This window comes from Corynebacterium xerosis NBRC 16721 = ATCC 373, from assembly GCF_001552415.1.
Taxonomy (GTDB): domain Bacteria; phylum Actinomycetota; class Actinomycetes; order Mycobacteriales; family Mycobacteriaceae; genus Corynebacterium; species Corynebacterium xerosis.
Window position 1 is genome coordinate 1 of record NZ_BCRD01000008.1, and the last position, 55,770, is coordinate 55,770.

52 protein-coding genes, 1 tRNA gene and 1 riboswitch (1 of these 54 only partly in view) are annotated in these 55,770 nt (G+C 71.3%); of the genes, 27 read left to right on the plus strand and 26 right to left on the minus strand.

Annotated features, from left to right (window positions below; genetic code table 11):
• The 6 genes from CX1_RS11030 to CX1_RS11055 form a co-directional block, all read right to left on the minus strand.
• A partial coding sequence (locus CX1_RS11030; RefSeq protein ID WP_060925680.1) for a serine/threonine-protein kinase occupies window positions 1-1,265 on the minus strand: 1,265 nt, incomplete at its 3' end.
• A 2-nt stretch (window positions 1,266-1,267) separates the two neighbouring features.
• Window positions 1,268-2,701 carry a penicillin-binding transpeptidase domain-containing protein gene (locus CX1_RS11035; protein ID WP_046651340.1) on the minus strand — a complete coding sequence of 478 codons (1,434 nt, stop codon included), beginning with the start codon at window positions 2,699-2,701 and terminating at the stop codon, window positions 1,268-1,270.
• A complete protein-coding gene (locus CX1_RS11040; RefSeq protein ID WP_174520170.1) occupies window positions 2,698-4,053 on the minus strand; it encodes an FtsW/RodA/SpoVE family cell cycle protein in 1,356 nt (451 codons plus the stop codon). The genes CX1_RS11035 and CX1_RS11040 overlap by 4 nt, the downstream gene beginning before the upstream one ends.
• A complete protein-coding gene (locus CX1_RS11045) occupies window positions 4,050-5,462 on the minus strand; it encodes a PP2C family protein-serine/threonine phosphatase (protein WP_060925681.1) in 1,413 nt (470 codons plus the stop codon). The genes CX1_RS11040 and CX1_RS11045 overlap by 4 nt, the downstream gene beginning before the upstream one ends.
• A complete protein-coding gene (locus CX1_RS11050) occupies window positions 5,459-5,926 on the minus strand; it encodes an FHA domain-containing protein FhaB/FipA (RefSeq protein ID WP_046651341.1) in 468 nt (155 codons plus the stop codon). The genes CX1_RS11045 and CX1_RS11050 overlap by 4 nt, the downstream gene beginning before the upstream one ends.
• Window positions 5,927-6,010: 84 nt before the next feature.
• Entirely contained in the window at window positions 6,011-7,153 is a 1,143-nt protein-coding gene (locus CX1_RS11055; RefSeq protein WP_046651342.1) for an FHA domain-containing protein, read from the minus strand.
• A 321-nt stretch (window positions 7,154-7,474) separates the two neighbouring features.
• Between CX1_RS11055 and CX1_RS11060 the strand changes: the two genes are divergently transcribed.
• A tRNA-Leu gene (locus CX1_RS11060) sits at window positions 7,475-7,560 on the plus strand.
• 98 nt (window positions 7,561-7,658) lie between these two features.
• On the opposite strand, the gene CX1_RS12890 is transcribed toward CX1_RS11060, so the two are convergent.
• On the minus strand, window positions 7,659-8,039 hold the full coding sequence (locus CX1_RS12890; protein ID WP_082719336.1) for a CDGSH iron-sulfur domain-containing protein: 381 nt from the start codon (window positions 8,037-8,039) through the stop codon (window positions 7,659-7,661).
• Between the two features lie 7 nt (window positions 8,040-8,046).
• Window positions 8,047-9,315 carry an iron-containing redox enzyme family protein gene (locus tag CX1_RS11070; protein ID WP_046651344.1) on the minus strand — a complete coding sequence of 423 codons (1,269 nt, stop codon included), beginning with the start codon at window positions 9,313-9,315 and terminating at the stop codon, window positions 8,047-8,049.
• Window positions 9,316-9,505: 190 nt separating this feature from the next.
• Between CX1_RS11070 and CX1_RS11075 the strand changes: the two genes are divergently transcribed.
• Complete coding sequence (locus CX1_RS11075) at window positions 9,506-9,844, plus strand: DUF7218 family protein (RefSeq protein WP_082719337.1); 339 nt, start codon at window positions 9,506-9,508, stop codon at window positions 9,842-9,844.
• On the opposite strand, the gene CX1_RS11080 is transcribed toward CX1_RS11075, so the two are convergent.
• Together CX1_RS11080 and CX1_RS11085 are read right to left on the minus strand one after the other, a co-directional pair.
• Window positions 9,822-10,418, minus strand: a complete 597-nt coding sequence (locus tag CX1_RS11080) for a hypothetical protein (RefSeq protein WP_146780733.1) — start codon at window positions 10,416-10,418, stop codon at window positions 9,822-9,824. The two genes, CX1_RS11075 and CX1_RS11080, sit on opposite strands and share 23 nt — an antisense overlap.
• Window positions 10,419-10,476: 58 nt before the next feature.
• Window positions 10,477-12,375 carry a SulP family inorganic anion transporter gene (locus CX1_RS11085; protein ID WP_060925682.1) on the minus strand — a complete coding sequence of 633 codons (1,899 nt, stop codon included), beginning with the start codon at window positions 12,373-12,375 and terminating at the stop codon, window positions 10,477-10,479.
• Between the two features lie 177 nt (window positions 12,376-12,552).
• On the opposite strand from CX1_RS11085, the gene CX1_RS11090 reads away from it, so the two are divergent.
• The 6 genes from CX1_RS11090 to CX1_RS11115 are packed head-to-tail and all read left to right on the plus strand — an operon-like array spanning window position 12,553 to window position 16,820.
• Complete coding sequence (locus CX1_RS11090) at window positions 12,553-13,332, plus strand: glycosyltransferase family 2 protein (RefSeq protein ID WP_046651348.1); 780 nt, start codon at window positions 12,553-12,555, stop codon at window positions 13,330-13,332.
• An 11-nt stretch (window positions 13,333-13,343) separates the two neighbouring features.
• Window positions 13,344-14,336, plus strand: coding sequence for a polyprenyl synthetase family protein (locus CX1_RS11095; protein ID WP_169793219.1), 993 nt, complete (start codon window positions 13,344-13,346; stop codon window positions 14,334-14,336).
• On the plus strand, window positions 14,326-15,261 hold the full coding sequence (locus CX1_RS11100; RefSeq protein WP_046651364.1) for a phytoene/squalene synthase family protein: 936 nt from the start codon (window positions 14,326-14,328) through the stop codon (window positions 15,259-15,261). Before CX1_RS11095 ends, CX1_RS11100 begins: the two co-directional genes overlap by 11 nt.
• Window positions 15,251-15,652 (plus strand): lycopene cyclase domain-containing protein, encoded by a 402-nt coding sequence (locus CX1_RS11105; RefSeq protein ID WP_046651365.1) that lies wholly within the window; start codon window positions 15,251-15,253, stop codon window positions 15,650-15,652. Before CX1_RS11100 ends, CX1_RS11105 begins: the two co-directional genes overlap by 11 nt.
• Window positions 15,649-15,963, plus strand: a complete 315-nt coding sequence (locus CX1_RS11110) for a lycopene cyclase domain-containing protein (RefSeq protein ID WP_046651349.1) — start codon at window positions 15,649-15,651, stop codon at window positions 15,961-15,963. The genes CX1_RS11105 and CX1_RS11110 overlap by 4 nt, the downstream gene beginning before the upstream one ends.
• Window positions 15,960-16,820: a prenyltransferase gene (locus CX1_RS11115; RefSeq protein WP_046651350.1), complete on the plus strand. Its 861-nt coding sequence runs from the start codon at window positions 15,960-15,962 to the stop codon at window positions 16,818-16,820. Before CX1_RS11110 ends, CX1_RS11115 begins: the two co-directional genes overlap by 4 nt.
• Before the next feature lie 74 nt (window positions 16,821-16,894).
• Here the strand turns inward: CX1_RS11115 and CX1_RS11120 are convergent, their stop codons facing one another.
• Both CX1_RS11120 and CX1_RS11125 read right to left on the minus strand, forming a co-directional pair.
• Window positions 16,895-17,377, minus strand: a complete 483-nt coding sequence (locus CX1_RS11120; protein WP_046651351.1) for a carboxymuconolactone decarboxylase family protein — start codon at window positions 17,375-17,377, stop codon at window positions 16,895-16,897.
• 60 nt (window positions 17,378-17,437) lie between these two features.
• Window positions 17,438-17,938 carry a DUF488 domain-containing protein gene (locus CX1_RS11125; RefSeq protein WP_046651352.1) on the minus strand — a complete coding sequence of 167 codons (501 nt, stop codon included), beginning with the start codon at window positions 17,936-17,938 and terminating at the stop codon, window positions 17,438-17,440.
• A gap of 215 nt (window positions 17,939-18,153) precedes the next feature.
• Here CX1_RS11125 and CX1_RS11130 point away from each other — a divergent pair, with 215 nt between their 5' ends.
• Window positions 18,154-18,489, plus strand: a complete 336-nt coding sequence (locus CX1_RS11130; protein WP_046651353.1) for a YciI family protein — start codon at window positions 18,154-18,156, stop codon at window positions 18,487-18,489.
• 12 nt (window positions 18,490-18,501) lie between these two features.
• Here the strand turns inward: CX1_RS11130 and CX1_RS11135 are convergent, their stop codons facing one another.
• Complete coding sequence (locus tag CX1_RS11135) at window positions 18,502-20,028, minus strand: MDR family MFS transporter (protein ID WP_082719329.1); 1,527 nt, start codon at window positions 20,026-20,028, stop codon at window positions 18,502-18,504.
• A gap of 355 nt (window positions 20,029-20,383) precedes the next feature.
• On the opposite strand from CX1_RS11135, the gene CX1_RS11140 reads away from it, so the two are divergent.
• Window positions 20,384-20,968, plus strand: a complete 585-nt coding sequence (locus CX1_RS11140) for an NUDIX hydrolase (RefSeq protein ID WP_046651367.1) — start codon at window positions 20,384-20,386, stop codon at window positions 20,966-20,968.
• 59 nt (window positions 20,969-21,027) lie between these two features.
• Window positions 21,028-21,555, plus strand: a complete 528-nt coding sequence (locus tag CX1_RS11145) for a mismatch-specific DNA-glycosylase (RefSeq protein WP_046651368.1) — start codon at window positions 21,028-21,030, stop codon at window positions 21,553-21,555.
• Window positions 21,556-21,567: 12 nt separating this feature from the next.
• On the opposite strand, the gene CX1_RS11150 is transcribed toward CX1_RS11145, so the two are convergent.
• From CX1_RS11150 to CX1_RS11165, 4 genes are all read right to left on the minus strand, one after another.
• On the minus strand, window positions 21,568-22,089 hold the full coding sequence (locus CX1_RS11150; RefSeq protein WP_046651354.1) for a hypothetical protein: 522 nt from the start codon (window positions 22,087-22,089) through the stop codon (window positions 21,568-21,570).
• A gap of 5 nt (window positions 22,090-22,094) precedes the next feature.
• Complete coding sequence (locus tag CX1_RS11155; RefSeq protein ID WP_244465558.1) at window positions 22,095-23,366, minus strand: MFS transporter; 1,272 nt, start codon at window positions 23,364-23,366, stop codon at window positions 22,095-22,097.
• A 542-nt stretch (window positions 23,367-23,908) separates the two neighbouring features.
• On the minus strand, window positions 23,909-24,586 hold the full coding sequence (locus CX1_RS11160) for a response regulator transcription factor (RefSeq protein ID WP_046651355.1): 678 nt from the start codon (window positions 24,584-24,586) through the stop codon (window positions 23,909-23,911).
• The gene (locus CX1_RS11165; protein ID WP_060925684.1) at window positions 24,583-26,004 is read right to left on the minus strand and encodes a sensor histidine kinase; all 1,422 of its coding nucleotides are present in this window, start codon (window positions 26,002-26,004) and stop codon (window positions 24,583-24,585) included. The genes CX1_RS11160 and CX1_RS11165 overlap by 4 nt, the downstream gene beginning before the upstream one ends.
• Before the next feature lie 237 nt (window positions 26,005-26,241).
• Between CX1_RS11165 and CX1_RS11170 the strand changes: the two genes are divergently transcribed.
• A complete protein-coding gene (locus CX1_RS11170) occupies window positions 26,242-27,018 on the plus strand; it encodes a DedA family protein (RefSeq protein WP_244465559.1) in 777 nt (258 codons plus the stop codon).
• A gap of 178 nt (window positions 27,019-27,196) precedes the next feature.
• Here the strand turns inward: CX1_RS11170 and CX1_RS11175 are convergent, their stop codons facing one another.
• Together CX1_RS11175 and CX1_RS11180 are read right to left on the minus strand one after the other, a co-directional pair.
• Window positions 27,197-28,159 (minus strand): SDR family NAD(P)-dependent oxidoreductase, encoded by a 963-nt coding sequence (locus CX1_RS11175; RefSeq protein ID WP_082719331.1) that lies wholly within the window; start codon window positions 28,157-28,159, stop codon window positions 27,197-27,199.
• A gap of 107 nt (window positions 28,160-28,266) precedes the next feature.
• Entirely contained in the window at window positions 28,267-29,658 is a 1,392-nt protein-coding gene (locus CX1_RS11180; RefSeq protein WP_060925685.1) for a saccharopine dehydrogenase family protein, read from the minus strand.
• 196 nt (window positions 29,659-29,854) lie between these two features.
• Between CX1_RS11180 and CX1_RS11185 the strand changes: the two genes are divergently transcribed.
• Window positions 29,855-31,096: a cystathionine gamma-synthase gene (locus tag CX1_RS11185; protein ID WP_082719338.1), complete on the plus strand. Its 1,242-nt coding sequence runs from the start codon at window positions 29,855-29,857 to the stop codon at window positions 31,094-31,096.
• 140 nt (window positions 31,097-31,236) lie between these two features.
• Entirely contained in the window at window positions 31,237-32,052 is an 816-nt protein-coding gene (ygiD, locus tag CX1_RS11190) for a 4,5-DOPA-extradiol-dioxygenase (protein WP_046651357.1), read from the plus strand.
• Window positions 32,053-32,102: 50 nt separating this feature from the next.
• Here ygiD and CX1_RS11195 read toward each other — a convergent pair whose 3' ends face one another.
• Window positions 32,103-33,014: a LysR family transcriptional regulator gene (locus CX1_RS11195; RefSeq protein ID WP_060925699.1), complete on the minus strand. Its 912-nt coding sequence runs from the start codon at window positions 33,012-33,014 to the stop codon at window positions 32,103-32,105.
• Window positions 33,015-33,114: 100 nt separating this feature from the next.
• Here CX1_RS11195 and CX1_RS11200 point away from each other — a divergent pair, with 100 nt between their 5' ends.
• A complete protein-coding gene (locus CX1_RS11200; protein ID WP_113570068.1) occupies window positions 33,115-34,428 on the plus strand; it encodes an MFS transporter in 1,314 nt (437 codons plus the stop codon).
• Between the two features lie 41 nt (window positions 34,429-34,469).
• On the opposite strand, the gene CX1_RS11205 is transcribed toward CX1_RS11200, so the two are convergent.
• Entirely contained in the window at window positions 34,470-34,862 is a 393-nt protein-coding gene (locus CX1_RS11205; protein ID WP_046651358.1) for a Rieske (2Fe-2S) protein, read from the minus strand.
• A 130-nt stretch (window positions 34,863-34,992) separates the two neighbouring features.
• Window positions 34,993-35,925 (minus strand): YggS family pyridoxal phosphate enzyme, encoded by a 933-nt coding sequence (locus CX1_RS11210; RefSeq protein WP_082719332.1) that lies wholly within the window; start codon window positions 35,923-35,925, stop codon window positions 34,993-34,995.
• A gap of 59 nt (window positions 35,926-35,984) precedes the next feature.
• Here CX1_RS11210 and CX1_RS11215 point away from each other — a divergent pair, with 59 nt between their 5' ends.
• From CX1_RS11215 to gcvH, 4 genes are all read left to right on the plus strand, one after another.
• Entirely contained in the window at window positions 35,985-37,181 is a 1,197-nt protein-coding gene (locus CX1_RS11215; RefSeq protein ID WP_052753339.1) for a glycosyltransferase 87 family protein, read from the plus strand.
• Window positions 37,182-37,294: 113 nt separating this feature from the next.
• Window positions 37,295-37,389: riboswitch (glycine riboswitch) on the plus strand.
• Window positions 37,390-37,642: 253 nt separating this feature from the next.
• On the plus strand, window positions 37,643-40,771 hold the full coding sequence (gene gcvP, locus CX1_RS11220) for an aminomethyl-transferring glycine dehydrogenase (RefSeq protein ID WP_082719333.1): 3,129 nt from the start codon (window positions 37,643-37,645) through the stop codon (window positions 40,769-40,771).
• A complete protein-coding gene (locus CX1_RS11225; protein ID WP_082719334.1) occupies window positions 40,764-42,254 on the plus strand; it encodes a glycine cleavage system aminomethyltransferase GcvT in 1,491 nt (496 codons plus the stop codon). The genes gcvP and CX1_RS11225 overlap by 8 nt, the downstream gene beginning before the upstream one ends.
• A 97-nt stretch (window positions 42,255-42,351) precedes the next feature.
• A complete protein-coding gene (gene gcvH, locus CX1_RS11230; protein WP_046651360.1) occupies window positions 42,352-42,738 on the plus strand; it encodes a glycine cleavage system protein GcvH in 387 nt (128 codons plus the stop codon).
• 81 nt (window positions 42,739-42,819) lie between these two features.
• On the opposite strand, the gene hrpB is transcribed toward gcvH, so the two are convergent.
• Window positions 42,820-45,516, minus strand: a complete 2,697-nt coding sequence (gene hrpB, locus CX1_RS11235) for an ATP-dependent helicase HrpB (RefSeq protein ID WP_217994760.1) — start codon at window positions 45,514-45,516, stop codon at window positions 42,820-42,822.
• A gap of 154 nt (window positions 45,517-45,670) precedes the next feature.
• Between hrpB and CX1_RS11240 the strand changes: the two genes are divergently transcribed.
• The 3 genes from CX1_RS11240 to CX1_RS11250 all read left to right on the plus strand — a co-directional run bounded on the left by CX1_RS11240 (window position 45,671) and on the right by CX1_RS11250 (window position 48,925).
• Window positions 45,671-46,471, plus strand: a complete 801-nt coding sequence (locus CX1_RS11240) for an amidohydrolase family protein (RefSeq protein WP_046650378.1) — start codon at window positions 45,671-45,673, stop codon at window positions 46,469-46,471.
• Window positions 46,472-46,538: 67 nt separating this feature from the next.
• Window positions 46,539-47,432 carry a cation diffusion facilitator family transporter gene (locus tag CX1_RS11245; protein WP_046650392.1) on the plus strand — a complete coding sequence of 298 codons (894 nt, stop codon included), beginning with the start codon at window positions 46,539-46,541 and terminating at the stop codon, window positions 47,430-47,432.
• A gap of 590 nt (window positions 47,433-48,022) precedes the next feature.
• Window positions 48,023-48,925 carry an alpha/beta hydrolase family protein gene (locus tag CX1_RS11250; protein WP_052753180.1) on the plus strand — a complete coding sequence of 301 codons (903 nt, stop codon included), beginning with the start codon at window positions 48,023-48,025 and terminating at the stop codon, window positions 48,923-48,925.
• Between the two features lie 179 nt (window positions 48,926-49,104).
• Here the strand turns inward: CX1_RS11250 and CX1_RS11255 are convergent, their stop codons facing one another.
• Window positions 49,105-49,788, minus strand: a complete 684-nt coding sequence (locus CX1_RS11255; protein WP_046650379.1) for a DNA-3-methyladenine glycosylase I — start codon at window positions 49,786-49,788, stop codon at window positions 49,105-49,107.
• Between the two features lie 351 nt (window positions 49,789-50,139).
• On the opposite strand from CX1_RS11255, the gene trhA reads away from it, so the two are divergent.
• The 3 genes from trhA to CX1_RS11270 all read left to right on the plus strand — a co-directional run bounded on the left by trhA (window position 50,140) and on the right by CX1_RS11270 (window position 52,070).
• Window positions 50,140-50,772, plus strand: coding sequence for a PAQR family membrane homeostasis protein TrhA (gene trhA / locus CX1_RS11260; RefSeq protein ID WP_113570020.1), 633 nt, complete (start codon window positions 50,140-50,142; stop codon window positions 50,770-50,772).
• Between the two features lie 34 nt (window positions 50,773-50,806).
• A complete protein-coding gene (locus tag CX1_RS11265) occupies window positions 50,807-51,289 on the plus strand; it encodes a methylated-DNA--[protein]-cysteine S-methyltransferase (RefSeq protein WP_060925687.1) in 483 nt (160 codons plus the stop codon).
• Between the two features lie 91 nt (window positions 51,290-51,380).
• Window positions 51,381-52,070, plus strand: coding sequence for a nitroreductase family protein (locus CX1_RS11270; RefSeq protein ID WP_046650380.1), 690 nt, complete (start codon window positions 51,381-51,383; stop codon window positions 52,068-52,070).
• A 74-nt stretch (window positions 52,071-52,144) separates the two neighbouring features.
• On the opposite strand, the gene CX1_RS11275 is transcribed toward CX1_RS11270, so the two are convergent.
• Window positions 52,145-54,310, minus strand: a complete 2,166-nt coding sequence (locus CX1_RS11275; RefSeq protein ID WP_046650381.1) for an NADPH-dependent 2,4-dienoyl-CoA reductase — start codon at window positions 54,308-54,310, stop codon at window positions 52,145-52,147.
• 72 nt (window positions 54,311-54,382) lie between these two features.
• On the opposite strand from CX1_RS11275, the gene CX1_RS11280 reads away from it, so the two are divergent.
• Window positions 54,383-54,610 carry a hypothetical protein gene (locus CX1_RS11280; RefSeq protein WP_146780681.1) on the plus strand — a complete coding sequence of 76 codons (228 nt, stop codon included), beginning with the start codon at window positions 54,383-54,385 and terminating at the stop codon, window positions 54,608-54,610.
• Between the two features lie 17 nt (window positions 54,611-54,627).
• On the opposite strand, the gene CX1_RS11285 is transcribed toward CX1_RS11280, so the two are convergent.
• Window positions 54,628-54,963, minus strand: a complete 336-nt coding sequence (locus tag CX1_RS11285) for a hypothetical protein (RefSeq protein WP_113570015.1) — start codon at window positions 54,961-54,963, stop codon at window positions 54,628-54,630.
• 148 nt (window positions 54,964-55,111) lie between these two features.
• Between CX1_RS11285 and CX1_RS11290 the strand changes: the two genes are divergently transcribed.
• On the plus strand, window positions 55,112-55,770 hold the 5' portion of the coding sequence (locus tag CX1_RS11290; RefSeq protein WP_169793220.1) for an alpha/beta hydrolase family protein. Its footprint extends 172 nt past the window's final position; only the first 659 of its 831 coding nucleotides appear in the window; its start codon is at window positions 55,112-55,114; the stop codon falls past the right edge of the window.

Genomic DNA, 55,770 nt, shown 5'->3' on the forward strand with positions numbered 1-55,770 from the left:
CCGGTCGGTTCGGTCCAAGACTGCTCGGTGGTCGTCGTTTCGGAACTCGACCCCGGCGTGCCGGTGCCGCGTTCGGACATGGCCCCGAGCAGGATCCAGATCGCGCCGGCCAGGACGGCCAACAGCAGGATCAGCGTCAGCCACAGGCCGGCGTTGCTCTTCTTCCGGGCCGGTTTGCGCCGCGGCGCCGCGGCCGGGGCGGCGGCCGCCGGGCCACGTTGGGCGGGCCGGGCCGCGGTGTGCCCCGGCGCCCCGGCGAACTGCCCGGTGCGCATTTCCGTCGGCCGGCGCAGGCCCGGCTCGGTGAGCGCGCCCAGTTCGCTGGTCGCGGGATGGGCCGCATCCGACTGGCGGTGGACCTGCGGCTGCACGCCCGCCGGCTGCGGCGGCCGGTGGCCCTGGCGGACCTGCAGCACCGCCTTCGCCAGCTCGCGGCCGTCGGCGTAGCGGCGCGCGGGGTCCTTGCGCAGCATGATGCCGATGAGTTCGCGAATGTGCGGGTGCACGGTCTGCGGCAGCGCCGGGGGCGGTTCGTTGATGTGGGCGACCGCCACCGCGACGGTGGTGTCCCCGGCGAAGGGTCGGCGGCCGGCCACCATCTCGTAGGCGACGCAGCCCAGCGAATACACGTCGGTCGACGGCGTCACCTGCTTGCCCTGCGCCTGCTCCGGCGACACGTACTGGGCGGTGCCCACCACCATGCCGGTGCGGGTCAGCGGGACCGCCTCGGCGGCCTTGGCGATGCCGAAGTCGGTGATCTTCACCGTGCCTTCGGGAGTGACCAGCAGATTGCCGGGCTTGATGTCGCGGTGGATGAGATCCGCCGCGTGGATGGCCGACAGGCCGTGGGCGGTCTGCTCCACGACGTCGAGCGCGAGATGCTCGGGCAGCGTGCGGCGGCGGCGCAGGACGTCGGCAAGCGACTCGCCCCGGATGTACTCCATGACGATGTAGCACGGGCCGGCGGCGCCGGGGCCGGGCTCCTCGTGCGAATGGATGGCCACGACGTTCGGGCTGTCGACGCTGCGCGCGGCGGAGGCCTCGTTGCGGAACCGCTGGCGGAACTCGGCGTCGTCGCCGAGTTCCCGGTTGAGGATCTTCACCGCGACGGGGCGGTCGCCCGCCGCGAGGTCGTCGGCGAGCCAGACGGACGACATTCCGCCGCGGCCCAGGAGGCTGCGCACCCGGTACCGGGACGTGCCAAGGGTGGCCTGGACGTTGTCGAGCTCGACGTCGGGGGATCCGGGATCGTTGTTGGCGGCCATGATCAGCGCACCGTCCTTTCGACGGCGGCGATGACCTCGCGGCCGATGGGCGCCGCGACGGAAGCGCCGGTCGCGCCCTGGCCCTGCCCGCCGCCGGATTCGACGACCACGGCGACCGCGACGTCGGAATCCGGGGCGAACGCGATGTACCAGACGTGCGGGGCGAGCGCGCCGCGCTCGGACCCGTGCTCCGCGGTACCGGTCTTCGACGCGATCGCCGAACCGTTGCCGCCAGAGTTGTTCTCCGACCCGCGCATCAGATCGGTGAGGATCGCCGCGGTGTCGGGGTGGATGGCCTCGTTGACCTGATCGGGTTCGGTGGTCTTGAGCGTCGACAGGTCCTGCCCCTGGACGGACTTGACCAGGTGCGGTTCCATGCGGACGCCGCCGTTGGCGATCGTCGCGGCGATGATGGCGTTCTGCAGCGGAGTGAAGGACACGTCGCGCTGGCCGATTGCCGTCTGCGCCAGCGACGCATCGTCGGGGATCTCGCCGATGGTCGACTTCTCCTGGGGCACGCCCAGCTCATCGAAGTCGGAGCCGACGCCCATGCGCTCGGCGACGTCGCGCAGCGGATCCGCGCCGGTGTCGACCGCGAGCTCGGCGAAGGCCGTGTTGCACGACCGCGCGAACGCCGTCCGCAGGGTGGTCGTGCCGCCGCAGGACTGGCCGCCGTAGTTCTCCAGCGTCGTGTTGGTGCCGGGCAGCGTGATCTCGGACGCGCCGGTCACCGTCGTGTCCGGGCCCGCCCCGTTTTCGACGGCCGCGATGGTGGTGAGCACCTTGAACGTCGAGCCCGGCGGCAGCGGCCGCTGGGTCGCGTGGTTGAGCAGCGGGGCGTCCTCGTCGGCGTTGAGCCGCGCCCACTCGTCGGCGTCGTTGGCCACGATGTCGTTGGGGTCGAAGGAGGGGGTCGACGCCATGGCCAGGATCTCGCCCGTCGACGGGCGCAGGGCCACGACGGAACCGACGTAGCCGTTGTCGGCCAGCGCGCCATGGGCGGTTTCCTGGACCTCGGGCAGCAGCGTCAGCTCGACGTTGGCGCCCGAGCGCTCCTTGCCGGTGATGGTGTCGATCGCCCGCGAGGCGAACAGCGACGGGTCGGAACCGTTGAGGATGTCGTTCTGCGAACGCTCGATGCCGCTGGAACCGTAGATGTCCGACAGGTATCCCTCCACGGGGGCGTAGGCCTCCGGGTTGGCCTCGTAGACGCGGCTGTAATAGCCGTCGTCGCCGAGCTGGGAACGGGCGAGGATCTCGCCGCCGGCGCTGATCTGGCCGCGGTGGCGGGACTTTTCCTCGAGGAACTGGCGGGAGTTGAGGGGGTTCTCGGCGTACTGCTCCGTGCGGAACGCCTGCACCCACGTGAGGTTGGCCAGCAACAGCACGATGAGCACCACCGTGAAGAGCATGACCTGGCGGATGGACTTGTTCATCGTGCGGCCACCTCCTCGGCGGGTTCCTGCGCCGGGGCGGTCGTGCCCCAGGGGCGCCTGGCCGAATCGGAGATCCGCAGCAGGATGGCCAGCAGGATGTAGTTGGCCAGCAGCGACGAGCCGCCGGCGGACATGAACGGGGTGGTCAGGCCGGTCAGCGGCATCAGCTTGGAGATGCCGGCGACGACGACGAAGACCTGGATCGCGATGGTCAGGGCCAGGCCGGAGGCCAACAGCTTGCCGAAGGAATCGCGGACCTGCATCGCGGCGTTCATGCCGCGGGCGATGAGGATCGCGAACAGCAGGATGATGGCCGCCAGGCCGACGAAGCCGAGCTCCTCGCCGAAGGCGGCGAGGATGAAATCGGAGTGGGCCACCGGCACGTTCTGCGGGTAGCCGTTGCCCAAGCCGGTGCCCGTGACGCCGCCCCAGCTCATGCCGAACAGGGCCTGCGACAGCTGATAGCCGCCGGAGTCGTAGTTGGCCAGGGGGTCGACGAAGTGGCTGACGCGGTCCTGGATCTTGGCCGACACCTGGTAGACGCCGAAGCCGCCGACGGCGACCAGGATCAGGCCGATCAGCAGCCACGACCCGCGCGCCGTGGCGATGTAGAGCATGCCCAGCACGGTGCCGAAGAGAAGCAGCGCGGGGCCGAAGTCATTCTGCAGCGCCATGATGACCAGGGCGATGCCCCAGACCACCAGGATCGGGCCGAGGTCGCGCAGGCGCGGGAAATCGATGCCGAGGACGCGCTTGCCGGCGACGTTGAACAGCGAGCGCTTGTTCACCAGCAGCTGCGCGAAGAAGATCAGCAGCAGCACCTTGGCGAACTCGCCGGGCTGCACGGAAAACGGGCCGATGGAGATCCAGATGCGGGCGTCGGAGTTGATCGACGACGGCCACACCAGCGGCAGGGCCAGCAGCAGCAGGCCCACCAGCCCGAGGATGTAGGAGTACCGCGACAGGGACCTGTGGTCGCGCAGCAGCACCATCACGGCGACGAACATGGCGACGCCCAGGACGGTCCACATGACCTGGCTGCGCACCAGCGACGTGCCGTTGGCCATGTCGAGACGGTGGATCATCACCAGGCCCAGGCCGTTGAGTGCGGCGACGACGGGCAGCAGCACCTGGTCGGACCAGGGCGCCAGGAAGCGCAGGATGGCGTGGGCGACGCCGAAGACGAGGATGAAGCCGCCGAGGATCCAGAGCATCTCGATGGTCGCCGTGTTGCCCTGGCCGAGCTCGGCGGAAATCAGCGCCAGCAGCGTGACCGTGCCCGCCAACAGCAGCATCAGCAGTTCCCGGGAACGCCCGGGGCGGGCGGTGGCGTCGGTGCGGGGGGCCGTCATCGGCGGACCTCCCGGCAGTTGACGCCCGGTTCGGAACCGGTGCCGCCGTCCGCGGCTTCGGACGTTGCGGCCGTCGGGGCCTCGGACGACCCTTCGGCGGGCTCGTCTGCGGGGGCGTCGCCCTCGCCGGGCCGGGCCTCGACGGTCAGGCACACGGGCAGGGCCTGATCGGCCAACCGGCCGATCTGGCCGCGGATCTCGTCGTAGGAGTCGGCGGGCAGCCCGTCGAGCTGGGCCCTCGCCGCCGGCGCGAGATCCTCCGGCGCCAGCAGATGGCAGTCCAGGGCCTCCCGGTCCGTCGCGGGATCGGGCAGCTTGACCTCGTTGGAGTCCGACAGGCACACGTACTGGTGATGCGAATGCAGCGACATGCCCAGCAGGCTGCCGGAGACGCCGTGCATCACCTGCACGACGCCATCTTCGACGGCCAGGTGGTACATCGAGTCGTTCTTCCGCCAGCCCCACGTGGCCACGGCCGCGATGGCGACCAGCGCCAGGACGACGAACGTGGCCACCAGCCAGCGGCCGCGCTGCTTGGGGGCGTCGGCGGCCGGCTCGGTCGTCACCGCCCGCTCCTGCTCGGCCGGGGGCCGCATCGCGGCGGCGCGGCCGGCGGACGTGTTCGGGCGGGGCGCCTCCGAATCGATGGCGCCCAGGGCGCCGGCCAGCGCCGGCTGGATCGGGGTGTCGACCGAGGCGTCGACGACGTCGGCGATGATGATGGTGATGTTGTCGGGGCCGCCCGACCGCAGCGCCAGCTCCACCAGCCGATTGGCGGACTCCGCCGGAGTGCCCTCCGCCAGCGCCTCCGCGATCGTCTCGCGGGACACGGGGTCGGACAGGCCGTCGGAGCACAGCAGGTACCGGTCGCCCTTGCGGACCTCGCGGTACTTCAGCGTCGGCTCCACCGGGCGGCCGGTCAGGGCCTTGAGGATCAGCGACCGCTGCGGATGCACCGACGCCTCCTCGGCCGTCAGCGACCCCTCGTCGACCAGCGACTGCACGTACGTGTCGTCGCGGGTGATCTGCGTCAGCTCACCGTCGCGCAGCAGGTAGCCGCGCGAATCTCCCACGTGGCACAGGCCGACGCGCTCGCCGTCGAAAAGCAGGGCCGTGAGCGTGGTGCCCATGCCCTCCGTGACGGGATTGGCCTCGATCTCCTCCGCGATGGAGGAATTGCCCTCCGCGCACGCGATGGCCAGCGCATCGAGCAGATCCGCCCCCGGCTGGTCGTCGTCGAGCTTGGAGACCCTGGCGATCATCAGCTGCGAGGCGACCTCGCCGGCCGCATGGCCGCCCATGCCGTCGGCCAGGGCCAGCAGGCGGGGGCCCGCGTACGCGGAGTCCTCGTTGTTCTGCCGGACCAGGCCGCGGTCCGAAATGGCGATGTAATCGAGCGAATAATTCACGGCTGCAACCTCAAAGTCGTTCGGCCGATGCGGATCTCCATGCCGGGCTGGAGCTTTTCGGGCTGTTCCACGCGCTGGCCGTTCAAGAACGTGCCGTTGCGGGAGTCCAGATCCTCCAGGTACCAGTCACCGTCGCGGGGGATCAGGCGGGCGTGATGCGAGGAGGCGTAGTCGTCGTTGAGCACGAAGGCGGAATCATCGGCGCGGCCGATGGTGATCTCCCTCTGATTGGCCAGGTTCATGCGCGAACCGGCCAGCGGACCCGCGGTGACCAGCAGCTGCTGCGGCGTCTGCGAACGCTGGAACGGCCGGCCCCGCAACGCCGGCGCGGCCACGGCACGCACCGGGCGCAGACCCGACGCGGCATTCGCATCGGCGCGCAGCGCGCGCAGGGTCATCCAGATGAAGAACCACAGCACGACCAGAACGGCGATGCGGGACAACAGGAAGACGATCGCCTCCACGTAGATACCTCCTCTTCGCGGCGCCTGGTGGGGCGCCGGTTTCCCGGCCGGCGGGGCGGTTACCCTCCCGGTGCGTGAACTGGGCTAACGAATCCGGACCTCCATGACCGAGTGGCCCATGGAAATCACGTCGCCGTCCGCCAACAACCAATTGTCGATGGCCGAATCGTTGACCATCGTGCCATTTGTCGAGTGCAAATCCACCAGGACGGCGTCGCGGCCGTCCCAGGTGATCTCCGCGTGCTGGCGCGACACGCCCGTGTCCGGCAGGCGGAAATCCGAGATCGTGCCGCGGCCGATGATGTTCGACCCCGGCTTGACCTCGAACGTGCGGTTCGACCCGTCCTGCAGCAGCAGCGTCACGGTCAGCTCCTGCTCGCCCGGCGACGACGGGCCTGGCGGGACCTGCACCTGAGCCTGCGGCGCTTCCGCGGGCCGCGCGGCGGACGACGCCTCGGCGGGTCCCTCGGCGCGCCCCTCGGCCGGCGCATCGCCGGAACGGGGCGCGCCGAAGTCGTCGTCGCGGTAGGCCGGGGCGGCGTCGGCGCCACGGGAGTCGCTCGCCGGGGCGCGGTAGCTCGACTCCGTCTCCGGCGCCCCGCCCGGGAGACCAGTGGCCCCGGCGGCGGCACCAGCGGCGGCGCCTGCTCCAGCCCCGGCTGCCCCGGCTGCTCCCGCCCCGGCTCCTCCCGAACCCCCGGCCGCGCCCCCGCCGAACTGCGGCGACGCCGCTTCCGGCTGGGCGGGCTCGGCACCGGTCGACGGGCCGTCGTCAAGCGAAGACGGCCGCACCGCCGGCGTGATCTCCGTGCCGTCCTCGCCGAAGAACCCCGACTCGTCGCGGAAGCCCTCGGTGAACTGGCTGGCCGTCTTCAACTGGCCCGTATGCAGCGAATCGACCTGCTGGACTCGCACCGACACCGACCCCGACATTGCCCACCCGTTGTTGCGGCAGTACCGCGCCATGCGGTCCGCCAGCTCCGCCGGCAGATCCGGGCCGCCGGCCGACAGGTTCTCGAAATCCTTCCGGCTGACCCCGATGCGGAAATCATTCGGCGCGAGGTAGCGCCCCTCCGCGTCCTGCATCAGGAAATCCTCGATCTCCTGCTTCAGGCATTCTTCCAGCTCGTTGGGCACGACCTTGCCGCCGAAAACGCGCGCGAAGCTGTTGTCCAGCCCGCGCTGCAGCGAGCTGTCGAGCTTCCTGATGCGTCCCAGAAAATCCATCTGCGGGTCGTTTCGCCTTCCCCCGGCCAGCCGGGGGCGGGCGCGGGCAATCGGTTGCGGGCGGCGCGGGCCGGGACCATGGTGGCGGCGTGGGCTGCGGCGCTCGCGTGTGCGTGCGTATGTGTGTGCACCAGTATAGGGGCGCTGGTGCCCGATCGAATGGTCGTTCATCGTGGCAGGACCGGGGTCGGCGGCGTTTCCGGTGGCTTCCGGACGCTTGACGGCGGCCATCCAGCACCGCCGAGCAGCCCAATTTCGGCCTATGGCCTGGGCATTTGGTGCGTATGGGATTGGTGGTGTTATTGTATTCCTCGTTGCCACGGGCGAGTGGCGGAATGGCAGACGCGCTGGCTTCAGGTGCCAGTGTCCTTCGGGACGTGGGGGTTCAAGTCCCCCTTCGCCCACCACGGGAAAGCCCCGGATTCGAAAGAGTCCGGGGTTTTTCGCTGTCTCGGGGTTGTGCGGGTTCCAGCGGCCGGGACGGTGCGGGGCGTTGAGGCCCGGGTCATGTGCGCGGTGGTCGGCCGCCCGAGACGTCGCCTGATTTCTCGGTGGTGAAGCCGATGAGCTTGTGCGTGCCGTCGCAGAGCGGCTTGATGCTCGACGCCCCGCAGCGGCACAGCGCCACGACGGCGCGCTCGGGCCGCTCGGGGTCCGCGCCGGGCTCGGCGGCGATGGCGAAATCGCCGCGGACCAGCAGGGGGCCGTTGGGGAAGGCGGTGATCACGGCGCGCGCATCGACGGCGGAGCGGTCGGCGCCATCGGGGTGGCCTGCGGCGTCCGGGCCATTCGGGCCGCCTGCGGCGTCCGGGCCGCCCGGGGCACCGGTCCCCTTTGGGCGGCCTGCGTTGAGCTCGTCGTCGGGCGTCGTTCCTGGATCCGGCATCAGCCCATCATCGTGCATCGGGCGCCTCCGCGTCATCGGCGGCCCCGGCATCTTCGGAGTTCTGCGCCGCACTCATCGTTGCGGCCGTTCCGGGCTGCCCGGCGGCCCCGTCGTCACGCAGCGCGGAGCGTCCCGCCGACCACGCGGCGTCCATGTGCGCGCCGATGAGGTCGTCCATGTGCAGGCTCGCGGCGGCACCGAAGACGATGTCGCCGGCCAGCTCCGGCTCCTCGTCGGCCAGGCCGCCGGCGAGGTCGTGGCCCGCGATCTGCTCGTGGACGGCGTCGGCTTCCACGTGCTCGTCGAAGTACCAGGTCACGTCGGTGTCGTGACCGTGGCGTCGGAATGCGCGCGCGTAGTGCTTGTTGGGGATCGACGACGTCATCTCGAACGCCGCGAGGTGCCCCGCGATGGCGCCGCGCAGCCGGCGGTGCAGGCCGAAGAAGCTCATCATGTTCAGCGACGCCAGGGTGATGGCGGGCACGCGGTCGACGTAGGCGTCGGGGGCGTCGGACAGGCCCATGCCGCGCAGGGTGCCGGCGAAGATCTCGGCGTGCATGCGGCCCGGGCGGCCGTTGCCGTACTCGTCGGACTGGATCTCCACCAGCGCGGCCTTCGCCCGGCCGCGCAGCCGCGGGATCGCCCACGAATGCGGGTCGGCCTCGCGCAGCGTGTAGATCGAGCGCAGGACCAGCAGTTCCCGCAGCTGCTCCTCGGTGGCCTTGCGGCCGGCCCACATGGCCAGCTTCGGCTTTGCGACGGCGTCCGTCATCGCGAACAACGTCTCCGTCACGGCGCGGCCGGGGGTGCGTTCGGCGGACCCGGCGGTGGGCGGCTCCGGCACCTGCACGACGGTGCGCAGGACCCGCTCGAACGCGTCCTCGATGTGGGCGCGGATGGTCAAAAGGTCGGGGTCCCACTCGAAGTCGCCGGCCACGTACGGCGCGGGGCCGTAGTGGAGGAGATACAGCAGGAAGAGCGTCAGCTGCAGGTCATCGTGGTGGAGGAATGCACCCGGGTCCGCGGCCGGGTCCACGGCCGGACCCGTGACGGGCGCGGCGTCGTCACCTGCGCCGGTCTGGCCGGTTTCCGCGAATCCGGCGAGCGCGGCGTCGACGGCTTCGCCGATGGCGCCGAGAGATTCGGGGGAGTGGGCGGCGCGGCCGGTGAGCAGGTCGAGCAGCGCTGCACTCGCGGGTCCGCGGGGCGTCGGTGGGCCGGCGTGCGCGGCGGCGTTGGTCGATGTCGCGGCCGGGGAGTGTTCGGCGATTGTCATCGGGGCCTCGATTCTCGTCGTCGGGCGCGGGGCGCCGCAAAGGTGAACGTCATTCTATGCCTGTTCGGGAAATCGGTGGCCGATGATTTCGGTCCCGCTATCATCGCGGGCACATGATCCGGTGGGCCGCAGGGTGGCCGTTCGCCGCCCGCGTCCGGCCGGAGCCGACGACGATGTGGAGGTGGGCGGCATGGCCGAAACCAAGAAAAGCGACAAGTCGGGCAACAATTCCGGCGGTAAGTCGGGCAACGGCTCCGGCGGCGGGAAGGAAGATCCGGGCCCGTCGGTGAAGGACCCGGACGTTTACGAGGCGCTGCGCGACGACGGCGCCAGCAAGGAAAAGGCCGCGCGCATCGCCAACGCCGCCGCGAACACGTCGCGGGAGAAGGTCGGCCGCAAGGGCGGGGAGGCCGGCTCCTACGACGACTGGACGGTCGACGAACTGCGGGATCGCGCCCGCGAGCTGGACGTCGAGGGCCGTTCCACCATGAACAAGGACGAGCTGATCAAGGCTCTGCGCGAGCACTGAGCCGGTCGGCGCCTTTTCCGGTGCCATTTGCCGTGCGCATCGCCCGGGCGAACAGCACCCCGTAGGTCAGCGTGATCGCCGCCATCCCCAGCCCGACCAGCGCGTGGACGAGCTCCGGGGGCCGGTCGCCGTGGATCATCAGCAGGCCGATGGCGCCGACGGTCACGCCAAAGACGGTCGTCACCACGTGCACGCCGCCACGGGCGGCGGGATTGAACTGGAACACCAGGAAGTGCGCGCCGACGATCAGCGCGATCGCCGGCTGGATCAGATCGGGGTTCACGGTGCCCAGCCAGCGCACGACCGCGAAAATCGCGACGACCTCGACGAGGATCGCGATCAGCGTTGTCTTCCCGGCTCCCCGCCCCTGGTCGGGCCGGTGGGCGTCGTCAAGCGATGCGTTTCCCGTGCTTTGCGACGGCCCGCGCCTGGCCCGTCCACCCCGACCCCGCAACAGCCCGAGGATCGCGAGCGCGACGGCGGCGATGCCGAAGGCGATGCCCGGGACGCGCACCAGCGGATCCGGAATCGGCCAAGCCCAGGCCGACCATGCGGCGGTGAAGATGGCCATCATGAAGATCCCGATCCGAAGCATTCCCATGGGAACATTCTAGGGGAGGGCGAGGATGGAGCTAGGGAAGAATGTCGTCCTCCCGGTCGCCCCGCTCCAGCTCCCGGGCCTCCTCCTTCTTCTTTTCGGCCTCGAGCTCCTCCTCGACCTGCTCGATGACCTCGTCGGCGACCAATCCCCTCTGCCGGAGCGCGGCGATGTCCTTGCGCTTGCCGCGGACCGCGCGCAGTTCGTCGCCGAGGCCGACCAGCCGGGCGGCGTGCTTCACCGCATCGGCGACGGTCGGCTCGATGGTCACCCGGCCCGCCAACCCGGCCTTGTCGACGGCCTTCTGCACGGGACGGTTCGCGCGGGCGATGATCAACGGCAGCTGTGCGTGATCGAGCGCGTCGATGATCGACTCCAGCGCCCCCGCGCCGGTGAAATCGACGTCCGCGATGGCGGCGGCGTCGAGGACGACCGCCGCGTACGGGCCGTCGTCGCCGGTGAGTTCCTCGCCCAGCTGCTCGACGACGAAATCGGAGTCCGCGTACCACAGCGGGGCCTCCACCGACCACACCAAAACGCCCGGGACCTGCACCGTCCGCGTCCCCGCGTCGACCGGCACCCAGTGGTTCGACCGCGGGATCAGGCCCTTGCGGAACGTCGGCGGGCGGGCCTCGCGGCGGGTGCGGTCCAGAAGCGTGACCAGCGCCGCGATGATGACGCCCTGGACCACGCCGACGAAAACGACCACCACGACCGTGGCCAGGCACACCGCGAACTCGGTCCGGCTGAAGCGGGCGATGCGCGTCATCGAGCGCACCTTGATCAGGCTCGCGGCCACCGTCAGCAGCACCGCGGCCAGCGCGGCGGTGGGCAGGTACGGCAGCAGGCGGGATCCCAGGAATCCGACCATCAGCACGATGGTCCCCGCCACCAGGCCCACGACCTGCGACTTCCCCTTCGCGGTCACCGCGATCGAGGTGCGCGGCGGCGAGGCGTTGACTGCGAAGGCGCCCACGAGCCCGGCCACCGCCGATGCGACGCCGATGGCGCCGAGATCCCGGTCGAGGGTGCGGCGCTCGCCGGGGAAGGACGCTTCCGTCGCGCCGGTCTGGATGACGATGAGCACCGCGATGACCAGGGCCGTCGGCAGCACCGCGACCGCCGCCGCGGGGGTGACGGACGCGAAGTCGAGGGCGGGCGGTGCGAGGTCGGGCAAGGGAAGCGTGACGACGCCCCTGCCGTCCAAGTCAGCCGCACCGGTGAAAGCCATCGCCGCGGCCAGCCCGACGAGAGCGCCGGGCACCCGTGGCCCGATGAGCCGGGCGCCGAGGGTGAAGAACAGGACGATGCCGGCGACGGCGACGGTCCACCAGTTGATTTCGTCGAAGCTGGTGAACATGTCCACGATGCCGCCGATGACGCTGCCGCCGTGCTGGGGGATGCCCAGGGCCACCGGCAGCTGGTCGACGATGATGCCCAGGCCGATGCCCGCGAGCAGGCCGATGGTCACCGGCCGCGACAGGAACTGGGTGATCCAGCCGCCGCGCATCAATCCCACCGCCAGCAGAATCGCCCCGACCAGCACCGATGTGAGCATCAGGGTCTCGGGGTGGATGACGGGGTGGCCGGATTCGGTGAGCTGTCCGGTGGTGGCGACGCCGGTGATGGCACCTCCGGCGGCAGCGGCGGCGAGCAGCGGGGCGATGGAGGAGTCGGCGCCCACCGACAGCGTCCGGTGGCCGCCGAGCAGGGCGAAGACCACCGAACCGACGATGAAGGCGATCAGGCCCGCGATGGCCGGGGCACCGACCAACTGTGCGGTGCCCATCGAGCCGGGCAGCGCGATGGCCGCCAGCGTCAGGCCCGCCAGCGCATCACCGGGCAGCGTGCGCCGCGCTCCGGACAAGGCGGGCGGCGCGAATCGGGCGAGGCGCCGGGGCGGCCCGCCGATCCCTTCCGCGTCAATGGCCATGCCATCGATTTAACACCGTTGTCCCATGTCGGCGGCGGGAATGCGGCCGGGGGCGAAAGATCAACCGAGGCAGTGGGCAGGATCGGCCGAGACCGCCGTCGGCGTCGGATGAACGTCGGACCCCCAAGGTCCGCCGGCGGCTATTGTCGAGGGGGAAAGAACCATGAGAGGACCCCCTTGAGCCGACCGCGAACGCTGGGCGTCGTGATCCCCTGCTTGAACGACGCCGCACTCCTGCGCCGCTGCCTGGCCGCCTTCGCGGACCAGACCGTTCCCGCCGACGAGATCATCGTCGTGGACAACGGGTCGACCGACGACTCCACCGCCGTTGCCGCCGAGTTCGGGGCACGCGTCGTCGACGAACCCCGCCGCGGCATCACCTGGGCCACGCGGGCCGGTTTCGACGCCTCCACCTGCGACGTCATGCTCCGCACGGACGCCGACGTGGCTCCGGCGCCGGGATTCGTCGCAAAGCTCCATGACGCGTGGGACGCCGCCGACGCGAACTCCGGCCCGGGCCACCACCAACGCGAGGTGGTGGGAGTGACGGGATCCGGCCGCTTCGAGCTGCCCGGGGCGTGGGGGAGCGTGGCGACGGCGCTGTACCTCGGCGCGTACCGGGCCTCCGTCGGCGCGGCGCTGGGGCACCAGCCGTTCTTCGGGACCAACTATTGCATTCGCCGGACGTGGTGGCGGAAAGTGCGCGACCGCGTGGACTTTTCCGACGTGGAGGTTCACGAGGACATGCACCTGTCCTTCGCCGTCGGGCCGGGCGAGACCGTCTGGTTCCAGCCGGACCTGGTCGTCGACATGGATCCGCGCGCGCTGGTCGGCGCCCGTCAGGTTCTGCGTCGATTCCGTCGCGGCGCCCACACCATCGCCGTGAACTGGCGCGACGAAACCCCGCCGCAGCGCCTCGGCGCACGCGGCCTGCTGCCGGCGGCGATGACGCGATGAAGACTGACGCGATGAGGAATGACGCGATGAACGGCGAGCTCGTCCGGCAACGCACCGCGGCCTCGGTCGACTTGCTGCGCCGTGTCCTCGACGGCCAGATCTCCGACTCGACGTCGGGGCGGGGCGGCCTGATGGCCGACGTGCTTACGGGCATCGGCGACGTGTCGCTCGGCGGCAAGCACCTGCGCGCCCGGCTCGTCCACATCGCCGCCGGCCCGGTCGAGGGCGCCGCGGCCGACGAGGCGATTCTCCTGGGCGCCTGCGTCGACCTGTTGCACGGGGCATTCCTCATCCACGACGACATCATCGACCGGGACGATATGCGCCGCGGCCGCCCGACCATCCACGCCGCGGTGCGCGATTCGCTCGCCGACGGCGGGGCCGCGCCGGCCGATGCCGCGCACGAGGGCACGAGCATGGCCATCATCGCCGGTGATCTGGCGCTGGTCGGCGTGCAGCAGATGATCCTGGGCTCGGACCTGCCCGATGATCGGGCGCGCCGGTCGCTGCGGATCCTCGGCAACGCCATGACCGTCACGCTCGGCGGCGAGCTGCTGGACATCATCCACGGCGCCGAGCCCGGGGCGGCCACCGGCGAGCGCGTGCGCGACGCCAGCTGGATGAAGACCAGCGTCTACACCTTCGAGGCGCCGCTGCAGCTCGGCGCCATGGTCGCCGGCCGCGACGAGGAGCCGATGGTGCCCATCGGCCGCGACCTGGGGCGCGCGTACCAGGCCGCCGACGACCTGGCGGGCGTCTTCGGCGACACCGCCGACACCGGCAAGGCCGCCGCCGGCGACATTGCCCGCGGCCGCAGCACCCTGGTGACCATGCGCGACGGCGACGACGCCGCCGTCATCGCGGAGGTCATCGCCGAAGGAACCGACTATCTTGACCGGGCGCGGGCCGCCATCGCCGCCGCCGGGTTGCCGCACGAGGTGGCGTCGGGGCTGCGCGACGTCGCGGACTCGATCGAAGGGAGCCTGGTCCGCCATGGTCGTTGAACGCGACAGAGGGGCCGGCGGGCACCGGTTCACGCCGAAGTACAACCGGATGAGCCGCAAGGCGAGCTCGACGGTCATCGGCACGTATTCGACGTCGTTTTCCCTGGCCACGAAGATGCTGGGGAAGCGCGAACGCCAGGACATCCGCAACCTCTACGCCATGGTGCGCATCGCCGACGAAATCGTCGACGGCACCGCCGCCGAGGCCGGTTGCACCGACGCGCAGGTCCGGGAATTGCTCGACCACTACGAGGAGCTGGTGCTGCTCGCCCCGACGATGCCGTTCCACCCCGATCCCGTGCTGCACGCCTACGCCGGCACGGTGCGCCGCTGCGGCATCGAGGAAGACCACGTCCGCGCGTTCTTCCGCTCGATGCGCCGCGATCTGACGCAGTCGACCTACGACCATGACGCCCTCGACGAGTACGTTTACGGCTCCGCGGAGGTCATTGGCCTGATGTGCCTGTCGATCTTCCTCGCCGGCCGCGAGGTGACCGCCGCCGATCGCGCGACCATGACGTCCGGTGCCCGCAGCCTCGGCGCGGCGTTCCAGAAGATCAACTTCCTCCGCGATCTCGCGGAGGACACCGGGCAGCTCGGCCGCACGTACTTCGACGAACTCGACGGGCATGCGCTGACCGAGCCGGTCAAGCACAAGCTTCTCGACGACATCGATGACGACGTCGCCGACGCCCGCCTGGCCATCCCGTTGTTGCCCGGGGCGGCGCGCGCCGGCGTGCTCGCCGCGACGAACCTGTTCGCCGACCTGTCGGAGCGCCTGCGCGCGACGCCGGCCGAGCGCGTCGCGGTGACCAGGGTCCGCGTGCCGGGCCCGAAGAAGGCCGTCATCGCCGGCCGGGCGGCCGTGTCCGCGGCCCGGATGGCCCGGATGGGCCGGATGGGCCGGGGTGCGCATGCTTCCTGATTTCCCGTCGGCGCCGTGGGCCTATCTGGCCATCCTGGTGACCACGCTGATCTGCATGGTGCTGTGCGACTTCCGCTGGCGGCTGACGTTTTTCCACGATGCCCGCCGGGCGTGGGCGGTCAGCGCGGTCATGCTCGTGGCCTACCTCGCCTGGGACGCGCTGGGGATCATCACCGGCGTGTTCTTCCGGGGTGGTTCGCCGTACATGACGGGCATCGAGCTCGCGCCGGAGATGCCGCTGGAGGAGCCGATCTTCCTGTTCTTCCTGACCTACCTGACCATGAACCTCACCTCGGGGGCCCGGTTGATCCTGGCGGCGCGGGAGGTGCGGTCCGACGGGCGCGCCGGGCCCGGCGGGGCCGCACTGACCGGGGAGGCGACAACCCGATGACGTATTTGCTGATCAGCATTCCGTTCCTGCTCGCCGCCGTCGTCCTGTGGGCGTGGCGACGCCGGTCGGCGCCCCGCCAGCTCGCCGTCACCGCGATCGTGCTGGCGGTGCTGCTGCTGTTGACGACGATCTTCGACAACTTCATGATCCTCGCCGGCCTGGTCGGCTACGACGACGCCCAGATGAGCGGCCTGTACATCGGCGCCATGCCGGTGGAGGACCTGCTCTACGCCATCGTCGCCGCGATCGCGGTGCCCGCCCTGTGGACCGGCCATGCCCGCGAGGTTGCCGGAGAAAGGGGCCGGGAATGAATACGATCCTGAGCGTGCTGGGGGCGTCGCGCCCCATCAGCTGGGTGAACACCGCGTTCCCGTTCGGCGCTGCGTACCTGATCGCCGGCGGCGGCTTCGACCTGGTCTTCTGGCTGGGCGTGGTGTTCTTCCTGATCCCGTACAACATCGCGATGTACGGCATCAACGACGTCTTCGACTACGAATCCGACATCCGCAATCCACGCAAGGGCGGCGTCGAGGGGGCGGTGCTGTCGCGTGAGCTGCACTCGGCGCTGCTGTGGGCGTCGGCGATCACCGTCGTGCCCTTCGCGGTCTACCTGTACGCGGCGGGGACCCGGGCGTCGGCCGCGTGGCTGACCGTGGCGCTGTTCGCGGTGGTCGCGTACTCCGCGCCGCGGCTGCGGTTCAAGGAGCGGCCGTTCCTCGATTCGGTGACGTCGTCGACGCACTTCGTCGCGCCCGCATTGGTCGGCGGCACCATGGCGCCCGATGCCCTGACCGGCGGGTTCTGGATCGCCATCGCGTCGTTCTTCCTGTGGGGGCTGGCCAGCCACGCCCTCGGCGCCGTGCAGGACGTGCGCGCCGACCGGGAGGGCGGCCTGAGCTCCATCGCAACGGTGCTGGGCGCGCGGGCGACGGCGCGGCTGGCGACGGCGACCTACGCGCTCGCCGCGGCCCTGCTGCTCCTGCTGCCGGCCCCCGCGTGGATCGTGGCGGCCGCCGCGGCCACCTACGCGGTCAACGCCGGGCGCTTCTGGAACATCACCGACGAGCGCTGCGAAGACGCCCACCGCGGTTGGACGGTGTTCCTGTGGCTGAACTTCCTGGTCGGCGCAGTGGTCACCATCACCATGCTGTGGGTGTGGGTGCGGTAGGCGGCCTCGCCCCCGCGCCGCGCCGCCCGCCCCGCGCCGCGCGTCCGGCCCGCCCGCCCCGGCCGTGCCGCCGATCAGTCCCTGGCCCGCACCTGGTGCTCACTGGCGATGGACACCCGGTTGAACGCGTTGATGGCGATGGCCGTCCATTCGGCGGCCGCGATCTCGGCGTCGCTCAGGTGCTCCGCGGCGGCGTCGTACGCGCGCCGCCGTTCCGCGTGGTCGGGCAGCAGGGTGATCGCTTCGGCGAGCTCGAGGACGGAGCGCTCGCGGTCGTCGTAAAGCACCGACTCGCGCCACGCCGGCAGCAGGTCGAGCTTCTGCTCGGGGACGCCGGCCTCGCGGGCGGCGGGAAGATGCTGGTTGAGGCAGGCGACGCAGCCGTTGAGCTGGCTGGCGCGGACGTTGATCAGCTCCGCCAGCGCGCGGTCGATGCCGTTGCCGTCGGCGTACTCCCGCGACTCACCGGCGACCTTGATCAGGGCCCGGTAGACGGTGTTGCCCTCGCGGACCAGGTTGACGCGCTCGGCGGGACGGTCGGTGTTGTCGGTGCTCATTCCCCCATGATCGGCGATCGCGCCGCCTTTTGCGACCGGCCGGCCCGGGTGCGGCGCCGCTCAGCCGATGTTCGCGCTCAGCCAGTCGGCCAGGACCAGCGCGTGGTTGTGCTCGCGGTCCTTGGCGGCATAGACCAGGACCAATGGCTTTGCGACGGTCGCCGACTCCGCGGCCCGGAGCAGTCGGTCGATTTCGGCGTGGTCGGCTTCGGCGGTGTGCGCGTCCGTATTTTCGGCACCTGTGGTTTCGGCTTCGGTGCCTCCGGCCTCGGTGGCTTCCGCGGCGCGGGCGTCGAGTTCGTGGCGGTACCGGTCGGCGAATTCGTCGAATTTGGCGGGATCGTGGCCGAACCACGTGCGAAGTTCCGTCGAGGGCGCGACGTCCTTCAGCCAATCGTCGAGATCGACCGCGTCCTTGGCCACCCCGCGCGGCCACAGGCGGTCCACCAGGATCAGCCGGCCGGGCGCGTCGACCTTCCCGGAGCGCAGGTCGTGGATCTTCGCGACGCGGATGGGGCCGCCGCCGTCCCGCGTCGACGTGTTCTGCTCCTGATCGGACATGGCCCGACCCTACGCCCGTGTCCCGTCCGACTGCCGCCGGTTTTCCGTGAACCACGCCGTTAACGACGGTGAACGGTACTTTGCGCCCTGCCGCCCGCCCCGATCCGGTGTTACCATTTCGTAGGCGAATACAAGGTCGGCGTGCTAAACGCCTCGCACGCGCCGCCGGTGACGGTGGCGCGGCGGATCGCCGGCCCGGGAATGGAGGATCCGCCATGCAGTATCTTCTGAGCGTCCACGGGCGCCGTGACATCAACCCCTACGATTCGGACGAGGACATGCACGCCGCGTTCGAACGCGTCGGCGTGTTCAACCAGTCCCTTCAGGACCGCGGCCACTGGGTCCTCGCCGGCGGGTTGGTGCCGCCGGACGCCGCCAAGACCGTGCTGCCCGACGGCTCCGTCAACGACGGCCCGTACCTCGCGTCCGACACCTTCCCCAGCGGTTTCTGGATCATCTCGGCCGACGACGACGACCAGGCCGTCAACCTCGCCGCCGAAGCGGCCGAGGCGTGCGCCAACATCGTGGAGATCCGCGCGCTGGCCGAATAGCGGGGCGGGGGATCAGTCCAGGTCGACGTGAACGCGGTCGAGCTTGGACACGAAGGGCGAGAAGATCAGGCCGATGAGGCCGATGATGCCGCCGGCGATGAACGCTTCCGATGCGCCCGCGGCGGTCGCCGCCATGGGGGTGGCACCGGCGCCGGCGGCCGCCGCCGCGCCGATGGTCATCGACGCCACGAGCACCGCGGTGCCGGCCGCGCCGGCGAGCTGCTGCAGCGTGTTCATGATCGCGGAGCCGTGGCCGTAGAGCGGCAGCGGCAGGGAGGCCAGGGCGACGGTCATCAGCGGGGTCATGACCAGCGCCATGCCCAGGCAGAATGTCACGTGCATGGCGATGACGACGCCGATGGGCGTGGTCTCCGACAGGGTGGTCAGCCACCACTGGGCGCCGGCCATGATCGCCGCGCCGGGGATGACCAGCGGGCGCGGTCCCACGGCGTCGTACGCGCGGCCGATGAACGGTGACGCGATGCCCTGGATGATGCCGCCGGGCAGCAGGAGCAGGCCGGTGGTCAGGGCGGAGACGCCCAGGGCGGTCTGCAGGTAAATGGGGATGACGATGACGGTGCCGAGCATCATCGCCATCGCCGCGACGACGACGATGACGGACACGCGGAAGTTGCGCACGGCGAAGGGGCGCAGATTCAGCAGCGCGCGGCCGGACTTCTCCAGTTCGCGCTGGCGCACGACGAAGGCGGCCAGGAACACCGCGCCGGCGACCAGGGCGATGATGGAATCGCGGCCGGTGCCGTCGACGATGGCGCCGACGGTGGACAGGCCGTAGACCAGGCCGCCGAAGGCGAGGGCGGAGATGATCACCGAGGCGACGTCGAAAGGCACGCGGCGGGTCTCGGAGACGTTGCCGATCAGCGCGGCGCCGGCCGCCAGGCACACCAGGGCGATGGGCAGCATGACCCAGAACAGCCACCGCCACGACAGGGCGTTGAGGATGAACCCGGACAGCGTCGGGCCGAGCGCCGGGGCGACGGAGATGACCACGGAGTTCAGGCCCATCATCGTGCCGCGCTTGTCGGGGGCGACGCAGGTCAGGGTGACCGTCATCAGCAGCGGCAGGATCAGCGCCGTGCCGCACGCCTGGACGACGCGGGCGGCGAGCAGCACCGCGAACGCCGGGGCCAGCGCGGCCATGAGCGTGCCGGCGGCGAACAGCGACACCGCCACCACGAACATCGCCTTGGTGGTGAACCGCTGCAGCATGAAGCCGGTCACCGGGATGACGATGGCCATGGTCAGCATGAATCCGGTGGTCAGCCACTGGGCGATGTCGGCGGAGACGGAGAAGTCCGACATGATCGCCGGCAGCGCGACCGACAGGATCGTCTCGTTGAGGATCATCGCCATCGCCGAGACCACCAGGATCGCCAGCACGATGTTCACGCGCTTCGGGTCGAGGCCCGTCGGGGCGTCGTGGGCGGCGTCGTGGTGGGCGGGGGTGGGGGCCGAGCCGGTGGCGGGGCCGTCGGAGGTCGCTCCGGGCCGGGAGGTGGGTGCGTCAGCCGTCGTCATGCGGTGCCTTTCGTCGTCGGGTGACCATTGGGCGCGTGCCCGGCTCGTCGAACGCGGCCACGCGGTCCCGTCCGGCACGCCGCACGGTGGCGGCGATGTCCGGTACACGCCAACGACGGCGCAATGGGGAACCGGCCGATGCGGGGTGCCGCGGAGAGTGCTTTCCGACGGCCACCGCGCGGCATCGACCGGCGTGAGAGCGTCACCATGCCAGAAACGGACGGCCGCCCGCTAATGCGCCTCGGCCCGACGGCGGGGTGCCACTGACCCGGTCTCACCCCCGGGGTCTTGCTATCAATCCAGGTGGCGGACATTTTCCGGGCCGCCGCCGATGGGCGCGCCTACCGTGGGCGCCATGACGCCGGATTTCATCATCGAATTGCGCAAGCACGTGGGCAACGCGGAACTGTGGTTGCTCGGCGTGACCATGGTCGTCGTGCGGGGAGCCGACGGCGACGAGGAGGTGCTGTTGGTCCGCCGCGCCGACGACGGCCGGTGGACGCCGGTGACCGGAATCGTCGACCCCGGCGAAGCCCCCGACGACGCCGGCGTGCGCGAAGTGCTGGAGGAAACGGCGCTGCACGTCGAGGTGGACAAGCTGCTGTCCATCCAGGTCACCCGCAAGGTCCAGTACCCCAACGGCGACCGGGCGCAGTACCTGGACCACGCGTTTTTGGCGTCGGTGGCGGGAGACACGGGCGGCGCGGGCAGCTATGGCGGCACGGACGGCTCGGGGAATGCGGGCGGCGCGGAGGATGGCGCGGGAGTCGCCGAGCCTCACCCCGCCGACGGCGAGAACACCGCCGCGGAGTGGGTGCCGCTGGCCGAGATCCCGCCGATGGGGCCGCGGTTCGACCGCACGGTGGAGCTGGCCATCGCCACGCGCCGCGGGGAATCCGACGGTGCGGTGCTCTTCGGGGCCGAGGAACGCAGAAGGTGAGCGGGGGATCGGCGGCCGACCTCGACGCCTACCGTGACGCCGTCATCGACGACATCGGCATGGACACCTGCCGGCTGCTCGTCGTAGGCATCAACCCGGGGTTGTGGACGGCGAAGGTCGGCGCTCCCTTCGCCCGCCCCGGCAACCGCTTCTGGCCGGCGCTGCACGAAGCCGGCATCACGCCGCGGCTGGTCGACGCGCGCGACGGGCTGTCCGACGCCGATCTGGGCATGCTCGCCGAGGCGGGCCTGGGATTCACCAACGTGGTGGCCCGCGCGACGGCGCGGGCCGGCGAACTCGCCGACGACGAGATCCGCGCCGGCGGCCGCGTCCTCGCCGAGAAAGTGGCGCGGCAGCGTGACCTGCGTGGCGGCCCGGAGGTCGTCATGGTCGCCGGCATCGGCGCATTCCGCACCGCATTCGGGGCGAAGACGCCGAGTGGCGGGAAGGTGGGCGTCGGAAAGCAGGAAAAAGCCATCGGCGGCGCGGAAACGTGGGTGGTGCCCAATCCGAGCGGGCTCAACGCCCACGAGACGGTCGAGTCGCTGGCGCGGGCGTACCGAGAGGCGTGGTCGCGGCTGCGGTGAAGCCGGGGCGCGTCAGTCGCGCGGCCGCAACCGGGGCATGACCTGCTTCTCGGCCAGGTGCAGCTGCATCGCCGGCATGCGAGCCAGGGCGGAGGCGGCCTTGGCGGGGCGGGGCGACATCAGGCCGCGGCGGGCCAGCGCCGGACCGATGGCGGCGAGGAGTTCCGCCGTGGAGGCCAGCGGCCGCATGAACATGGTGATGCGATCGACGAGGCCGTCGTCGCCGAGATGCAGCCACTGGATTTCCTCGAGGCGGCGGCCGTTGACCGTGTTGGTGGCGTGGATCGCCCAATCGGCGCCGGCGCCGGTGACGCGGGCGACGTCGACGTCGTCGAGAACCTCGAAAGCTGCGGCGAAGACCGCGGCGACGTCATCGGGGCCGGTGAAGTCGAAGGCGTCGGTCAACGGCGAGGCGAGCACGATGGCCGGGGCCATCAGGTCGCGCATCCGGCCGGCGTCGAGCGCGCGGTCCGCGGCGACCCACGATTCGATGGTGGGCGGCAGGATGGCGGGGCTTCCCGAGGAGACGGTCATGGGGACTACTCTCGGCCCTTCCGCCGGGCCAGCGCAAGACCCTTTTCCGCGGCCCGGCCGACCGGGAGCATCGACGCGACGCACACCACCGCGCCGAAGAGCAGGCACAGGATGATGCCCCACTCGCCGCCCAGGCCGGTGAGGCGGCCGACCAGCGGCGCCACCAGCGACAGGGTGAACGGCACGAAAAAGCCGATGTAGGACAGCGCGTAGAACACGCCGATCAGGGCGCCGAGCTCGTCGGGGCGGGCGATGGCCTCGACCTCGCGCAGACCGGCGACCATCATGATGCCGTAGCTGGCGCCGAGGACGATCGCGGCGGGGAAGACCATCATCGGGCTGTCCAGCAGCACCGTCAGCGCGCCGAGGATCATGCCCGTGCACGCGATGCCCAGCGCCAGCACCGACAGCGGCAGCATGCCCTTCGCGGCGACGCGGGCGGCGGTCGGTTGGATGAGCATGCCCGCGATCATGGCGACGCCGGCCAGTGCGCCGATGTAGGCGGTCTTCATGCCGATGTCCTGGGCGACGTAGACCGGCAGCGTCACGAACGACACCGTCACCGTGCCGAACACCCACGGCGCCCACGCGGCCACGGCCCACAGGAACGTGCCGGTCAGGGCCACCTTCGGGATCAGCGGGCCGCGCCGGGCGGCTGCGGCGCCGGCCGAGTCGCTCGAGCGGAACTGCGTTTCCGGGGTGGTCCACATGATGGGGATGACCACCGCCAGCACGCCGAGAAACACCAGGTAAGGCACCAGTTTCGGCCCCGGCAGAAACTCGGCGACCAGCCCCGCGATGAAGGGCCCGCCGCCGAAACCCGCGGACACGGCGATGGTCGCGCGCCTCGGACCTGCGGCCGGCTGATCGACGGAGAGCTGCTTGATCCACGCCGCCCCGCACGCCATGGCCATGCCCACCGACGCGCCGACGACGAACCGGCCGGGGAACAGCAGCCATTCCGGCCCGACCGACGCCGACGCGAGGATGACCGTGCCCAGCGCGGAGACCAGCATCGCCGGGCGCAGCACCGCGCGGCGGCCGCGGCGGTCGGAGATGGGGCCGAAGATCAGCAGGGCGGGCACCAGACCCGCGGCGTAAATGCCGAACATCGCCGTCACGGAGGATTGGCCGGTGCCGTTGAGATCCCGGTAGACCTCCAGCATCGGCGCGAAGAGGTTGGCGCCGTAGCCGATGGCGAACATGGCCAGCCCGACGCGGAGCCAGTCCCGGCGGCCGATCATCGGCCGGGCGTTTTCCTCGGCGGTGGGAGTCACGATGGGTTCGTCGGGTTCACCGGGCGACCCATGTGTGTTCCGCGTCACAGTCATGCGGCAACCCTACCGATGGAATCGACTTCCGTGAATGGCCGCTAACTCTTTTGTCGCCGAAACCCCCCGAACGGGGCCGGGCGGCTACGGGTGGCACCCGTGCCTTCTCCCCGCGGGTCGGGCCGCGTTAGTGCATGAGTCCTCCAGACCCCATTTTCGCCTCCATCGCGCACCCTTCTGACCTGCGGCGATGTAAAAGCGTATTTCGACTCTGGAGGATCCGCGCACTAACTCCCGCACGTGCATATTCCCGCCCGTGGTCGCGGCATCCGGGGATTCGCTCGGCCACTCACGCGCTGTGGCCGTGGAATCCGGGAAATCGTGCAAAACGCCTCACCCCGGGCGTCCGCGACCTGCACTCTTGGGGCCGCCGGCTGAGTCGAATTGCGCGAAAAGTGATCGGCTACCTCGGCCGACACTTCATTGCGGGGCCGGCGGCTGAGTCGCGACGGCGCGGCCGGCTCCCGGCTCCCCGCTTCCGGTCGCCGCTACCGGCCTTCCGAGCGCAAATAGGCGAGGACGGCGGAGACGCGGCGGTCGGCGCCGTCGTCAAGCGGAAGCTTGGAGAAGATCCCGCCGATGTGCTTGCGCACCGCCGCCTCCGACACCACGAGGGCCTCGGCGATCGCGTGATTGGTGCGGCCCTCCGCCATCAGCGACAGGACCTCGCGCTCGCGGGGCGTGAGCAGGGCAATCGGGCCCGACGCGGCCGCGCCGCCGACGAGCGCGCGGACCACCTCCGGATCGATGATGGTCTGGCCCGCCGCGACATCCGCCACGGCATCGAGGAAGTGGCGGACGTGCGCGACGCGGTCCTTGAGCAGATAACCGAGACCGCGGCCGCCGCCGGCCATCAGATCGTCGACGTAGGCCACCGACACGTACTGCGACAGGACGATGACCGGCAGCGAAGGGCGCTCCCCGCGGATCTGCGCCGCGGCGCGCAGGCCCTCGTCGGAATGGCTCGGCGGCATGCGGACGTCGGTGATCACGAGGTCCGGGACGGTGGCGCGGACGGCGTCGACCAGCGCGGCGCCATCGCCCACCGCCGCGACGACCTCATGGCCGCCGCGGGCCAGAACGGCCTCCACCCCCGCGCGCAGCAGGGGCGAATCCTCGGCGAGGACGATGCGCAGCGGGGCCTGCGCGGGGGTGGCGGCGGTCATCGGCGCGGATCCTCCTCCGGGGTCGGGGTGGTCGGGACGGCGGGCGCCGCGATGATCCGCGTCGGGCAGGTCAGCGTCACCGTCGTGCCGCGCCCGTGGGGGCTGGTCACGGCCACGCTACCGTCGACGCCGGCGGCCCGCTGGCGCATCCCGCGCAGGCCTTGGCCGGTGGTGGCGCCGTCGTCGGCGAGTTCCACCGCGCCGCCGCGGCCGTCGTCGGCGACCGTCAGGGACAGCACCGCGCCGTCCTCGATCCGGGCAACGACCGTCGCCCGGCTCGCGCCGGAGTGCTTGGCCACGTTGGACAGTGCCTCGGCGGCGAAGAAGAACGCCGCCTCCTCGATGTGGCGCGGCATCCGCACGGACGGCACGTCGACGTCGACGGGCATCGGCATTCCGGCGGCGAGGTCCGCCACCGCCGCCCGCAGCCCGTGCTCGGACAGCGCCCGCGGCTGGATGTTGCGGATCACGCGCCGCAGGTCGGCGAGCACGGCGTCGACGTCGCCGTGCACCTCGGCGGCGAGCCTGCCGGTCGGTCCCTCGGGGTCCTCGGCCTCGGCCATGCCGAGCTTCATGGTCAGGGCGACGAGCCGGTGCTGGACGCCGTCGTGAAGCGCGCCCTCGATCCGCGTGCGTTCCATCGCCGCGGCGTCGAGCACGTCGGACCGGGCGGACTCGAGGCGGTCGACGTCGGCGCGCAGCTGGCCCTCGTCGGGCGCCATCAGCGTCCGGCCGAGCCGCCCGGTCGCCCAGGCCCACAGGCCGGCGGCGTAAAGCAGCGCGATGATGAAGACCACCGCGGCGACGACGATCCACGTCACCAGCAGCCACGTCGGCAGCGGCGCGATGAACGTGTCGTACATGCCCTGGCCGACTTCGGCGTTGGTCGCGTTGTCGCCGAGCGCCTCCACGGGCGTGCCGTCGAAGAACGGCCACGGGGAGAACAGCATGGTGAACATCGCCGGCAGGAACGCCACCCCCACCGTGAACGGGATGAGGAGGAAGATCACCAGCGCCAGGTGCGCGAACTGGGCGAACGTCGGCGTCCCGCCCTCGTCGGCCAGGCGGTCGATGGGCGGCCCGATCTCGTCGGCGCCGGGCCGGTCGATGAGCCGCAGTCGCCACACTTCGACGCGCAGCAGCGCCGGCCACAGCAGGTTGCGGATCTGCGGCACGAGGCTGAGCACGATCAGCGGCAGAATGACCGAGCCGAGCACCGACGCCAGCGCGATGCCGACGATGATGTTGCCCAGCGCCAGCCACGGCCACTTGGTGAACAGGTAGCCCGGGCGCCGCAGCGCCTCGCCCAGGGTCGCGGGCGCGCGGTGGCGCCGCTCGGTTTGCTTGACGACGGCCGGCGCGCCGCGCTCCTCGGCGCCGTCGTAAAGCGAAGTGTCGTTGATGTGCGTGGTGTTCATGGCGGGTCCTTCCGTGTCCCGGCGGCGGGGCCCTGTTGCCCCGTCTGACCCAATTGCACCGCTCCACCAGCGAAAATACAGTGGCCCGCGCGCCCGTTTCCGGGTAGTGCGCGCGCTACCCCCGGTGGTCGGCGGGAACCTCCGGGGGCGGCGGGGAGTTGAGAATGGGTCGCCGAAAGCGCGAAAATCTGTACGACGCGGGCATGTGACGCCCGCGAGCCACCGCGAAGGAGCCCCGTGCAAACGATCGTCGATTGGTCAGTGTCCCTGATGGGCACCCTGGGGCCGCCGGGCGTGGCGCTGGCGATTCTCATCGAGACGATCATCCCGCCCGTGCCGTCCGAGCTGTTCCTGCCGCTGGCCGGCTTCACCGCCACGACCGGCAAGTTCAGCTGGTGGAGCGCGGTGCTGTGGGCGACCGGCGGGTCGGTGCTCGGTGCGTTCCTGCTGTACTGGGCGGGCGCGGCGCTGGGCACGAACCGCGTGCGGGCCCTCGCCGACAAGATCCCGCTGGCCAAGGTTTCCGACGTGGACAAGGCGCTAGCGTGGTTCGGGAAGCATGGCGAGGCGTCGATTTTCCTCGGCCGCATGGTGCCGGGCATCCGGTCGATCATCTCCATCCCGGCCGGGCTGCAGCGGATGCCGCTGGGCAAGTTCGCGCTGTACACGACGGCGGGGTCGGCGATCTGGAATGGCGTGCTCGTGTACCTGGGCGTGCTGCTGGGCAACCAGTGGCACATCGTCGGCGAGTGGATCGACCGGTTCTCCACCGTGATTTACATCGTGTGTGCGCTGGTGGCGGTCGGTTTCGTGGCGTTCGCGGTGCGGCGGTGGCTGCGCGAGCGGGCCGAGGAGCGCGACCGCAAGGCCAACCGGCCCCGCGTCGAGCTGCTCGAGCTCGACGGCGATTCGCTCGACGATGATCCGGCGACCGCGCCGGAGAACCCCGATGTCACCGTGTCGGACGCCGATGGCGCCGCCGGCGAGGGTGGCGAGGGCGGGGCGCGGCCGTAGCCGTTTCCGGTGTGCAGGCGTTCGTGCCGAGGAGATGACGACGCGGCGTCGGCAAGCGCATTTCCGCAGGTGGCGAAAATCGGCGGCGTCTCTGTGGCACGGGAATGCCGTTGACGTCGGTGGCGGTTCCGGTTGCCACCCGAACCACGGGGTCTAAACCACGGCAGGGCCGGGGGCGCTACTTCAGTCCGTGCACGCGGCGCATGAGGGCAAGCGTCGCCTCGACGGGCAGCACCCGCGTCAGCGGCACGACCAAGCCCGCCTTCGAACCGCGCGCGACCAGCGGCAACGGGCGGTTGGCGGCGATCTCCGCCATGACGGTCTCGGCGACTTCGGCGGCGGAGATGCCCTTGGCCTCGTTGGCGTCGAGATTGCGGACCATGGTGAGGGTGTCGTCGCGGTAGGGCGAGCCCTCGGCGGCCCCGTACTTGGTGCGCCGCGTGGAAATGCCGGTGTTGATGCTGCCCGGCTCGACGACGGTGACGCCGATGCCGAAGCGCGACACCTCGCCGCGCAGCGACAGGCCGAAGCCGCGCAACGCCGCCTTCGTGGCCACGTACGACGACCGGTGCGGCAGCGGCAGCCCGCCGAGCATCGACCCGACGAGGACGACGCGCCCCGCCCCGGCTTCGCGCATCGACGGCAGCAGCCGCTGCACCAGATCCACCTGTCCCAGTACGTTGACCTGGAACACCCTGTTCAGGGCGTCGGCGGGCAGTTCCTCGAAGGGGCCGGACTGGCTCTCACCGGCATTGGCGATGATGACGGAGGGCGCGCCGGCGGCCACATCGGTGCTGCTTCGCCCGGCGCCCGCATCGGCACCGCCGCCCAGCACCTCGTCGGCCACGGCGGCGATCGAGTCGGGGTCGCCCATGTCGAGGGCCAGCATCGTGATGCCCTCCGGGTGCGGGGCTTCGGCGCCCTTGCGGGAGGTGCCGATCACGTCGAACCCGGCGTCGCGAAGCCGCTCCGCGCAGGCCCAGCCGATGCCGGACGACGCGCCGGTCACCAGCGCGCGGGCCCTGCCGATGCCGGACGACGCGCCGGTCACCAGCGCGCGGGCCCTGCCGCCGTTGGTTGCGCCGCCCATCACCGCGGGCAGCTTCGGGCCGTGGGTCAAGGACGTGCGGGGCAGTGCCATGGCGGGCCTTTCAATGGGGGCGGATCCGGTGACCGTGGAGGGAATAGGTGGAGGGAATCGGTGAGGGGAATCGGTGAAGGGCAACGGCGCCGGAACGACCGGCGGCGTCAGTTCACCCGCCGGGCGGTGATCTTCATGCCGCCCTCGCGCAGCCGGTCGACGAGCGCGTCGCCGATGCCGGACGCCGGGGTGAGCACGCCGGCGCGGTCGGGCAGGCGGTCGCGGTCGAATGCCAGCGCCAGGGCGGCGGCGGAGATCATCATCGCGGTGCCGTCGTAACCCGGGTCCTTCTCCAGCTCGACGCGGCTGGTCCACTGCACGCCCGACAGCGTCAGCGAACGCACGTCGATGGTGAAGCGGCCGTTGGCGCGGCTGGACTCCGACGGCCCCTCGCCGGGCGCGGGCAGCTTCTTGTCCAGCAGCTTCGCGGTGGGGTCGAACATCATGCCGCCGATCAGCGCGCCCAACCCGGCCTTCACGGCGCGGGCCCGGACGGTGGACTTCAGGCCGCGGCCGACGCTCATGACCTCGCGGTAGCGGAAGCCCTCGCCGTAGCCGACGGAATCGCCCGAGTTGGCGCCGCTGACGTTGGCGCCCTCGATGCCGGCACCGTCGACGCCGGGATCGCCCTCGACGCCGGCGCGCCCGGCCGCCGCATCCAGCAGCGCGGCGGTGCGGCGCACGACGCGGGTGTTGTACGGCGCCATGAAAAACGGCGCGAAGCTCCCGGCCTCGCCGGCGTAGACCTCGTCGCGGGCCACGATCGGCACGTCATCCTGGCGCGACGGCCCCGGCCCGGCCATCCCCGGGTTCAGGGAGTACGCCGAGCGTGCGATGCGGGCGCGGGCCTTGTCGGCCTTGACGTCCTTGAGCTGCTGGCGCATCGAATCGACCGTGCCCCCGGACACGCCGCCGCGCATGTGGGTCACCACGAGCGTCGTCTCCCCGAGGTTTCCGTCGCCGGCTTGGGCGGCGGCGTCGTGAAGCACCTTGACCCCGATGTCGGAGGGGATGGAATCGAAGCCGCACGAGTGGACGATGCGCGCGCCGGTGGACCGCGCCAACTCGTGGTTGGCGGCGATGGAATCGTGGGCGAAGAGCACCTCGCCGGTCAGGTCGACGTAGTCGGTGCCGGCGGCGGCGCAGGCGTGGGCCAGCGCGTGGCCGTAGCGGGCGTAGGGCCCGACGAGCGTGAGCACCACGCGGGCGGATTCGGCGAGCTCGCGCATGTCGTCGTCGGAGGATGCGTCGGCGACGAGCAGTGGCCAGTCGGCGGCGGTGGTGCCGGTGCGGCCGTCGGTGGCGGGGGCCCCGGCGAGTTCGTCGCGCAGCGCCGCGAGCTTGTCGCGGTCGCGGCCGGCCAGGGCGATGGAGGTCCCGGCGGGCGCGTGCGCGGCGAGATGCTTTGCGACGAGCTTGCCGACGAACCCGGTGGCGCCGAACACCACGATGTCGTGGGGGCGGTCGGTGGGGTCAGAAGTGTTGTCGTCCCGTGTCATGTCACCACGCTAACGATGCTGCGCACTTTCCGCGCGTTTTTCGGCGTTCTTTTGTAGACAGCTTGGTCTAAGGGCATAATGGCGTGCATTCGATTGCGCACGGTCGTGCGCGAACCGGGACCAAGGGTGTTTCCACCCGGTGTCCGGCGGCGCCCCGATGCGTCGCCCCACCCTCACGAGCACGGAGAAGATCGCAATGACCCAGGCCGACGCCGACCAGTCCCACGCCCCCAAGGACGGCGCCGACTACGACTCGACGCACGAGGTCGCGCACCCGGAGCGCCGTTTCGACACCGCCGCGGTGCGCGCCGGTTACCACCCGGATTCGCTGTACGGCCCGGTGAACGTGCCCATTTACGCCAGCTCGACCTTCGCCCAGGACGGCATCAACGTCCTGCGCGGCGGGTTCGAGTACACGCGCGTGGCCAACCCGACGTCCGCCGCGCTGGAAGGCGCCATCGCGGAGCTGGAGGGCGCCCGCTTCGGCCGCGCGTTCGCGTCGGGCATGGCGGCGACGGACATCCTGCTGCGGGCGTTCCTGCGCCCGGGCGCGCACATCGTGATCCCGAACGACGCCTACGGCGGGACGTACCGCCTGGTCGACACGATGTTCGGCGACTGGGGCGTGGAGTACTCGGTGGCCGACCTCGGCAGCATCGAGTCGGTGCGCGCGGCGATCCGCCCGAACACGAAGGTCGTGTGGATCGAGACGCCGACCAATCCGCTGCTCACCGTCGGAGACATCGCCGGCATCGCGGCGGCGGTGAAGGAGGCCAACGCCGAGCTGGGCGCGGATGCCAAGCTCATCGTGGACAACACGTTCGCCTCGCCGTACCTGCAGCGCCCGCTGGAGCTCGGCGCGGATGCGGTGCTGCATTCGACGACGAAGTACATCGGCGGCCACTCGGACGTCATCGGCGGCGCGGTGGTCACCAACGATGCGGCGCTGGACGAGGAGCTGGACTTCCTGCGCGGCGGCATCGGCGCCACGCCGAGCGCATTCGACGCGTTCCTCACCGCCCGCGGCCTGAAGACGCTGGGCCTGCGCATGGACCGCCACTGCGACAACGCCGAGAAGGTCGCCGCGTTCCTGGAGTCGCGCCCGGAGATCTCGCAGGTCCTGTACCCGGGCCTGGAGTCGCACCCGAACCATGAGGTGGCGAAGTCTCAGATGAAGCGCTTTGGCGGCATGGTCTCGGCGCGCCTGGCCGGTGGCGCGGAGGCGGCGGCGAAGCTGTGCGAGTCGACCCGCGAGTTCCTGCTGGCGGAGTCCCTCGGCGGCGTCGAGTCGCTCATCGAGGTCCCGGCGGGCATGACCCACCAGTCCACGGAGGGCACGCAGCTGGAGATCCCCGCCGATCTGGTCCGCCTGTCGGTGGGCATCGAGGACGCCGACGACCTCATCGCGGATCTCGCGCAGGCCCTCGACCAGCTTTAGGTTCAGGCCCGGATTCGTTCCGCCCCTTTTGCTTGACGACGCCCACCGGCTCCCCGCCCGGCGTCCCCGATTCTCGACCCGCGCATCGCTTCGGTGCGCGGGTCTGGTGTTCGGGCGCGGGCCGTCGTAATGTAAGTGACATGACAACAAATGCGGCCGTTTCCTCCCGTCAGCCCGCCCTGTTCCTGGGCCACGGGTCGCCGATGAACGCCATCGAGGACAACCGGCACTCCCGCGCCTGGGCGGAACTGGGCCGGGAGCTGGCGCGCAACAAGCCGGAGGCCATCGTCGCCGTGTCCGCGCACTGGTACGGCAACGCCACCGCAGTCACCGCCATGCCGGACCCGCGGACCATCCACGACTTCTACGGCTTCCCGCAGGAGCTGTTCGACGTCGAATACCAGGCGCCCGGCTCGCCCGAGCTGGCCGAACGCATCGGCGACGTGCTCGCGCCGGACTGGGTGGGGCAGGACCGGGACTCGTGGGGCCTGGACCACGGGACGTGGTCGGTGCTCGCCCACCTCATGCCCGCCGCCGACGTGCCCGTGGTGCAGCTGTCCATCAACGCCGAAAAGCCCCTCGACTACCACCTGGAACTGGGGCGGAAGCTGGCCGCGCTGCGCGACGAGGGCGTGCTGGTGCTCGGCTCCGGCAACGTGGTGCACAACCTCCGCGCCGTCGACTGGTCCAACCCCGGCGGCGGCTACGACTGGGCCGACCGCTTCGACGAGGCCGCCCGCGCGATCATGCTCGGCGACCCGTCGACCATCGGTGAGCTGCGCGGGCACCGCGACTGGCGCCTGGCCGTGCCGACGCCCGACCACTTCCTGCCGCTGGCGTACATCGCCGGCGCGGCGGGGGACGTGCGGGAAGCGGGGGAAGCGGGCGGCGTGCGCGTCATCGACGAGGGCCGTGCCATGGGATCGTTGTCGATGACGGGCTACCTGTACGAGTAGCGCGCCGGGGGCCGGTGGGCCCGAAGCGCTCGGGTGGGGTCCGGCGGCGGCTACTGCGACGTCCAGTTGCCCGCTTCTGCGAGTGCGACGATGTCGTCGTGAAGCGCCCGCACCGGCGGCGCCAGATCCGCGCCCCTGCGATGGATCAGGCCGAGCTCGCGGTGCACCGCCGGCGCCAACGGCCGCAGCACCACGCCGGACACCGACAGGAACGGATCGTCGATGGGCAGCAGCGCGACGCCGAGGCCCGCGCTGACCAGGCCCGCGACAGTGGTCAGCTCCATGGACTCGAAGACGAGGCGGGGGCGGAAGCCGGCGTCGGCGGTCAAGGCGTCGAGAAGCAAACGCGTGCCGTAACCCGGTCGCATGGCGATGAACGGGTCGCCCGCGACGGCCCGCAGCCGCAGCGGGGCCGTGGAATCGGCGAGGCGATGATCGGCCGGAAGACCGATGGCCAGGCGCTGACGGGCCAGGGGAGTCCAGGTCAGCGGACCGCCGGCGAGGGATTGCTCCGGCTGCGGGCCGACGAGGGCGAGGTCGGCGTCGTCGGAAAGCACACGGTCCACCAGCTCCAGCGCCGGGCCCTGATGCAGGGTGATCGGCGCGTCGGGGCGGGTGGCGCGGGCGGTGCGCAGGATCTCCGGGACCATCCACGTGCCCAGCGAATGCATGAAGTCCAGGCGCGCGGGGCCGCGGCGCGGGTCGATGAGGCGGGCGACGCCGGCGGCCCCGGCGCGCAGCGATTCCGTCGCGGTGACGGCGGCGTCGGCGTACACGCGCCCGCGGGCGTTGAGCTCGAGGTGGCGGCCGCCGCGGTCGAACAGGCGGGTGCCCAGGGCCTCCTCCAAACGCGACAGGCGCCGCGACAGCGTCGGCTGGGGGATGCCCAGTTTTGCGGCCGTATCCCCCATATGGCGGGTGCGGGCGAGCTCGACGAACCAGTCCAGGTCGGTGGACAACATGCGCCCCATCCTATCCTGCCTGCGGAGATTCGGCCGCTGCATGCAAATGGTGCATTTCATGCATTTGCGATATGCGCCCAGGAAGGCCAGCATTTCCTGCATGGACGACACAGCCCCGCACAACCAACGGTCGGATCGCGCGCCGCTGACCGCGGCCGAGCGCGAGTCGATGGCCGACGCCGAGCGCATCGTCGCCGACTCCGGCCGGGGTGCGGACGCGCCGTACGAGGGCCTGACCCCCGACGCTCCCGGGTACCGCCGCGCGCTGATCGCCGTGCTGTTCGCGGGCATCGCGTCGTTCCAGGCGCTCTACGCCACGCAGGCGCTGTTGCCGGTGCTGACCACCGACCTGGCCATCACCCCGGCCACCGCCGCGCTGACCGTGTCGGCGACGACCGGCGGCCTGGCCTGCGCGATCATCCCCATGTCGGTGCTGTCGGAGCGTTTCGGGCGCCGCCCGCTGGTACTGATCGCGGCAATGGCGGCGACGCTGCTGGGCCTGACGTTGGCCATGGCCCCGGGCATCACGGCGCTGATCGCGCTGCGGTTGCTGCAGGGCATCGTCATCGCGGGCGTGCCGGCGGTGGCCATGACGTACATCTCCGAAGAGATCCACCCGTTCCACGTGCCGAAGGTGATGGGCCTCTACGTCTCGGGCACCACGGTCGGCGGTCTGCTCGGCCGCATCATCCCGTCGGTGGTCCTCGAGTTCGCGGGGTGGCGCCTGGCGGTGCTGGTTTCGGCGATCGTGGCGGTGACCTTCGCCATCGCGACGGTGTGGCTGCTGCCGCGCCAGCTCCGTTTCACGCCGAAGAAGCTGACCCTCGGCGGCGAGGCCCGGGCCATCGCCGGCCACCTGCGCAACCCGCGCCTGGTGGGCCTGTACGGCCTGGCGTTCCTGGCGATGGGCGCGTTCGTGTCGCTGTACAACTACGTCGGCTTCCGCCTGGGCGACACGTTCGGGCTGTCGGCGGCCGTCGCGGGCCTGGTGTTCCTGCTGTACCTGACGGGCACGTGGAGCTCGGCGCGCGCCGGGTCGATGGCGGAGAAGTTCGGCCGCCGCCGCACGATGCTCGGCGCGGTGGCCGCGGCCATCGCCGGGCTGGGCCTGACGGCGACGCCGTGGCTGGCGACGCTGCTGCTGGGCATCGCCCTGTTCACGGGCGCCTTCTTCGTGGCGCACTCGCTGGCGTCGTCGTCGGTGGGGCTCATCGCCACGAAGGACCGCGCGGAGGCCAGCTCGATGTACCTGTTCAGCTACTACCTGGGGTCGTCGGTGGTCGGCTGGTTCTCCGGCCACGTGCTGGATTGGGGCATGTGGACGACGCTGATCGTGTGGCTGATCGCCCTGTTCGTCGGCGCGGGCGTCGCCGCGGTGATCGGCACCCGCGGCATCGTCGAGCGGACGGTGTAGCCGGTGCGGCGGCCCGAACCCCTCGGGCCGCCCGCACCTTATTAACCCCCGACGATCAGCTCCTGGCCCTCGCTGCCGAGCTTGGCGGTGCCGGCGGGCTGGCGGGACGGGCCGGAGACGACGTCGCCGGTTTCGATGTCGAAGTGCGAGTTGTGGTCCGGGCAGATCATCACGCCGTCGCGCACGGCGTTGATGGTGCCGCCCTGGTGGGGGCAGCGGGCGGAGAACGCCTTGAACACGCCTTCTTCGGGCTGGGTGACCACGTAGTCGCCGACGACGGTGCCACCGCCGACGGGGATGTCCGCCGCGGCGACGCGCTCGACGTCGGATCCGGGCGCGCACGCGGCGAGCAGGGCGCCGGCGGCGGTGGTGGCGGTGCCGAGCAGGAAGCCTCGGCGGGAACAGGTGAACTTGGGGGCTGCCTTGTCGTTCATGGTTCCCAGGGTACCGGGCGGGGCATGTGCTTCACGACGGCCCGTCGATAACCTGCAGCGGCCGCAGCCTGGGGCCCGACCGGGGGAGTTGCCGGGTCTCGATCGGGACGCGACCGGGGGAGTGCCCCGCCTACGGCTTGGGACGCTCGCCGAAGATCGCGCGGCCGACGCGGACGGTGGTCGCACCTTCGGCGATGGCGAGCTCGAAGTCGCCGGACATGCCCATCGACAGCTCGTCGAGGGTGACGCCGTCGGGCACGTTCGGCGCGAGGCCGTCGCGAAGCTCCCGGAGATCGGCGAAGCAGCGCCGCACGTCGGCGTCCCCGTCGGGGGAGGACGGGTCGGCGATCATGGCCATGGTCATGAAGCCGCGCAGGCGCAGGTTCGGATAGGGGCCGTCGGGGCCGAACTGTTCGACGAACGCGGCGATCTCGGACGGAGCGATGCCCGCCTTCTGCGGCTCGTTGGAAGTGTTGACCTGGATGAGCACGTCGAGGGTGCGGCCGAGGTTCCCGGCGTCGCCGTCGCCGCCGCTGCTGCCGCTGCCGTTGCCGCTGCCGGTCCGGCTTGCGCTGCCATCGGCCAGCCTGCGCTGCAGTGCGGCGGCGACCTTCGGGCGGTCCAGCGCCTGGAACTCGTCGGCGAAGGCGGCGAGCTGGCCGGCCTTGTTCGTCTGCAGCGGGCCGATGACGGCCCAGCGGGGAAGGGGGGCCACGGCGGGAGAATCGGCTGCGGCGCCATTGCCGGCGGCGGCAGTGGCGGCAGCGGCGGCGAAGAACTCGGCCTTCGCGGCGGCCTCCTGCACGCGGTTTTCCGCCAGCGTCAGGCACCCGGCGTCGCGCAGCGCGGGCCAGTCGGCCAACACGGCGTCGGCGGGCACGGTCTTGCTCACCGGCAGCAGGCGGATCTCGGCGGGGTCGCGGCCGGCGGCGCGGGCGGCGTCGTCGATGCGCGCCCGGATCGCGTCATGGCGGGCGGTGACCACCGCGGGATCGGCGGGAACCGAGGCGCCGGCGGGGGAGGGGCTCGCGGGCACGGGCCCGGTGGACTCGTTGTGCTCCATGGGCACCACGCTACCGCCGCGGCCCCGGCGCGATCCGGGGCGTGCGGTAGGTTCGATTCATGCTCCAGGATCGACTGATCGCGCTGCCCGCCCGGTGGCGCCGTCTCGTGGCAATCATCGGCGGGGTCTTCGCCCTCGCCGTCATCGGCTTCCACATGTACCGGGCGGCAACGTATTACATGATGGACGTCGAGGTGTTCCAGGACGCCGGGTGGGCAATGCGCCGCGGCCAGGACCTCTACTCCGAGGATTTCCCCACCCGCTCCGGGTACCGCTTCATCTACCCGCCGTTCGCGGCCCTGCTGTTCTATCCGCTGACGTGGGCGGGGCCGGTGACGCTGCAGATCATCTGGACCGCCGGCACCATCGCGGCGGTGTGGGCGATGATGTGGATGATCTCCAAGCGGTTGCGCATCCCCGCGCCGGCGCTGGTCGCCTTCCTGCTGCTGGGCCCGGCGCTGTTGCTGGACCCGTTGTCGGAGAACATCAACTTCGGCCAGATCAACGTCTTCCTCGCGCTGCTGGTCATCGCCGACGTGCTGGGCTTTTTCCCCAAGAAGCTGCGCGGCCTGGGCATCGGACTCGCGGCGGGCATCAAGATCACCCCGGCCGCCTACGCCCTGGTGTTCCTGGTGCGCAAGGACTACCGGGCGGTGCTCACCAGCTTCCTGTGGTTCCTGGTCACCGCCGCCATCGGGCTGGCGTTGCGTTTCGACGAGTCGATCTACTTCTGGACCGACGAATTCTTCGAGGGCAACCGCGGCGGCGCCCCGACCTACGAGGCCAACCAGGCCCTGTCCGGCCTGCTGGCGCGGGCGACGATCCAGGACCCGGCACTCAACATCCTGGTCATGGCGGCGTTCGTCGTCGGCGCGATCCTGGCCGGCGTCGCCGCGTACCGCTTCGAACAGCGCGGCATGCGCGTGGCCTCCGTGGCGGTCATCGCGCTGGCGGTGTGCTTCGTCGGCCCGTACACGGTCAGCCACCACTGGTCGATCATGATGGTGTTCCTGCCGCTGATCTTCACGCTGCGCCACCCGTGGCACGTCGGCGTCGCAGTGCTGTTCTTCGTGGCTCACTTCCTCGCCCCCTACGGCACTTTCCCGGGCAATCCATGGGGCTACGCCCTCAACCCGGCCGAATGGGCGTGGGGCAATCTGCAGGGGATCATGGGCGCCGTCGCCTTCGCCACGCTCATCACGTGCGCGTTCCGGCATCTCCACGACAGGGACCGGTTGGAACCGGCCCGGAGTTAAACGGGATTTAACAATCGAAACTCCGGGACGGGCGGTGTGACGTGGGTAATGTCGAGAGGGCACCACAGGCGGCGGCCCCCGGGCCGGCGCGCACCACAACCGCATAGCCGCCAGCAGCTGAGGCGGGAGAGGCCGGAGCGAACGCCCGGCCGCCGTAGGGGCAATTCCTCCCCGGGACACTCTCAGGCGCCAGCACCGTCACAGCGAGGCACCTCTGGAAAGAGTCGCGCGCACTCGTCTGCGCCGCGACCGCCGCAGGAGAAACCCGGCAGCGCTCGAACTGCAACGCAGCACCGCAATTCAGCGCGATGCAACGCACTGCAGCGCGTGCCGGACAAAGCTCTCGGGCACATCGACAGAGCGGGGAGGGCCCCGGTGATCCGGCGCGCCCTCGACCATGATCGCGGGGCGGCGGAGATCGGGGCGATCCGACCCCCGCCCCGTCACGGAAAGACCATCGCATGGCCACCCCGCACGACGCCTTCGTCCACCGCCACATCGGCCCCGATCCCGCCGGCACCGCCGAGATCCTAGATTTCCTCGGCTACGACTCCCCGGCCGAGCTGGCCGCCGCCGCGCTGCCCGCCGACATCGCCCAGACCGAGCCCACCCAGCTTCCCGACGCCCTCGACGAAGCCGGGGCGCTCGCAGCCCTGCGCGGGTTCGCGGCGAAGAACACGGTGAAGAAGCAGCTCATCGGCGCCGGGTACCACGACACCATCACTCCGGCGGTCATCCGCCGCAACGTCGTGGAGAACCCCGGCTGGTACACCGCCTACACGCCCTACCAGCCGGAGATTTCGCAGGGCCGCCTCGAGGCGCTGCTCAATTTCCAGACCGCCGTGTCGGACCTGACGGGTCTGCCGGTGGCCGGGGCCTCGCTTCTCGACGAAGCCACCGCCGTCGCCGAGGCCGTCCAGATGATGGCGCGCGGCAACGCCAAGGCGGCGAAGAAGGGCGGCGTGGTCCTGCTGGATGCGGCACTGCACCGCCAGAACCTCACGGTCACCATCGCCCGCGCCGAAGCCGCCGGCATCGACGTCAGGGTCGTCGAGATCGGCGACGACGTGGACGAGGCGCTGGCGGATTCCCTGGCCTCAGCCACCGTCGCCTCCGGTGAAGATGAGGGAGGAGCCGCGTCCGAAACGGCAGGAGACGGGGCAGCCGGAGGAGAGGCGCCGCCGCTGATCGGCGTCGTCCTGGCCAACCCCGGCACCACCGGCGAGGTCCGCGACCTGGCCGCCCCCATCGCCTCGGCGAAGGCCGCTGGCGGCCTGGTCACGGTGGCGTGCGATCTGCTGGCGCAGGTGCTCATCGCCTCGCCGGGGTCGCTCGGTGCCGACATCGCCGTCGGTTCGGCGCAGCGTTTCGGCGTGCCGCTGTTCTTCGGCGGCCCGCACGCCGCCTTCATGTCCTGCACCGAGGCGCTCCAGCGCAAGCTGCCCGGCCGCCTGGTCGGCGTGTCCGTCGACGCCGACGGCGCCCCCGCCTACCGCCTGGCCCTGCAGACCCGCGAGCAGCACATCCGCCGCGACCGCGCGACGTCGAACATCTGCACCGCCCAGGCGCTGCTGGCCGTCATCGCCGGCTTCTACGCCGTGTGGCACGGGCCCGCGGGCTTGCGCGAAATCGCCTCGGCCGTCCACGCCCGCGCCTGCGCCCTGGCCGATCTGCTTCGCGACGCCGGGTTCGAGCCGATCCACGCCACCTTCTTCGACACCCTGGCCGTCGACGTCTCCGGCCGCGCCGACTCGGTGCGCCCCGGCGCCGACGTCGTCCTCGCCGCCGCGGTGGAGGCCGGGTTCAATCTGCGGCGCATCTCCGATGACGTCGTGGGCGTCTCCATCGGCGAATCGACCACCGACGCCGACGTCGCCGCGCTGGTCGCGGCCATCTCCGGCGGCCCCGCCGTGGACGACGCGCCGGGCGAAGAGGTGGCGGGCGCCGTCGCAAAGCAGTCCCTTGATGCCGGGCCCCTGGCGGATCTGCTGCGGACCGACGACGTCCTGACCCACCCGATCTTCAACACCATCCGCTCCGAGACGCAGATGATGCGCTACCTGCGGCGCCTGTCCGACCGCGACCTGGCGCTGGACCGCACCATGATCCCGCTGGGCTCGTGCACCATGAAGCTCAACGCCGCGGTGTCCATGGAGCCGATCACGTGGCCGGAATTCGCCGGCATCCACCCGATGGCGCCCGAGGACCAGGCCGCCGGGTGGCTGGAGCTCATCGCCGACCTGGAGGACCGCCTGGCGCGGATCACCGGTTACGCCAAGGTCTCGGTGCAGCCCAACGCCGGATCGCAGGGCGAGTTCGCCGGGTTGCTGGCCATCCGCCGGTTTCACGTGGCGAACGGCGACGGGGAGCGCGACATCGTGCTCATCCCGGCGTCGGCCCACGGCACCAACGCGGCGTCGGCGGCGCTGGCGGGCCTCAAGGTCGTGGCCGTGGCCAACGCCGACGATGGCTCCATCGACCTGGCCGACCTCGACGCGAAGCTGGCCAAGCACGGTGACGCGGTGGCGGCGATCATGATCACCTACCCGTCCACGCACGGCGTCTTCGAGGGCCACGTGCGCGAGGTCTGCGCCAAGGTCCACGCGGCCGGCGGGCAGGTCTACATCGACGGCGCGAACCTCAATGCGCTGGTCGGGCTCGCGCAGCCCGGCGAGTTCGGCGGCGACGTCTCGCACCTGAACCTGCACAAGACCTTCACCATCCCGCACGGCGGCGGTGGGCCCGGCGTCGGCCCGGTGTGCGTCGCCGAGCACCTGGTGCCCTTCCTGCCGTCCGATCCGTTGTCCGGCGAGCTGCTTTCCGACGGCGGCCTCGACGCCGTGTCCGGCCGCCCCGTTTCGGCGGCGCGGTACGGGTCGGCCGGCGTGCTGCCGATCTCGTGGACCTACATCGCCATGATGGGCGCCGAGGGACTGGCCGAGGCGTCGCGGATGGCGCTGGTGGGCGCCAACTACATCTCGAAGTCGCTGGAAGACGCCTTTCCGACGGTCTACGTCGGCGACAACGGTCTGGTGGCCCACGAGTGCATCCTCGACGTGCGCGACCTGGCCAAAAAGTCCGGCATCACCGCCGAGGACGTGTCCAAGCGCCTGATGGACTTCGGTTTCCACGCCCCGACGCTGGCGTTCCCCGTGCCCGGCACGCTGATGGTCGAGCCGACCGAGTCGGAGGACAAGGGTGAGCTGGACCGGTTCATCGAGGCCATGCGGACCATCCGCGCCGAGATCGACGAGGTCATCGCCGGCGACGTCACCGCCGAGGAGTCGGTGCTGCGTGCCGCACCCTTCACTGCGGCGTCGCTGCTGCGCGGCGACTTCGACGAGGCCGTCGGCGGGGGCAAGTTCAGCCGCGAGAAGGCCGCGTTCCCCGTCGATTCGCTGCGCGCCGACAAGTACTTCCCGCCCGTGCGGCGCATCGACAACGCCTACGGCGACCGCAACCTGATGTGCTCGTGCCCGCCGATCGAGGCGTTCGACATCGACGGCGGGGCCGGCGTGGCCGGTGCAGGCGGTGCTGGTGCCGGTGCCGAGGCCGCAGCGGCCGACAAGAAGGAGTCCGACGATGAATAACGTGATCCCCCTGCGCCCCGGCGATGGGCCTTTGCGCCCGGACGGCGACGCCACGGGCCCGGCCGGCGCTGGAGCCGGCGCCGCCGGCCCGGACGGTGGCCCCGCCGGTACGTCTGGCCCGAAGACGACCGCGCTGCATGACCTGCACACCGAGCTCGGTGCCCGCTTCACCGACTTCGGCGGCTGGGACATGCCGCTGCGCTACGGCAAGGAGCTGGAGGAGCACCGCGCGGTGCGCGAGTCCGCCGGCGTCTTCGACCTGTCGCACATGGGCGAGGTCCGCGTGACCGGCCGGTGGGCCGCCGCCCTCCTGGACCACGCCCTGATCTCGAACATCTCCGCGGTGCCGGTGGGCAAGGCGAAGTACTCGATGATCTGCGCAGAGGACGGCGGCATCATCGACGACCTCATCGTCTACCGGATCGGCGAGGAGGAGTTCCTGGTCGTGCCCAATGCCGGCAACGCCCCGGCCGTCGTCGACGAGCTGCAGAAGCGCCGGAAGGACAAGGGCTTCGGAGGATACGACTGCGAGGTGTTCGACGAGACCGCCATGACCTCGCTCATCGCGGTCCAGGGCCCGCGCGCGGAGGAGATCGTCTCCGCCGTCGTGCTGCCCATCATCGGGATGGACACCGAGGCCGAACTGGCGGGCGAAGTGCCCACCGTCGCGGGCCTCGGCTATTACGCGGCGATGCTCGGCGTGATCCGCCCCGGGTCGACCGGGGATGCCGCCGCCGATGGCGCCGCCCACGGCGTCTCCGCCGCCACGATCAGGGACGGCGCGGCCCACATGGACGGCGACATCAACGTCATGCTCGCCCGCACGGGCTACACCGGCGAGGACGGTTTCGAGATCTTCGTCCCCAACGGCGACGCCCGCGCCACATGGGACGCCGTCATGGCGGCGGCCGATCGGCTCGGCGGCGGCGATGGTGGTGGCGACGGCAACGGCGGTGACGGCGGCGGTGGTGACGACGGCGACGGCGGTGGCCCCGTCGCCGTGCCCTGCGGCCTGGCCTGCCGCGACACGCTGCGTCTGGAGGCGGGCATGCCGCTGTACGGCAACGAACTGTCCCGCGACGTCACTCCCGTCGACGCGGGCCTGGGCGTCCTCGCCGCCACGAAATCCAAGGATGCCTTCGTCGGCCGCGACGCCATCGTCGCAGCCAAGGAGTCCGGCCCCGCGAAGGTGCTGGTCGGGTTGGTCGGGGAGGGCAAGCGCGCCGCCCGCTCCGGGTATCCGCTTCTCGACGCCGACGGCAACCCCATCGGCGAAGTCACCTCCGGTGCGCTGTCGCCGACGCTCGGCCACCCCATCGCCCTGGCTTACGTCGACGCCAACGCCGGCATCGCCGCGGGGCTGCTGACCGGAGACGACCCCGCCAAGCCCACGCCCATCGAGGGAGCGGGCGTGACCGTGGACATCCGGGGCAAGGCGTTGCCGTACGCCGTCGTCAAGCTCCCGTTCTACAAGCGCACGTAACCGCCCGCGGCCGCCCGGGAAAACCGGGCGCGACCGGCGCCCATCCGCCACAATCGAAGAAACGCCCCGCCGGGGCCGAAGACCAGGAGGAACCACCATGGCCAGCCTGCCCACCGACTACCTGTACTCCGCCGAACACGAGTGGGTGAACTCCACCGACGTGAAGCCCGGCGACGTGGTGCGCGTCGGCATCACCCAGTACGCCGCCGACCAGCTCGGCGAGATCGTCTACGTCGAACTGCCCGAGGTCGGCACCGAAGCCGAAGCCGGCGAGCCGTGCGGCGAGGTCGAGTCCACCAAGTCCGTGTCCGACATCTACGCGCCCGTGTCCGGCGAGGTCGTGGCGGTCAACGAGGACCTCGAGGACTCGGCGGCCGTCATCAACGACGACCCCTACGGCGAGGGCTGGATCTACGAGGTCCGCGTCACCGAGGCCGGCCCGCTCATGGACGCCGAGGCGTACGCCGCCGAAAACGACGACTAGCAGTACGGCCGGGGTCGATGCGGGATCGGCGCCGGCCACGTGACCGCTTCCCGGCGGCGCTGGACCGGGCCCGGGCCCGCGCTATTTCCGCCGGTTCGTCCGCTTCGTCGCCTGTGCGGTCCACGGGTCCTCGGGCCACGGGTGCTTGGGGTAGCGTCCCCGCATCTCTGCCCTGACCTGCGCGTACGGGCCATCCCAGAAGCTGCGGAGGTCCTGCGTCACCGCCAGAGGGCGGTCGGCCGGCGACAGCAGCTGCAGCTGCACGGGGACGCGGCCGTCGACCAGCGCCGGGGTGTCCGCCAGCCCGAAGCACTCCTGCAGCTTCGCGGCGAGGACCGGCGGCGCGGTCGCCCCGGCTTCCGGGTAGTCGACGCGGATGCGTGATCCGCTGGGCACTTCCAGGCGCTCCGGGACGAGTTCGTCCAGCCGCGCCGCTTCCGGCCACGGCAGCAGCCCGCGCAGTTGATCGACGCCGATCGGCCTCGGCGTGGGTTCCGCCATGACGGCCCCGAGCAGTTCCTCGGCCCGTGCGGTCAAGCCCGCGTCGCTCACATCCGGCCAAGGAGAACCAATTTCACGGTGAAGGAGGGCGAGGCGGCGTCGTAAAGCATCCGCCTCCGCGCTGAACCCGACGTGCGTCCGCAGGGCCCCCGCATCGCCCGCGAACAATTCGCGCCACGCCCGCCGGCACTGCTCCGCGCCAGGCTTGAGCGGGTGGGCGGCCAGCTCGATCGCGCCGAGCAGTTCCCGGCGCCGGGCGGTGACCTTCGGCTTCGCGTCGGCATTGGGCTTTGCGACGCCCACGTCCACCACCTCGCCGGCCAGACTCGATGCCGCCCAGCACGCCAATTCCCGGGACGCCGGCGCGGCCGCCCGGATGACGGCGCCCGCCCGGCCCGCGAGGCGGCCACCGGCGCGGCCGACGTCGGTGACGGCCAGCCAATCGTGGCCGCGCAACTCCGGTGGGGCCGACGCCGCGGTGCCGCCGGTGAAGAGGTACTCGTCGGAATCGGGGGAGCGTCGCCGGGCGATCCGATCCGGCCACGCCAGCGCCGCCACCAGCGCAATCGCGTCGGCCTTCGTGCGCGCGGGCACGGAATCGGGCAGCGGGGCCATGGTCCGGGAGATGTCGGCGACGGCCGGGGCATGCTCGTCGGCCAGGCGCTTCAGGCGGGAGGCGTCGGCCCCGGAACGGTTGGCGGGGTGGCCGCCGCGGCTGTCGCGGCCGCCGCCGTCATTCCCGCGGCCGCCATCGCGGCCATGGCCGGAGGAGCGGGTGAGGTCGCCGCGGGGGGAATCGTCGAGAAGCGACACCGCCTCGGCGGCGCGGGCGGCACCGAGCACCGCCGTTCCCGCCAGCAGGGCGCGGCCCAGGCGCGGATCGACGGGCAGCTCGGCAAGGACCTTGCCCAGGTCGGTGATGCGGGCGGCGGGCTCCACCTCGATCGCCCCGAGCGCGGCCAGCGTCGCGTGGGCGTCGGCGACGTGGCGGGGCGGGGGAGCGTCGGGAAGTGGCAGGCCGACGGCACCGGGCGTGCCCCATGCCGCGACGTCGAGCATGGCGCGGGTCAGATCGGCGACGGCGATCTCCGGGGCGGGCCAGGCGTCGAGGCCCGCCCACTCCGATTCGCCGATGCAGCGCACGGCCAGGCCGGGGCCGAGGCGGGCGGCGCGGCCCGCGCGCTGTTCGGCCGATGACCGCGCGCACGACGTCGTGACCAGACCCGACATCCCGCGGGCCACATCCAGCCGCGGACCCCGCGACAGGCAGGCGTCGACGACGGCGCGCACGCCCGGCACGGTCAACGACGACTCCGCGATGGCGGTGGAGACGATGATGCGCCGCGGCCCCTCCGGCGAGCCGCCGCGGATGACGCGGTCCTGCTCATCGCCGCGCAACTGGCCGTGGAGGGCGAGGATCTCGACGCCGCGCGCCCCCGAACCGGTCGAGGACGCGAGGTCCATCCGTTCCAGCGCGCCGATGACGTGCTCGACTTCGCGCACGCCGGGGACGAAGACCAGCACGTCGCCGTCGCCCGGCGCATCACGGAGGGCATCGGCCGCTTGCCGGGCCACGTGGTCCAGGAACGGCCAGGTCACGCCGCGATGGTCCAGCCGGGCCACCGTCGGCGGCGCCCATCGCACCTCCAGCGGGTGCAGCACCGAATCCGCCGCGACGATGGGCGCCGGCGCGCCGGGCGACGCCAGCAGCCCGGCGAAGCGCGGCGCATCCACGGTCGCGGACATTGCCACGAGCGTCATGTCGTCGCGAAGCTCCCGCAGGTCGCGCAGCATGCCGAGCAGGATGTCGGAATCGAGATTGCGCTCGTGCACCTCGTCGAGGATGACGGCCGAAACGCCGGGCAGGTCGCCGTCGCGAAGCAAACGACGCGTGATCACGCCGGGAGTGGCGAATTCCACCGATGTTTCCCGTGAAACCCTGCGGTCGCCGCGAACCGTGTACCCGACCGCGCCGCCGAGCTCGACGCCGGCCAACTCCGCCAGCCGACGCGCCGCCGCACGCACCGCGACCCGCCGCGGCGCCGTGACGATCACCCGCCCCGGCCGCGTCCCCTCCGCCCGCGCGCGCTCGGCGACGACGTTGGCCACCACCGGCGGCACCACCGTCGTCTTGCCCGTGCCCGGCGGCGCCTGCACCACCGCGACCAGGCCCTCGAGCGCCCGGGCGAGTTCGTCGGCGGACGCGGTGAACGGCAGACCCGCGCCGATGGCGGGGACGTCGAACACGGGGGATCCCGTCGAAGGCTGGCCGGTCATGGCGTCCAGCATGCCAGCCCGGCCCGCGCCCGGTCCCACGCGCCGGCCCGCGCCCGGTGGCCCACCGGCCCCCGCATCGGGTGACCCACCGGCCCCCCGCATCGGGGTCGCAGCCGGGCATGTCGTTCACCGGCAAACGTAGTATCGGAGGGCGATGGACATCATCGACTGTCACTTCCACATCATCGGGGCGCGCGACCTGCAGCCGGACAAGGCATTCGCGCCGCCCCCGTTCACCGTGGACCGGTACCTGCAGCTGACCGACCGCATGGCCGACGTCGACCGTTGGTCGCGCGTGGTCGGAGGCGTCGTCGTCGGCGGATCGTCGCAAACCCGCGAGGAAACGCTGGTCGAGGCGCTGGAGGAACTCGAGCTGGAGGCCCGCTCGCGCGGTTTCGCCCGCGAGGAGGGGCGCAACTTCGTCGGCGTCATCACCGGCACGACGGATCTCGGCGCGGACCGCGTGCTGGAGCTCGACGCCAAGGGCATCCGCGGCATCCGCTTCAACCTGTTCAAGGGTCAGGAGATCGCCGTCGGTGACCTGGAGAACCTCGCCCGCAAGGTCCACGACCTCGCCGGGTGGACCACCGAGGTGTACTTCGACGTCTCCTCCCGTCCCGAGGTCGCCGAACTGCTGCCCGAACTGCCGGCGGTGGCCATCGACCACCTGGGCATGTCGGAGCAGGGCATCGACCGGGTGGCGGAACTGGCCGCGGAGGGCGTGCGCGTGAAGGCCACGGGCTTCGGCCGCCTCGATTTCCCCGTCGCCGACGCCCTCGAGCGCATCCACGCCGCGAACCCGCGGGCGCTGATGTTCGGCACCGACCTGCCGGGCACCCATGCGGCGCGGCGCTTCGACCGCAGCGACGTCGACGTCATCCTCGACGTCCTCGGCGAATGGGAGATGCCCCGCGTCATGCGCGACAACGCGCTGGCGTTCCACAAGTTCGACTGAGCCGGCACCCCGCCGCCCGGCTTGCGCCGATGGGCCGGTGCCAATGCGCCGGAGTAAAGTGCCGTCCATGCGTGATTTGAGTCGTTTCGCCTGGTTGTCGGTGGCGGCGGCGATCGTGACGATCGTCATGAAGTTCTCCGGCTACCTGGTCACCGGGTCCGTCGGTTTGCTTTCCGACGCCGCCGAATCGCTGGTGAACCTCGTTGCGGCGGTGGTCGCCGTGGTGGTGCTTAAGGTCATCGCCAAGCCCGCGGACCGCGACCACGAGTTCGGCCATTCCAAGGCCGAGTACTTTTCCGCGGGGCTCGAGGGGGCGATGATCCTCGTCGCCTCCGGTTTCATCATCGCCGCATCCATCGGGCGGTTGATGAACCCGCAGCCCATCGACCAGATCGGCCTGGGCCTGGTGCTGTCGGTCGCGGCGTCGGTGGTCAACCTCGTCGTCGCGCTGGTCCTGCTCAAGGCGGGCAAGAAGCACCGGTCCATCACGCTGACCGCCGACGGCAAGCACTTGATGACCGACGTGTGGACGTCCGTCGGCGTCGTCGTCGCCGTGTTCCTGGTGTGGATCACGCAGTGGTGGTGGCTGGACCCGGTGATCGCGCTGGTCGTCGCCCTGAACATTCTGTTCACCGGCTACAAGCTGCTCATGGAGGCCGGCGGCGGCCTGATGGACAAGGCCATGGACGGCCCCGACCGCGCCGACGTCGACCGCATCCTCGGCTCCCACTGCGATCCCGCCCGCAACATCGACGTCCACGAGGTGCGCACCCGCGTCTCCGGCCGACAGGAGTTCATCGAGTTCCACCTCCTCGTCCCCGGAAAATGGTCCATCGAACATGGTCACGACATTCTCCACGCCATGGAAGATGACCTGCGCGACCGCTTTCCCGGCGTGCACATCGCCTCGCATTTGGAGCCCATCGAAGACGAGCGCGCCTACGGCGACGTCGACTTGTAGATCGCGCAGGTTCCTCGTAGCGGGGTTGGGGCCGGGTTCGTCTGCTCCCATACGCGCCAGACGTTCTCAAGGCCGTCTGGCGCGTTTTCCATTTCCGCAGGTCATCGCCGTGGCGGCTGAAGAAGTTGATGGGTTCGTCCCCATCAATTCAATATCGTCCCACTTTCGCGCTCGATCGCGGCGAAATAGGTGCGAAGTTGAAGGAATAGTGCCGAAATTCTTCAACTTCGCCCCTATTTCGCCGACTTTTCCGGCCAAATAGGGACGAAATTGAAATGCGCGGCTCGGGCGCGGCTCGGGCGGGGCTCGAGCGGAGCTGAAGTGGGCGTCCACGAACGGGAAGTGCCTCGAGCGGAGGATCGACGAGCGGGCCCCGACCCGACACATGCGGAAAACAGCCGGCACGGGCACGGTGCTCCGGGGAGCGCGGTGGGCGATACGGAGGTGGGGCCGTCGTAAAGCAGCCCCGCCAACCCCGAAATTCCCCGAAACCCCTGTGACCACCCTCACGCGACCATAGACTCGGGGCCGACAGACACGGCCACGAAAGACCAGTCACGCGCCCCGCGAACGGGGCGGGGAAGGACGACATGTACCCCGAGACCAGCCCCCAGGAGTCCGCGCCCCGGCCCCGCCGGGACGTGATCATTCCCGCCGCCGACGGCCTGCTCCTGCGCGGAACGGTCTTCCGCCCCCAGGAAAATCCGGGCGAGATCCGCGGGGTCATCACCGTCCACGGCGGCACCGGCGTGCCGGAGGGCTTCTACCACCGCTTCGCCGAATACGTGGCCAACCAGGGCCTCGCCGTGGTGACCTACGCCTACCGCGGCACCGGCCGCTCCGGCATGAAGTCCGACCCCGAAAACGCCGACATCCGCATGTCCGACTGGATCACGCAGGACGTCCGCGGCGTCATCGACTGGGCGCACGAGGAATTCGACGGCGTGCCGCACTTCGCCGTCGGCCACGCCGTCGGCGGCCACGGCATCGCGTACGCCGGCCCGGAGGGCACGTTCGACGCCGCCGCGCTGATCAACTGCCGCGGCATGCGCATTTCCAAGGTGCCGTCGCTGGTGGGCAAGATCCGCGCGTTCACCCTGTTCAACATCATCGGCCCGATCTCCGCGACGCTGACCGGCCACATCCCCGCGTCGGGCTGGAAGCTGACGTCCGAGCCGCCGCTGGGCGTCATGCGCCAGTGGGCCGCGTGGGCCCGCAAGAAGGATTACTTCTTCTCCGACGGCGAGTTCGACTTCGACGCCCGTTTCGCGCGCGCGACGCAGCCGTTCCTGTCGATCCGCATCCCGGACGACTACTGGACCGAGGAGTCCTCGGCGGACCTGATCACCGACCGTCTCACCGGTTCCGCCGGCGTGGAGAAGCGCCAGGCGCGCCCCGCGCGCGGCCAGGGCGTCGGCTACGGCGGCTACTTCCGCAAGGGTCACGAGAAGGAGTGGGACGAGCTCATCGCCTGGTTCGAGTCGAAGGTCTAGCTTTTGCTTGACGACGCCCCGCGTCGGGCGCCTTAACCCACCCCGAATGAGCTAACCCACCCGTTGCAGCGGGTGGGTTAAGCCATTCGGGGTGGGTTTGCCGTTGGGGCGGGGCGGCGTGCAGATGGGGCGGGCGTGCGGATGGGGTGGGTGTCCCGTTGGGCCGGGCGGGCCGGGTCCTACTCGTCCCACAGCCCGCTGCACCCGCGCCGCCACGACCCGGCGAGGTGCCCGTCGACCATGCCGACCGCCTCCATCAGCGCGTGCGCCGTGGTCGGCCCGACGAACCGGAATCCGCGCTTCTTCAGCGTCTTCGCCAGCGCCGTCGCCTCGGACGAGGTGGTGGGGACCTCCGCGACGGTGGCCGGCCGCGGCGTCGCCTCCGGCAGGTGCGACCAGATCAGCGCAGGTAGGCCGACGGCGGGCAGGGGGAGGTCGGCCCGTCGCAAAGCATCCCGCGCATGGCGCGGCAGGGAGTCCGGCAGGGTCGGCGGGTCCCCGGCCTCGCGGAGCGTGACGACGGCCCGCGCATTCCCGATCGCCGCCGTGATCTTGGCGCGGTTGCGCACGATCCGGGCATCGGCGAGGGTGCGCTCGACGTCGGCGTCGCCCATCGCGGCGACGCGGTCGGGGTCGAAATGGTGGAAGACTTCGCGGAACGCCGGGCGTTTGGCCAGGATCACGTCCCACGACAGGCCGGATTGGAACGCCTCGAGGCTCAGTCGCTCGAACAGTCCGGCCTCGTCGAGGACCGGCATGCCCCACTCGGAGTCGTAATAGGCCAACAGGCGGTCGTTGCCCAGCGCCCAGGGCGTGCGCAGCCGGCCGTCGGGACCGGGCAGGGGGCCGGGGGAAATGGTCATGCGCCGATGGTACGTGCCGGGTTTCCGGCGCCCGGCCGCCTACGCGGGCGTAAGCTGTTGGTCATGCGATCTGACGCCTCCGACGACTCGGACGCCACAGCCATGCCCGACGACCGATCACGCATCGACCTGCGGCAGCACGTGCCTTCCGGTGCGGTTTCCGCTGGCACCGCAGCCGATGGCACTGCCGGCACCGATGACGCCGGTGCGCCGTCCGACGTCGACATCACCGCTGGGGCCACGGCGGCGCCGCTCACGAATGAGGAGCGCAGGGCCCGCCCGGGCGCGTTGACGTCCGGCAAGATCCCGCGACCCCGCCGACGCCCGCGCTTCGACCGGGGCCCCCGGCCCATGCTGCGCGGCGTCCTCCACGAACGATCGACGTGGGGATTCCTCGGCTCGGGCATCGCGCTGATCGTGGTCGCGGCGGCCGACCACGGCGCCAGCCTGATCACGTGGATGTCCGCGCTGTACGTCCTGTGCCTTATCGGTTCGATGGGCGTGTCCGCGCTGTACCACCTGGGCCCGTGGCGCAGCGAGTCCGCGGTGCTGATGTGGCGCCGCGCCGACCACGCCATGATCGCCGTGTTCATCGCCGGCACCTACGGCCCGGTCTCGGTGATGGCGCTGCCGCCCGAACGCGCCGGGTTGCTCCTCGCATTGTGCTGGGCGGGTGCGCTGTTCGCGGTGCTGCTCAACGTGGTGTGGGTCAATCACCCGAGGTGGTTGGGCGTTTCCGTCTACCTGTTGCTGGGCTGGCTGGTCATCTGGGAGATCCCGAACCTGTGGACCGGCCTCGGCCCTGCCGTGACCATTCTGCTGGGCGTCGGCGGCTTCATCTACACCCTCGGCGCGCTGGTTTACGCGCTGAAGTGGCCGAACCCGTCGAAGCGGGTCTTCGGTTTCCACGAGGTCTTCCACGCGGCGACGATCATCGCCGCCACGCTGCATCACATCGCCATCTGGCTGGCCGTCGCCGCGTAGGCGGCAGGCGGGGTGGTGCGGCTACCCTGAACGCATGGCCACCGCATTGTTCGATTCACCGCTCGGCCCGCTGGGGCTCGCGGCGTCGTCGCGCGGTCTGGTGGAGGTGTCGCTGCACGGCCGCGTCGCGCCCCACGGCCCCGAGGACGATCCCGCGGCGCGGGCGATCCTCGATGATGCGCAGCGCCAGCTGGGGGAGTACTTCGCGGGTCGCCGCCGGGAGTTCGACGTGCCCATCGACGTCGACCTCGGCGACGGTTTCCGCGGCCGCGCCCTCGCGGCTCTGTCCGGCGTCCCCTACGGCGAGACCGTCACCTACGGCGGTCTCGCCGAGCTGGCCGGCTTCCCGAAGGCGGCGCGGGCGGCGGGGACGGCGTGTTCCACGAACCCGCTGGCCATGTTCATCCCGTGCCACCGCGTCGTGCCCGCGTCGGGAGGCATCGGGAAATACGGCGGCGGGGAGTCGATGAAGCGCGCGCTGCTCGAGCTGGAGGGTGTCGTCGAGCCGCGTCGTTGACGGGCCCTGCCTTCGACGAGTTCGTGATCGGGGCCCGGAATCCCGATCTCGTGGGCGGCGTTGGTGTTGATGTGTCAGCTAATGTGGGGGCATGAACGAACGCGCCAATCATTCCGAAAGCCCCACCACCGACGCCGCCTTCCGCGACCGGTTCGCGGCCATGCTGCGCAACCGCCGCAGCCACCGCGACTTCCTCCCCGACGCCCTCCCGGAGGACGAGGTGCGGGAGTTCCTGGAGCTGGTCATGACCTCGCCGTCGGCGTTCAACATGCAGGCCCGCGCGGTGGTGCGCATCCAGGACCCGGACGTCCGCGCCGCGGTGCACGCGGCCGCCCGCAAGCAGCGCCAGGTCCTCGAGGCCCCGCTGCTGCTCGCCTTCGTCGCCGAGCCCGACGGCTGGGAGGACACGTTCGACGAGGTCGCGTCGCAGTACCTCGCCTCGGGCCGCTGGGACGACTCCTTCGCCGCGGAGAAGCGCGACCGCATCGCCGGTTTCCAGAAGCAGCGCCGCGACCTGGGCCGTTCCCGCGAGTACGCGCTGCGCGACGCGACCATCGCCGCGTCCTTCGCCATGCTCGCCGCCGAGGCCCGCGGGTGGGCGACGTCGCCGATGACCGGCTTCGACGAGGAAGCCCTCAAGGCCGCCATCGGCGCGGACGACTCCGCCCGCGACGTCTCCGTCGCGCTGTTGCTGGCGGTGGGCCGCCCGGCCGGCGCCCCGAAGGATCCGGGCCGTTTGCCGCTGGAGCGCCGCGTCTACGTCGACGAATACCCGCTCTAAAACAGTGCTTTACGACGGCCCGCGTGCCCCGCGAACCGTCGTCAAGCACGGGGCGGCGGCCCCGTGACCGGCCGCTACTTCGACAGTTCCGCGGCGAGCTCGACGGCCTGGCGGATGGCGCGCTTGGCGTCGAGCTCCGCGGCGACGTCCGCGCCGCCGATGACGTGGATGCGGGGGTCCTCGATGCCCGCGCCCAACGCCGACCGGTCCGACTCCTGGCCGGTGCACACGATGATGTTGTCGACGCCGATGACCTTGGACTCGCCGTCGACGGTGATGTGCAGGCCCTCGTCGTCGATGCGGTCGTAGGAGACGCCGACGTACTTGTGCACGCCGGCCTTCTTCAGCTCCGCGCGGTGCACCCAGCCGGTGGTCTTGCCCAGGCCCTTGCCGATCGACGACTCCTTGCGCTGCAGCAGATGCACCTCGCGCAGCGGCTTCTCGTCCTGCGGCGCACCCAGGCCGCCGGGTGCGTCCGCCGGATCGACGACGCCCCAGGACTTCCGCCACTCCGCGAGCGACTGGTTCGGCTCGCGGGTCAGGTACTCGGCGACGTCGACGCCGATGCCGCCGGCGCCGATGACCGCCACGCGCGCGCCGGCGGTGCGGCGGCCGGAGAGCAGATCGTCGTAGGGGATCACCGAATCGTGGTCGATGCCGGGGATCTCCGGGATGCGCGGCACCACGCCGGCGGAGTAGACGATGTGGTCGAACGGTTCGGCGACGTCGTCGACGGCCGTGGCCCCCACGCGCGGGCCGGTGTCGGTCACGCCGTCGTCCGCGCGGTCCGCGATGGCGCCGTCCGCCGAAGACCGGTCGGGGGAGGTGGCGGCCGAGGCGTCGTAAAGCTGATCGGCCGTGGCCCTGCGGCCGAGGTGCACCGGCACGCCGAGGACCTCCAGCCGGCGGGAGAAGTAGCGCAGCGTCTGGCCGTACTCCTCCTTGCCGGGGATCGCGGCGGCGAGGCGGAACTGGCCGCCGATGGCGTCGGAGGCCTCGAAAACCTCGACGTGGTGGCCGCGGACGGCGGCGGCCTCGGCGAAGGCCAGACCCGCCACGCCCGCGCCGATCACCGCGACGCGCTGCGGCGTCGCCGCCGGGCGCGGGGTCAGCTCCAGCTCGCGGCCGGCGACCGGGTTGACCAGGCAGGACACCTTCTTGTTGGCGAAGGTGTGGTCCAGGCAGGCCTGGTTGCAGGCGATGCAGGTGTTAATCTCGTCGGCGCGGCCGTCGCGGGCCTTGAGCACGAAATCGGGGTCGGCGAGCATCTGGCGGGCCAGCGACACCATGTCCGCCTGCCCGGAGGCGAGGATGTCCTCCGCGACGCCGGGATCGTTGATGCGGTTCGACGCGCACACCGGCACGTCGACGGCGGCCTTCAGGCGGCCGGAGAGTTCGGCGAACGCCGCGCGCGGCACCGAGGTGACGATGGTGGGCACCCGGGCCTCGTGCCAGCCGATGCCCGTGTTGAGCAGGTCGACGCCGGCGTCGACGAGGCGGCCGGCGAGCTCCTCGGTCTCGTCCCACGTCTGCCCGTCGGCGACGAGGTCCTGCAGCGAGATGCGGTACTGCAGCATGAAGTCGTCGCCGACCTCGGCGCGGATGCGGCGGACGATCTCGATCGGCAGCGACATGCGGCGCCGGGCCGAACCGCCCCACTCGTCGGTGCGGCGGTTGGTCGCGCGGGCCAGGAACTGGTTGAGCAGGTAGCCCTCGGAGCCCATGATCTCGATGCCGTCGTAGCCGGCGCGCTTGGCCAGCTTCGCCGAGCGGACGTAGGCGCGGATCGTGCGCTCGACGTCGAAGCCGGACATGCGCCGGGCCTTGAACGGGGTGATCGGCGACTGCGTCGTCTCCGCCGAGCGGATGAACGGGTGGTAGCCGTAGCGGCCCGAGTGCAGCAGCTGCAGCACGACGTGCGCGCCGTGGGAATGCACCGCGTCGGTGACCCGGCGGTGGTTGTCGGCCATGCGCTTGGACGCCATCATCGAGCCGCCGGGCAGCAGCCAGCCCTCGACGTTGGGGGCGTAGCCGCCCGTGACCAGCAGTGCGGCGCCGCCCTCGGCGCGGCGGGCCAGGTAGGCCGCCAGCTTCGGCAGATCGCGGGTGCGTTCCTCGAAGCCGGTGTGCATCGAGCCCATCATCACGCGGTTGCGCAGCGTCAGGGGCCCGGCCTGGATGGGCGACAGCAGGGTCGGGTACGCGGAGGGGGGCGTGGAGGTGGTCACGGTGGTGGACATGTATCCAAGTATCCCATTTCACGGTGCAGATGTGGCGCGTATCACGGAATGTCGCGGGCATATCATCGAGCCATGACAGATCACGCCCCACCGTCCCGCCACGATCCCCTGCGGTTGCTGATCGGGTCGAAGTTCCCCGGCGGCCGCTGGCCGGGCGCGGCGAGGGTCATCGCGGCGGCCGGTGTGGTCCTGGTCGGCGGCGCTTTCCTCGGGTCGGCGGCGGGCCACTGGGTGTACGCGGAGATCGACGCCACGGAGTCGCGGTGGCCGTTGCTGGGCACAGTGGCCTTCGCGTCCTGATTTGCGACGCTGCTGGCCTACCTGACCAACGCCTTGCGTTTGCCTCCGCCGGGGGCGTTCTTCTTCATCATGGTCGCCGGCGCGGTGACCTGGACGGGCCGCGGCGCGACCTCGCGGAACGCGCGATGGTGATGCGCGCGACGATGGTCCGGTTGGTCGGCGACGACGCGGCGGTGAAGCAAGGCGGTGAGGCACGGCGCTGGCGCGGTGGCGAGGCGCATCGGGAAGCACCGGTAGCCTCGTCGGAGGAAGAGGAAGGGCCACGTGAGGCAGAAGAGGACGATCTGGGGCCGGCGCAGCATGTTGAAGCTGCTCGGCTTGGCCGCCGTGGGCGCCACGGCCGGGGTCGTCACGGGCCGTGTCATCGACGTCGCCGACTCGGACGCAAGCTCTGATGGCCCGGCCTCCCGCGCGGCCGGCGGGTCCCCGTCGGCCGCCGCCCCGGCTCCAGCCCCGCCCGGCCCACGGGTGCGGCCGACGATCGTCGGTTCCGGTTCGCCGATGACCATGCGCATGACCTACGGTGCCGATCCGCGCCAGTTCGGCGACTTGCACCTGCCCCCGGCGATGGTCGAGGGGGTGCCCGCGCCGACGGCGCCCGCCGCACCCGCGCAGACTCCCGCCCCGAACGCCGCGCGCGCGGTGCCGCTGGTCGTGGTGATCCACGGCGGCGGCTGGATGGACTCGTCGACGGCCGCCGGCGCCGCGCATCAGGCCGAGGACCTGGCCGATGCGGGCGTGGCGGTGTGGAACATCGAATACCGCGGTACGGGCGGCGCCGGTGGGTGGCCGCGGACCTACGAGGACGTCGCCGCCGCCATCGACGTCATCCCGTTCCTCGCCGACGCGTCGCCCGTGCCGCTGGACCTGGGCCGCGTGGCCGTGACCGGGGTCAGCGCGGGCGGCAGTCTCGCCGCATGGGCGGCCAACCGCGAGGCGCTTCCCGACGGCGCACCGGGAGCCCGCCCGGTGTTCCCCATCCGCAACTGCGTGGCCATGTGCGGCGTCTACGACCTGGCCCGCGCGATCCGCTGGGGAGACCCGTACATTCGCCCGCTGCTCGGCGGCACGCCCGAGGAGCACCCGGACCGCTACCGCAACACCTCGCCGATCGCGTACATGGCGCGCAACGTACGGATGGTCATCCTCCACGGCCGCAA

Bases quoted from the DNA above. Each gene is read 5' to 3' on its own strand.
- CX1_RS11100 (WP_046651364.1), top strand. From the start codon at position 14,326: ATGGTCGTTGAACGCGACAGAGGGGCCGGCGGGCACCGGTTCACGCCG.
- CX1_RS11165 (WP_060925684.1), bottom strand. From the start codon at position 26,004: ATGAACACCACGCACATCAACGACACTTCGCTTTACGACGGCGCCGAG.
- CX1_RS11180 (WP_060925685.1), bottom strand. From the start codon at position 29,658: ATGACACGGGACGACAACACTTCTGACCCCACCGACCGCCCCCACGAC.
- CX1_RS11255 (WP_046650379.1), bottom strand. From the start codon at position 49,788: ATGACCATTTCCCCCGGCCCCCTGCCCGGTCCCGACGGCCGGCTGCGC.
- CX1_RS11225 (WP_082719334.1), top strand. From the start codon at position 40,764: ATGAATAACGTGATCCCCCTGCGCCCCGGCGATGGGCCTTTGCGCCCG.
- CX1_RS11080 (WP_146780733.1), bottom strand. From the start codon at position 10,418: ATGATGGCCATCTTCACCGCCGCATGGTCGGCCTGGGCTTGGCCGATT.
- hrpB (WP_217994760.1), bottom strand. From the start codon at position 45,516: ATGACCGGCCAGCCTTCGACGGGATCCCCCGTGTTCGACGTCCCCGCC.
- CX1_RS11175 (WP_082719331.1), bottom strand. From the start codon at position 28,159: ATGGCACTGCCCCGCACGTCCTTGACCCACGGCCCGAAGCTGCCCGCG.
- CX1_RS11135 (WP_082719329.1), bottom strand. From the start codon at position 20,028: ATGACGACGGCTGACGCACCCACCTCCCGGCCCGGAGCGACCTCCGAC.
- CX1_RS11055 (WP_046651342.1), bottom strand. From the start codon at position 7,153: ATGGATTTTCTGGGACGCATCAGGAAGCTCGACAGCTCGCTGCAGCGC.
- CX1_RS11095 (WP_169793219.1), top strand. From the start codon at position 13,344: ATGAGGAATGACGCGATGAACGGCGAGCTCGTCCGGCAACGCACCGCG.
- CX1_RS11195 (WP_060925699.1), bottom strand. From the start codon at position 33,014: ATGTTGTCCACCGACCTGGACTGGTTCGTCGAGCTCGCCCGCACCCGC.
- CX1_RS11210 (WP_082719332.1), bottom strand. From the start codon at position 35,925: ATGGAGCACAACGAGTCCACCGGGCCCGTGCCCGCGAGCCCCTCCCCC.
- trhA (WP_113570020.1), top strand. From the start codon at position 50,140: ATGCTGCGCGGCGTCCTCCACGAACGATCGACGTGGGGATTCCTCGGC.
- CX1_RS11085 (WP_060925682.1), bottom strand. From the start codon at position 12,375: ATGGCCATTGACGCGGAAGGGATCGGCGGGCCGCCCCGGCGCCTCGCC.
- CX1_RS11205 (WP_046651358.1), bottom strand. From the start codon at position 34,862: ATGAACGACAAGGCAGCCCCCAAGTTCACCTGTTCCCGCCGAGGCTTC.
- ygiD (WP_046651357.1), top strand. From the start codon at position 31,237: ATGACAACAAATGCGGCCGTTTCCTCCCGTCAGCCCGCCCTGTTCCTG.
- CX1_RS11280 (WP_146780681.1), top strand. From the start codon at position 54,383: ATGACAGATCACGCCCCACCGTCCCGCCACGATCCCCTGCGGTTGCTG.
- CX1_RS11200 (WP_113570068.1), top strand. From the start codon at position 33,115: ATGGACGACACAGCCCCGCACAACCAACGGTCGGATCGCGCGCCGCTG.
- CX1_RS12890 (WP_082719336.1), bottom strand. From the start codon at position 8,039: ATGCCGGATCCAGGAACGACGCCCGACGACGAGCTCAACGCAGGCCGC.
- CX1_RS11130 (WP_046651353.1), top strand. From the start codon at position 18,154: ATGCAGTATCTTCTGAGCGTCCACGGGCGCCGTGACATCAACCCCTAC.
- CX1_RS11070 (WP_046651344.1), bottom strand. From the start codon at position 9,315: ATGACAATCGCCGAACACTCCCCGGCCGCGACATCGACCAACGCCGCC.
- gcvH (WP_046651360.1), top strand. From the start codon at position 42,352: ATGGCCAGCCTGCCCACCGACTACCTGTACTCCGCCGAACACGAGTGG.
- CX1_RS11125 (WP_046651352.1), bottom strand. From the start codon at position 17,938: ATGTCCGATCAGGAGCAGAACACGTCGACGCGGGACGGCGGCGGCCCC.
- CX1_RS11250 (WP_052753180.1), top strand. From the start codon at position 48,023: ATGTACCCCGAGACCAGCCCCCAGGAGTCCGCGCCCCGGCCCCGCCGG.
- CX1_RS11105 (WP_046651365.1), top strand. From the start codon at position 15,251: ATGCTTCCTGATTTCCCGTCGGCGCCGTGGGCCTATCTGGCCATCCTG.
- CX1_RS11270 (WP_046650380.1), top strand. From the start codon at position 51,381: ATGAACGAACGCGCCAATCATTCCGAAAGCCCCACCACCGACGCCGCC.
- CX1_RS11160 (WP_046651355.1), bottom strand. From the start codon at position 24,586: ATGACCGCCGCCACCCCCGCGCAGGCCCCGCTGCGCATCGTCCTCGCC.
- CX1_RS11040 (WP_174520170.1), bottom strand. From the start codon at position 4,053: ATGACGGCCCCCCGCACCGACGCCACCGCCCGCCCCGGGCGTTCCCGG.
- CX1_RS11240 (WP_046650378.1), top strand. From the start codon at position 45,671: ATGGACATCATCGACTGTCACTTCCACATCATCGGGGCGCGCGACCTG.
- CX1_RS11185 (WP_082719338.1), top strand. From the start codon at position 29,855: ATGACCCAGGCCGACGCCGACCAGTCCCACGCCCCCAAGGACGGCGCC.
- CX1_RS11215 (WP_052753339.1), top strand. From the start codon at position 35,985: ATGCTCCAGGATCGACTGATCGCGCTGCCCGCCCGGTGGCGCCGTCTC.
- CX1_RS11150 (WP_046651354.1), bottom strand. From the start codon at position 22,089: ATGACCGTCTCCTCGGGAAGCCCCGCCATCCTGCCGCCCACCATCGAA.
- CX1_RS11145 (WP_046651368.1), top strand. From the start codon at position 21,028: ATGGACACCTGCCGGCTGCTCGTCGTAGGCATCAACCCGGGGTTGTGG.
- CX1_RS11110 (WP_046651349.1), top strand. From the start codon at position 15,649: ATGACGTATTTGCTGATCAGCATTCCGTTCCTGCTCGCCGCCGTCGTC.
- CX1_RS11075 (WP_082719337.1), top strand. From the start codon at position 9,506: ATGGCCGAAACCAAGAAAAGCGACAAGTCGGGCAACAATTCCGGCGGT.
- CX1_RS11275 (WP_046650381.1), bottom strand. From the start codon at position 54,310: ATGTCCACCACCGTGACCACCTCCACGCCCCCCTCCGCGTACCCGACC.
- gcvP (WP_082719333.1), top strand. From the start codon at position 37,643: ATGGCCACCCCGCACGACGCCTTCGTCCACCGCCACATCGGCCCCGAT.
- CX1_RS11245 (WP_046650392.1), top strand. From the start codon at position 46,539: ATGCGTGATTTGAGTCGTTTCGCCTGGTTGTCGGTGGCGGCGGCGATC.
- CX1_RS11265 (WP_060925687.1), top strand. From the start codon at position 50,807: ATGGCCACCGCATTGTTCGATTCACCGCTCGGCCCGCTGGGGCTCGCG.
- CX1_RS11115 (WP_046651350.1), top strand. From the start codon at position 15,960: ATGAATACGATCCTGAGCGTGCTGGGGGCGTCGCGCCCCATCAGCTGG.
- CX1_RS11140 (WP_046651367.1), top strand. From the start codon at position 20,384: ATGACGCCGGATTTCATCATCGAATTGCGCAAGCACGTGGGCAACGCG.
- CX1_RS11120 (WP_046651351.1), bottom strand. From the start codon at position 17,377: ATGAGCACCGACAACACCGACCGTCCCGCCGAGCGCGTCAACCTGGTC.
- CX1_RS11035 (WP_046651340.1), bottom strand. From the start codon at position 2,701: ATGAACAAGTCCATCCGCCAGGTCATGCTCTTCACGGTGGTGCTCATC.